This is a genomic window from Porphyromonas asaccharolytica DSM 20707 (assembly GCF_000212375.1).
Lineage (GTDB): Bacteria > Bacteroidota > Bacteroidia > Bacteroidales > Porphyromonadaceae > Porphyromonas > Porphyromonas asaccharolytica.
In genome coordinates this window covers 1,730,147-1,787,817 of record NC_015501.1, presented here as the reverse complement: position 1 = coordinate 1,787,817, position 57,671 = coordinate 1,730,147, and the positions used below count along the sequence as shown (strand labels likewise).

Sequence of the window (57,671 nt, the reverse complement as noted above, 5' to 3'; positions counted from 1 at the left end):
CTCTCATCTCATCAAAGAATGATTCGTAAAGATAGATGCCAATGCCTTCTAGGTTGCTATTGGCGGGATTACTAGAGGAATGCACTAGTTGGAAGTATGAATAATCATTCATCTCGCAGTTCTATCGTGTCATAAATAACAAGAAGGCCGATCGGAAAATCCCTATTTTTAGGTATTGTGTGTTCTGGAAAACTTTGCGAATTTTGCTCGCAGATGATAGGATAAAGTTGTTATTATGCAGACGACAAAGGAACATACACGCAGACTATTGCAAGATACAGCTCGAGAAGCGTTCCTTAGGAAGGGCTTCAAGGCGGTGTCTATGCGTGAGATTTCCAAGCTGTCTGGTGTTGGGCTAAGCAACATATACAATTATTATCCCTGCAAGGATGATTTGCTGGCAATCGTCTTGCGTCCACTTTTGGAGGTGATGACTAACATGCTGGAAAACCATAATTGTGATAATAACCTTTCACTTGAGATCTTTACCTCAGAAGAGTATCACCGTCAATCTATGCAAGAGGTAATGGGTGTGATTACTCGTTATCGTAAGGAGTTCAGGTTGCTATTTCTCGATACTCGAGATACACGATTTGAAGACTTTTGGGAGCGATGGATTGATAAAAGCTCGATAATCGGAATCGAGTATTTAGAAAGGATGAAAGAATTATATCCGGGGCTACATACTAATGTTTCCCCTTTTTTCATACACTTCATCAGCTCTTGGTGGATCAGTATGGTGAGAGAGATTGTATTGCACGAGGAGCTCTCCTCCGAGGATATCGAATGCTTTATCGGTGAATACATCCACTTCAGTATAGGTGGGTGGAAGCGACTTATGAAGGTAGATCATCAGAGCGGATTGTGAGCATTACAGATATTACTAGCAATGAAAGAATTACTCTTTGAAGAGGGCGTTGATGGGCTTTCTCACTTTAATGCTGATAAGTGTGGGCAAAGCCGTGGCAATGTCTATTGCACTAAAGTTTGGGACGAGAGGTCAATGACAATAAAGAATGAAATCAATGATACAGACTATCCAAATACAAAGTAGCGGGGGAATTTATTCTGGAGTCCTGCAGTATAAGAGATTTCATTTTAGGAAATCATCCTATCGAGCGAGTCGCCTACAGAGGCGGCTCGCTTTATTTTTGAACAAAACGTTCTCCTGTTCTCTTTTGGACTATTGCCACTTAGGAGTAAAGACACTTCAAGATCAATATGACATGAAACGATATGAAAATAGAAAGAATTAACAATTGGTTTGCCTTACGTGGCAAAAGAATGATGCGTAATCGCTGGGTAGTGCTGGGAGGGTTTATCCTGATCCTTGCCATTGGCGTATCGGGACTTAGGTACTTCAAGGTAAGTGCCTCATGGGAAGACTACTTTCTCGAAGACGACCCGATGCTTGTCAAGACCGAAGAATTCAAGGAGATATTCGGGAATGACAACTTCGCAGCCGTGCTGACTAGGTGTGACAATTCGTTTACGAAAGACAATCTGGAGCTGATCCGTGAACTAACGAACGAGATGGTGGACAGCCTTTCGTACGCCGACAAAATAACCTCTCTTACTGACATCGAGTTTATGATGGGAGGCGAAGATGGTATCGCCATTGAGCAGATAGTCCCCGATACGATCCCTACGGATCCCAAGCAATTGGAAGAGATTCGTCGCAAGGCTTATATGAAACCTCACGTAGCAGAGCGATTAATTTCCAAAGATGGAACGCTCTCGTGGATTATACTCAAGCTACGTACTTTTCCCGAAGACTCTGTTTGGAATAAGGGGAAGAATCCTGTTTCTCCCGAGGTCCTTACGGGAAATGAACTAGATCATATTATTACCAAGGACAAGTACAAGGCACTTCATCCCAAAGGAACTGGGCTACCCTATGTAACAGCGATGAAAATGAAATGGATTGGGAAGGAAATGCCACGTGTAATGGGTATCGCAACCCTTGTCTCCATTCTTATTCTCCTACTGGTGACACGTTCATTTAGAGGGGTCGTTGTCCCTCTTCTCACCGCTATCAGCTCCATCATCGTGGTGTATGGGGTGCTGGGATATGTTGGTATGACCATAGACAGCGGTATGGTAATGATCCCTATGTTGCTGGTCTTTGCCGTTTCCATTGCATACAATATTCACGTATACACCTATTTCAAGCGTAGGTTCCTCATTCATGGATTAAGGAAACAAGCCGTAGAGGAAACGGTAGGGGAAATGGGGTGGCCAGTGCTTTTCAGTGCACTCACCACTTTCGCTTCCTTGCTTTCATTCCTCGCCATTCCTATGCAGCCGATGCGTTTTATCGGAATAGCCTCCTCTTCGTGTGTGATGCTGTCATTTCTTTTCTCCATCACCTTGATGCCCATTCTCCTCAGTTTTGGCAAGGACGGAAAACCTCACCCCAAGGTGCAGGAGACTGGTGGAAGGTGGATGGATCAGAAGCTAGAAAGCTTAGGTAAGAGTGTACTCAGGCATGGCACTTTGATACTATGGCTCACTGGGATTATCTCTGTGGTTCTTATCTACCAATTCACCAAAATAGAGACGGCTTTTGATGTAGAGCGAACGATGGGACGAAAGATTGATTACGTTAACAACCTATTGGAGGTGGGAGAAAGCGAACTTGGGTCTGTTTATACCTACGATGTAATGATCGACTTCCCAGAAGATGGATTGGCAAAGTCTCCAGCAATGCTACTGCGATTGGACTCCCTTGCACAGCATGCTGGTGGGTATAAGTTGACCAAACGAACGACCTCGGTATTGAATATACTCAAAGACCTAAATCAAACGCTCCATGACGGTAATCCTTCTTATTATACCATCCCCCATAACCCTGATGAGGTCGCACAGCTGTTGCTCCTTTACGAAAATGCGGGAGGTAGTGAAGCAGAGTATTGGATAGATTACGACTACCGCCGTCTTCGTCTGATGGTGGAGATGAATTCATACGATTCTGGGGAAACGGAGCGAGAGTTGAACGATATAATTGCTTACGCACAGAGGCTCTTCCCCAATGCAGCGGTCACTACCGTTGGAAGTATTCCACAGTTTACCGTAATGATGCAGTATATCGCACGCGGGCAAATGGTTTCGTTCGCCATTTCTCTCCTTATTATAGGTATACTGATGATGATCGTTTTCGGCAGTGTACGCATAGGGCTTGTCGGTTTAATCCCCAATATCACCCCGGCACTGGTCGTTGGCGGACTAATGGGGTGGCTGGGCTATCCATTGGATATGATGACGGCCACTATTATGCCGATGATCCTCGGCTTGGCTGTGGACGATACCATACACTTCATCAATCATAGTCATCTTGAGTTTGACCGTAAGGGCAATTATAGGAATGCGATCCTTCGTTCATTCCACACCATTGGTACTCCAATCGTCTTGACAAGCGTAGTAATCTGTGCCAATTTCGCTGTATACACCACATCAGAGGGTCTCTCCTTTGTACATATGGGCATACTATCTGTGACAGGGATTTTTTCGGCACTGCTTGCCGACCTCTTTGTGACGCCTATACTCATCCGGAAGTTCCGTCTGTTTGGCAAGGAGACGAACACTATTGAAAGACCAAAAGAACAAACAAACATAATTGAATCATAATGAGTAATACAAACAAACAGAAGAAGCCGTCGGTATTGAAGCGATCACTCCACTACGCAGGTAAGAAAAGGTATATGCTTCCGCTGGCGATGGTTTTCTCGGCCCTCTCGGGTATTTTGGTGCTGATGCCTATGGTCTATATCCATAAGATTGTCAGCGGGATTATCTTGAGTGGTAGTGTCGATGGGGGAGCCATACGATACTACGCCATTCTGGCAGCGAGTTTTGCTGCAGCAGGAATGCTACTCTATTTCTGTGCATTAATGGTATCCCACCTCTTCGCTTTTGAGGTAGAGTCCAACATCATCAAACTCAGCGTGAAGAAGATGATGGCGAAACCTTTGGGCTTCTTTGCCAATCGTGAAAGTGGCAATCTCCGCAAGACGATTGTCGATGGGGCTGGAGAGACCCACACGATGCTGGCACATCAGTTGCCCGACCTCGCCATGACGATTGTTTCGCCCATCGTGCTATTGGTCTTCTTCTTCCTTTTCGACTGGCGGCTTGGTCTAGTGAGCCTTGTTCCGATGGTCATAACCGTGCTATTGATGGCGACTATGGCGACCCCAAAGAGCAAGAAGTTGCGGGAAGAGTATTACGAGGGACTTGCCAATCTTTCTGCCGAATCGGTAGAATATGTGCGTGGCATCCCAGTCGTAAAGACCTTTGCCCAGAGCGTGGAGAGCTTCGATCGTTTCTACTCACTCATCGTAAAGCTGAAAGATTTCGTGGTGCGGTGGAGCATGGGGTTCAAGAATAAGATGTCGCTGTACGAAGCCATTTCAAGCTCTACGGCATTCTTCTTGGTGCCTGTTGCCATTATGATGATCACCTCGGGAGGTGATATGCGAGAGGTGCTGGGTAATTCCGTTATCTATCTATTAATAGGGCCTGTGTTCGGTGTCTTTATGATGCGAAGTGCCGCCATGCAAAACTTCATCTACTTCGCAGAGTTGGCGTTGGATAAGATTGACACAGCTTTGGATTATGAAGACCTCACTTACGGCGAAGCAACAGCTGTTGGAGAGGGCTTGGAGTTCAGAAACGTCTCCTTTTCATACGGAAAAGACAAAGTGCTGGACAATGTATCGTTTAAGGTGAACAAAGGTGAGACTGTTGCCCTGGTGGGAGCTTCGGGAGGAGGTAAGACCACCGTGGCGCGTTTGGCAGCTCGCTTCTACGATGCCGATGAGGGCGACATCTTCATTGGAGGCACCAGTATCAAGGAATATAAGAAAGAGGCCCTGAGCCAAAAAGTAGCTTTTGTATTCCAAATGTCTAAGCTCTTTAAGATGAGCCTAAGGGAGAACTTATTGCTAGGTGACCCCAACGCCAGCGATGAGGAGATAGAGCAAGCTCTCGTCAGAGCTGGAGCCAAAGAGATTGTCGATAATCTAGAAAAAGGCTTGGATACCGTATACGGCACTAAGGGCACCTATTTTTCAGGTGGCGAGATCCAACGCCTTTCCATCGCAAGGGCTTTCCTGAAGAATGCCGACTTCGTGATACTTGACGAGGCAACCGCTTTTGCAGATCCCGAGAACGAGCATATCATTCAAGCCTCGTTCAAGGAGCTATCAAAGGACAAAACCACGCTGATGATTGCGCATAGGCTCTCCACGGTGATCAATGCCGATAGAATCCTAGTAATGGAGAATGGCAAAATCGTGGAAAGTGGTACGCATAACGAATTATTAACCCTAGGCGGTGTCTACAAAAAGCTGTGGAGCGAGTATCAAAAAGCCGCCAATTGGAGAATAGGAGGTGACTATGAAAATGAATAAGTTCTTTAAGCAAAAATACGCCATGTCGGAGCAGGGTGCGAAGAACCTGCAGAAGTCTATCTTCTCGCATACCATCCTAAATCTGACCAAGATGTTTCCGCCCACTATCGGATTTGTCTTTTTATTCCAATATTTGGGCAGTTTGGAGGGTATTCCTGCACCAGTAGAGCTGACCCTAGTAGACTATATCGTCATCATCTTAGTGATGCTGTTGGTGATGTTTTTTGTGGCAAGGTGGGATTACGTACGCCTTTACGACAATGTCTATAATGAAAGTGCCAACTCACGCATCGATATCGCCAACCGTCTGAAGAAACTGCCTCTCTCATATTTCGGCAAGCGTGATGTATCCGACCTCTCGGCGACGATGATGAGCGACCTGAATCTCTATGAGCAGATATTCTCACACTCCGTGCCGCATATTTATGCCACATCCATTTCCACGGTGATTATATCTGTAATGATACTCGCTTATAATTGGCAGCTCGGATTGGCGGCATTGTGGGTCATCCCCGTCTCGCTACTACTCTTTTCGCTTTCCAAGATGAAACAACGGAATGATGTGAATGCCTTTGTGAAGAGCAGTCGTGACGTGCTTGACGACTTACAAGAGCAGATAGACCAGATACAGGAGATTAAGTCCTATAATCTGGAAGAGCGGACACTGAACGAGTTCTACCACAAGATGGATGGTAATACTAGAAATAAGGTAAGGATGGAACTCTCCGCCGGTATTGCCACCGCACTGGCTGGTATGCTGATGAAGCTCGGCATCGTCTCGGTGGCGATTGTCGGTGCCAACATGCTGATTGCCGGACAAATCAATATTCTGGTCTATATCGCCTACCTCATCCTCACGGCAAGCATCTACGTGCCTATAGAGGGCATCCTCTCCTTTATGGCTATGATCGTGACACTCGATGGTGTGGTGGCACGTATCAAGGAGATCAAGACCATGCCTATTCAGGAGGGCAAACAGGAGATGAACCCTATGGATTATAGTCTAGATTTCAAAGATGTAGTATTTGGTTACGAGGATTATACCGTCATCAACGGCGTGAGCTTCACTGCGAAACAAGGCGAGGTGACAGCATTGATTGGGGCTTCGGGAAGTGGCAAGACCACGCTGACCAAGTTGGCGGCTCGCTTTTGGGACATACAGCAGGGCAAAATCCTGCTCGGTGGCGAGGACATTAGTCAGATAGATCCCGAAACACTGCTGAAGAACTACGCCATTGTCTTTCAGGATGTAGTGCTATTCAATGCCAGTATCAAAGACAACATTCGTATCGGCAAGAAAGGAGCGACGGACGAGGAAGTGACTCGTGTCGCCAAAATTGCCCGCTGTGATGAGTTTATTGATCGTATGCCTGATGGTATTGATACCGTCATCGGGGAAAACGGCGAGCGACTTTCTGGTGGCGAACGTCAGCGGATCTCCATCGCCAGAGCTCTCCTAAAAGATGCACCCATCATCCTGATGGACGAAGCCACGGCCTCGCTAGATGTGGAAAATGAAAGCCTAATACAAGAGGCTTTGTCGGAGCTGATCAAGGAGAAGACAGTCATTGTTATCGCTCACCGCATGCGTACCATTCGTGGAGCCGATAAGATCGTGTTGCTCCATCAAGGTAAGATTGAAGCAATGGGTACGGATGCAGAGTTGCGGGTGCAATCGGCTACTTACAGGAAGATGCTTGAAAAGTCAATGGGATAAATCAACAACAAAATATCAATCATGATGAAAAGAATTATTTTAGCAAGTTTGGTGGTATTGGCTTTTGCCGCCACTGCAATGGCTCAGACGGGCAGAGAGATTGCCCAAAAAGTAAAAGACCGTCCCGATGGCGATACTCGTCAATCGGAATTGGTCATGAAACTGGTCAATAAGCGTGGGGCGATACGCGAGCGGAAGCTTATCTCTTACTCCATAGACGTGGGAGCGGGGAAAAAAGACCGTAAGAGTATCATGTTCTTCCTATATCCCGGAGATGTAAAAGGAACGGGCTTTCTCACCTGGGACTACGACAATCCGGATAAAGACGATGACAGATGGCTCTACTTGCCCGCTATGAAGAAAACCCGCCGCATCAGTGGCTCCTCTGCTAAGCAGGATTACTTTATGGGCAGTGACTTCACCTATGATGATATGGGCAGTCGCAATGTAGACGAAGACTCCCACCAGTTGCTGGGCGAAGAGACTATTGGCGGACACAAGTGCTGGAAACTGGAATACACGCCTAAAGACAAACGTGAGATCTACTCTAGAAAGGTGGCGTGGATTCGTCAAGACTGCCTTATCGCCATTAAGGTGGAGTACTACGACAAGATGGGGAAGCTACACCGTCGCCTTGAATTGTCGGACATTGTGAAGGTTTCTGGTTTTTGGATTGCAAAAAAACTGCATATGACCAATGTTCAGACTAATCATCAGACGATTCTTGAGTTTAAGGATCCTAAGTTCAATACCCCTATGAACGAGGCTCAATTCAGTGTAAGCACCTTGGAAAAAGGCCGATTCTAATGACAGATACAACTAGTCATTCAGCAAAATTCTTGTTGCTGTTTATTCTCTTCTTGCCCCTGCATATCGCATGGGGTCAAGAAGAGGTGGCTTCATCGTGGCAAGTCAAAGGATTTGTGGATACCTATCATGCCGTCCGATCCGAAAAACCGAATAACTTTATGTCTTCGCGCACGAGAATAAGGGGAGAGATAGGTAAAAGTTTTGAAGGCTCTTCGCTTTTTGTCTCATTCAACGCAACTTACAATGCATTATTAAAAGAGCGTACAGGTTTTGAACTGCGGGAAGCGTATCTTGACCATAGAGATGACCATTGGGGCTTTCGCCTTGGGCGACAATTGGTCATTTGGGGGGCGGCAGACGGTGTGCGTATTACCGACTTGGTCTCTCCTATGGATATGACAGAGTTCTTGGCACAAGACTATGATGACATTCGGATGCCAGTCAATGCCCTACGCCTTTTCGTCTTTAACGACAAAATGAAACTGGAACTGCTTGCCGTGCCAACCTTTGAAGGGTATAAACTACCTACCGACGCAATAAATCCATGGTGCATTTTACCCAAAGATAGCCCACTGCCTATTGCCTGGGAAGAAAATGGAAGCCACCCCAGTCTTCATTTTGCCAATATCGAGTATGGCGGAAAGCTATCTTTTACCTTGCCTGGAGTGGACTTTTCGCTCTCCGCATTGCATACGTGGAACAAGATGCCCGTGTTTACGTATCGCCCTACAGATACCCACATTGTCGTTTCTCCGCAATACTACCGAATGGGATTTTTCGGAGGAGACATATCCAAACCTCTAGGGCAACTGGTATTACGAGGAGAAGCAGCCTTCAATGTGGGGAAGCATTTCAGCTATAGACCTGATGCATCTGATCAGGAACAAAAAGGATTCAACACTGTGAATTATCTCGTGGGTATCGATTGGTATGCCCCCAAAGATTGGGTGGTGATGGCACAGTTTTCCTCTGAAAGCATCCTAAAGTACGAAGACCAGATTGCACAGCCGCATCACAATTCACTCCTTACGCTCAATGTGTCGAAAAAGCTGTTGGATAACACTCTACAACTCTCCAACTTCACCTATTTCGACCTCAATCATAAAGGTTGGTTTAGTCGATTTACTGCCGCCTACTCTCTGAATGACTTCATTCAGCTCTCTCTCGGGTATGATTGGTTTGGAGGCGATGAAGGCGTGTTCAGCGCGTATAAAAACAACTCAGAAGTATGGGCGAAGGCAAAATATAGCTTTTAATCGAATGTGATGAGCAAAGCAAACGATACCAGCTGAATAGCACAACAATAGAAACGCAACCCCACTCAGGGTATGTTCGTTGGGGCTGCAGACAAATTCGATGAACGCATCGATCAGAAAATCTTCCATGCAGAAATCGTTGTGGATGTTGCCAAGGTCTCAGCTGAAACGAAAGCTTACCAGCCTATCCCCATCATAGCGGACTTCACAAACGAAAATGGCTCCGACAGTCTGCGGGAGACTATTGAAGCCAATTATCGCCAAGTCAAGCAAGAGGTGCTATCCCTCGTAGACTCTGAGACTGCTCGTATCAAAGCTGACCCAACTCTCAGGAACTTACTTAGGGAGTAGTTAAAGGTGTTATCCCCTCAAAAAAATAGGATAAGATAAATTGATCCACCGCTGATAATTGTGCAGTCTCAATAATTCGATTCATTCCTACCTTTAGGAATTCATCAAGAACGTCGTTAATAGAAATATCCACTCGCTCCAGATCAATTACTCGTGAGTTGTGAAGTTTACGACTTAGCATTCTTGGCAATCCATATTCTTCAAGCTGAAATACTAGTGTTGGAAGAAATAGATTTGACACCTTTGTTATGAATGGAGTTATATCTACATCACAAAGGAGTATACGCTTAGAAATCACATTGATGCTACGTAGTAAAGAAACGAAGTTGAAGCTAACAAGCTTCTCAAATTCAAAATAATCTTCGACGGAGATTTCATCTGAAGTGACCGTTGCAGACACTCTACGACATCGAGAACTACCTCTATTGAAATATTCTAGTTATCAACATTTACTTTTTCATAGATAGTACAGCTCATGTTTTTATAAATACTTCAAAATCAATTTCATTGTTCATATTGTTGCGGTTGTCTTGGTGCCGAAAGATATATCTTCATTCTGGCTTTTGTAAAAGGCAGAATGCTGGAAATGTCAGGAACAAACATTTCCAGCACCAAGCCTTTTTACGATAAAGTTAGATTAGGACTTTTGCCCTATTGTTATTCTGTAGTCGGAAACCAGCTTCGTGTGTTATTGGCAATCCTTACTAACATCAACATCACTGGAACTTCGACCAGCACGCCCACCACCGTAGCCAGTGCAGCCCCGGATTGTAAACCAAAAAGAGAAATAGCCACAGCAACCGACAATTCAAAGAAATTACTTGCCCCAATCATTCCGGCAGGTGCGGCAACATCATGAGGTAATTTCCACCATTTCGCCCAACCGTAAGCAACGAAGAATATCAAAACCGTTTGCAATACAAGCGGAACTGCAATCAATAAGATATGCAGGGGGTTGTTCAGTATCGTTTCTCCTTGAAATGAAAACAGGATAATAAGCGTTAATAGCAATCCAGCTACCGTGTAGTTATTAAATTTCTTGACAAACACGTTGTTGAAATACTCCACACCATTGCGGCGGATAACCACTATTCGGGTAATGACCCCAGCAGCAAGTGGTATCACGACAAACAGTCCTACGGATAGCAACAGAGTGTCCCACGGGATAGATACGCCGCCAACTCCCAGCAAGAAAGCTACGATAGGGGCATACGCTACCAATATGATTAAATCGTTCACTGCCACTTGTACCAGTGTATAGGCGGCATCCCCTTTAGTAAGGTAACTCCACACGAACACCATAGCTGTACAAGGCGCAGCCCCCAGTAATACCGCCCCAGCTAAATATTCTTCGGCTAATCCGGCAGGTATAAAGGCTTTGAAAACCACATAGAAGAACAAATAAGCTATTCCGAACATGGTAAATGGCTTTATCAGCCAATTTGTAACGCAAGTGACTATAATTCCTTTCGGACGCTTGCCGACATTCTTAACACTTTGAAAATCTACTTTCAGCATCATCGGATAAATCATTAACCAAATCAGGATTGCCACGGGTATAGACACGTTGGCATATTCAAATTTGCTTAATGTTTGCGGAATTGCCGGAAGCCATTGTCCCACGGCAATCCCAATAATGATGCACAAGGCAACCCAGATAGTCAGGTATTTTTCAAAAACTCCAATTCCTTGTTTCTTTCCCATAGCAACAATTGTTTAGCTTAACTGTGGTTTTAATTCGTTCAGGTAGAAGTCATAGAAACGGGCTTTTATTTCATCCCGTACCCGATGAAATTCACTGTTTATAAACTCTGGTGTCCCGGTTGCTTCCGAGGGGTCGTCAAATCCTATGTGCAGTCTCTTTCCGACCTCACCAGTAAACACTGGGCAACTTTCATTTGCCCCACCGCAGACCGTAATAACATAGTCCCATTCCTGCCCTATATATAGGTTTACACTTTTAGGGATATGGTGGGCTATGTCTATACCCATTTCATCCATAACCTTTACCGCCATCGGATTAATCTTTTCAGCAGGTTTTGTTCCTGCTGAAAAGACATCCAGTTTATTGTCAAATGATTGTAGAAAGCCATGTGCCATTTGGCTGCGGCAGCTATTCCCTGTACAAAGAATTAAAACCTTCATGTGATTAGTTGTTTTTCCAAGGTATCAGGGCAGCATTTCCCTTCGACAATTCTTCTACTTTCTTAATCCAAACCAATTCGTTTTGCGCCTTTGCCCTCAAGAAAGAATTTTCGGTATCAGTTAGTGACAAGCAAGCATTCACGATCCACCATTTATTATTAATCCCGGCACGTTGTAAGTCCATTTGCAAACGTTCGGCTTCAAATACGGGTGTTGCTTCGGGCAGGGTCACAATAACAATTTCTGTTTCCTGTGGGTTTCTTAAACGTGGTAACAGCTTTCTTACGGAAGCGGGAGTGTCGCCTTGTGTACGTTGTACTTCCTTATGGTAACTTTCCGTTGCATCCAGCAATAATAAAGTGTGTCCGGTAGGTGCGGTGTCAATTACTACGACTTCTTTTTCTGCCTTATCGACAATTTCAGCAAAAGCTCGGAATACTGCAATTTCCTGCGTACACGGTGAACGTAAATCTTCCTCAATATATTCCATATCTTCGGCTGTCATTGTTTCCGCAGCTTTACTGCGAACCTCGTTTTTATAGGCTTCCAACACTTCCGCTTCGTCAATCCGGCTTACCGTAATGCCAGCCTGAACAGCAAGGTTATAATTCAGATGGTTTGCTGGGTCAGTGGTGGTAAGATGCACCTTTGCTCCCAGCTTTGTTAATTTCAAGGCTATTTCAGTGGCTAAAGTGGTCTTTCCCACGCCACCTTTTCCCATAGTAAAAACAACCCTTTTTCCTGATTGATAGAGGTCGTTTACCAGTTCATCCATCCCTTTGGCATCGGTAATCCGCTGATAGTTCGCATCATTTGTTAGATCATCACTGTAAAGCATCTGGCGGATATTCGCAATATTAGATAGATTGTATGACCGCAAAGGAACATAATAAGACGGATATTCCAGCAGTTCTGCAGGGGTCTGTTTCAGAGCATTTTGCTGCCTGTCATATATCTGTTTTGATACATTATCGGTTTCATCTAATTGCAGCAAAAGCCCGTTGATTACCAATAGCTGGTTTTTAATTCCGAGTAATTGCAATTCATGTGAAGAACGTGCGGCTTCTTTCAATGGAGCGATTTCAGGACGGCTAACCAATACTAAGCGGGTTGCGTTTGCATCCGAAAGTGTTTCAACTGCCTGCTTATAGATACCTTTCCGTTCTTCCAAACCGGATAATTGACCTAAGCAAGATGCACCGTGCGTACTCTCACTAATGAATGTACTCCACGCTGATGGTAATTGTAACATTCGTAACGTGTGTCCCGTGGGAGCTGTATCAAAGATAATATGGTCGTACTCTTTTGCTTTATCAGCATCCGTGATAAAATCGGAAAACTGGTTGAAAGCCGCAATTTCTACCGTACAAGAGCCTGAAAGTTGTTCTTCCATATTCTGAATTACACTTTCGGGCAGTTGTCCCCGGAAAGGAGCAATAACGCTTTCTCTGTATTCGGCTGCAGCCTCTTCCGGATCGAGATTAACGACCATTAAGCCGGGTACTTCTTGAATATCCGTGCCGTGTCCGTTCAGTGTTTGATTAAACACATCTTGCAGGTTTGAAGCGGGGTCTGTACTGATAAGAAGTATTTTCTTTCCATTATCTGCCAAGCCTACCGCAGTAGCACAAGCAATCGAAGTTTTTCCAACACCGCACTTTCCGGTGAAGAAAAGGTATTTCGTCAAATCTATATCTGACAAGTTAAATGTCCTCATTTCCATACAATTAGCTGATGAGTACTCATTTTACTGGCATAAAATCCAAATTGATACCCGTCCATTCACTCATTTGTTTGGTGGTAGGATAGGTTTTTGAAACGGCGATTTCACCGTCCACTAAAGTAATAGGCAGTGCATCCGCTCCATGTTTTTGCAGATGCTCGTTTACCGTCTTATTACTTACATATACTTGCGGTTCGTCACGTAAATTGTGACGGGTAACGATGATACCCCGTTTCTTCAATGTTTCAATAACAACCGCAATACGCATTAATTCAGGGTCAATGTTTGTTCCACAAAGACCCGTAGGGCAACACATTGCCGGGTCGAAAATTTCTATCTTCTTCATACTGTTTTTTGTTTAAGGTGATACTCCATGTTTATAGATAAAAGACTACTGCATAATAAATTCCTACCGCAATAAAGAGGATGGCAACTATTTTACGAAACCATTTCTCGAATATTTGGGTACGGCTATAAAACTTACCCAGTCCGGCAACACTGTACGCTAAAATCCATGCAACAAGGATTACGGGTAATCCCGTAGCAATAGCGTAAATAACAGGTAAGAGATACCCGCTCGTTTCCGCTGCTGACATAGGTATAAGCATACCGAAATAAAATACTCCACTGGTAGGACAAAAAGCAAGGGCGAATAAAATACCCAATAGCATAGCCCCCCAACCGCCTTTAGACCTCTTTTTCAAGCTTTCACCGCCGATATTGATTTTCGGCAGATTGAGTTTTATTACATCGAGCATAAATATTCCGATGATGATTAACGCTGGAGCAATCAGCATTTCTCCGTACTTGCTTACGGCTTTTTGAACCATAAACATACTTGCACCCTCACGGAGGATAGGGATAAGGATAAAGCCAAGAACCGTATAGCTTACTATTCTGCCAAAAGTATAAAGCAGACCGTTTATAAATATCCGGTGATGGTTTTCTATGTCCTTACTAATAAATCCCATTGCCGTTATGTTGGTCGCTAACGGACACGGGCTGACCGCCGTTAAAATTCCCAGTATAAAAGCTGTAATAGCAGGAATAGAACTGTTGTCCAATAGCGATTGAAGAAAGTCCATCTTACAACTGCTTTAACAATTCGTCAATCTTGCTTTTAATTCCCTCTTTAAACTTGTCCGGTGCATTTTTCGCATTGGAAAAACCAAACTCGGTCATATTGTTTACATTCTCTTTTCCGTCTATCCAGCTGTTTACAAACAAAGACGACCATGTCACTTCGTACTTGTCTGCAATCGCTTCATTCTCTTTCTTTGAAATATCTATCACTTTATAGATAATTCTGCCGTCTGCTTTTTCTTTTGAATAAAGGCTATCCAAAAGGGCTTCTGTATTTGCTTCTATCGCCCGGCAAGTGATACACCGCTGCGCTCCATGAAAATAAAGAACCTCTATGCGGTTAGACTGTGTTTCTTCCGCTTGATTTTCTCCGGTCTTTTCCCTTGAACCGTTACTACAGGAAACTAAGACCAGCGTTGTAATCAGTAGATAAAATAATTCTCTCATAGCTCATTGTTATTTGGTTATCAATTCTTTTACTTCTGCAAGGGATAACTTTTTCCCGGCTGATACGACTTTCTCGTCAATCACCAAAGCCGGAAGCCCTAAAATGTTATACTCCATGATTTTCAATAAATCTTCCTCTTTGACAAGGGTCGCTTCGCAACCTAATTCTGAAATAGCTTGTTTGGCAGTTTCGTGCAAGGCTTTACAGCTTGAACACCCAGTCCCTAATACTTTAATTTCCATTGTCATTCTACTTTAAGGTTGATACAACAGTCGTAGTTCGCAGAACTACGAACTACTATTCCAAAAAAAGGTACTGCTATTCACAGCACGATGTATCTTTACATTTACAGTCTCCTAAAAAAGCTGCAAACAACTTTCGGGCAAGTTCCCAGTTCTCCTGGTTTATACAATACCGGACTTTGGGCGTTTCTATTTCCCCCTGAATTAAGCCGGCATCTTTCAATTCCTTCAAATGCTGCGAAACGGTTGCTTTGGCAATGGGCAGTTCTTCGTGAATGTCACCGAAGAAGCAACTCTCTTGTTTTGCCAAGAAAGCAAGAATAGCCACCCGTGCCGGATGTCCCATTGCTTTGGCAAATCGAGCAATCTGTTTCTGCTCTGTTGTGTATCGTTTTTCTTTCATTCCAATTCTCCTTTCTCCCTTGTTGTTTGCAAAAGTACGAACAATAATTTGAACAGCCAAATACGAGCTAGCTTTTTCCCTGTTCCACAGTTAAGTCATCACACAGAATCTCGGATGAACCAAATAAAACTTCGGAAGAATGAAATCATAAGTCCGAAGAAATTCCCCATTACTTACTGGATAGTCAAAAATAGTCTCCTTGAATTTTTGAGTTCCTCTATAGAGACTTAGACGAGATTACTTTATGTAATGCTTCAACTCTGCCTGCAAGGACCTAATTACTATCTGTTTCCTACTATTTCCTTCTTTATCCTCGGGTGAAATTCGAAGAGTTGTTCCTATATATATTTGCTGTCTGAAAGGTATTATTCAAATCAAACAGAGTGATTTATGGAAGCAAATAGCAATGACAACTACGTGCTGGTCTTAGAGGATCGCACCGAGGTAAAGAACCAGCAAGAAGCGGGGAAACTCACCATCGTTTCGGGGATCGATGACAAGGGTAAACTCAAAACAACTGAGCCACTTGAAGCTAATCAGGCGGCATTTCTGAAGTTCAACAGCAAAGATGGACTGCTGAAGAACTTTATGACCAACTTTCTCAAGCAGTTCAATAATCCCTCCCACTTTGGGCTATACAAGGTGTTGGCGAACAATGTGGAGCAAGGCGTAGATAACCTGCGTACTCTGCTCCAAAGCCGAGAGACTCCTGAAAGCAGACGGCAGTTGGCAGAGGTTGGTGTTCCCTTTGAAGACTATCTACCACAGCAGAAGAAGAGCACAGCCATTGATGCAGACAAGGTAGACTGGAAGATGCTCGACAGTCTCGGACTCTCTCGTGATCGGTTAGAGCAAAGTGGTGAGCTAGAGAAGATGCTCAATTGGCAGAAGAGCAATCTCGTGACCATAGCTATCCCCATTGGAGATACAACTATCTACACAGAGGCTCGCCTTGCTTTCCGTACAGATAATGAGGGCAATATCGGGTTAGCCGTACACGCTATGCGTAAAGAGCCACAGCTCGACTATCCCTATATGGGCTACAAGTTCTCACCCGAAGAGAAGGAGCAACTACTCGCAACCGGTAATCTCGGCAAAACCATTGAGGTAACACCCAAGAGCGGAGAGCCTTTCGCAGCCTATGTCTCCATCGACCCACAGACCAATGAGATTATCGCCTTACGTGCCGACCGTGTAAGTATTCCTCAAGAGATCAAAGGCGTCACGCTCTCTGATCAACAATACAAAGATCTAGTGGAAGGCAAAGCGGTGAAAGTAGAAGGTATGACCGCTAAGAGTGGCAAGTCTTTCGATGCTACACTTCAGGTCAATGCAGAGAAGAAAGGCATTGAGTTCATCTTCGGAGAGAACAAGAGTCTCAAAGAGCGTCAGGAACAGCGACAAGATCGTCAACAAAGCAAAGCACCCCGCAAGCTTTGTGGCCTAGAGCTGTCAGAGAAGCAACGAGAAGCCTTAGACAATGGTCGCACACTTTACCTCAAAAACATGATCGATAAAGAGGGGCAACCCTTCAATGCCTATGTCCGTATGGACAAAGAGCAAAACCGCCCACGCTTCTACAAATGGAACCCTGACAAGAAGCAAGGGACGGGAAAGGTCGAAGCCGTGGCGGAAGAACACAAGACGCAAGTAGCCGTGAATAATCACGGCAAGACCAATGAGGCTACTAAGTATATCAAGGAGCCTCTCAAGTCTGGGCAGACACAACCCACTGCACCCCAACAGCAGAAGCAGGACGAAAAGAAGCAACAGCGTCGCGGACGCAAGATGTAAAAAAGAGACTCGCTTTTGCGAGTCTCCGTATGTGGCGGCAGTGGGGTTAGCCACTATATGTTTTGGGAATAATCATCTTTATGTATAAAGGTCTTTATCTGCCACAACCCCAAGAGCCAATACAATATAATCCATAAGCTGTATCTCCTTTCTTGTAAAACTTAAAATTGTAAGACAATCTGCAGTAAAACTTACTAATAGAGGCAGCATATAACTGATTATACAAAAGCCTGAAAATACTCCCCATAAAGTGCGAGTAATGACAAGCGCAAAGTTACAAATAAATAGTTGAATAACAAATGATTTTATGTGTTATTGCTGAGAAACCCTCGGTAGCACCAATAGTGTCCTAAACGTTTTGCAGGATAAAGAGAAAAGGGTAGGTTTGTAATTGGAATAAAAGCACAGCTAGTAAGAGTTGTCACAAACAACCCTTTTCAATGGCAAATATAACACTATTCGCACAAGTAATCCGCCTCATACCTCGAGAAATCATCCAACGGTTGGTCAAGAAGCATGCCACAGACAAGCATGCAAAGGGCTTTAACTCGTGGAGCCATTTGGTGACTATGATCTTCAGCCAGTTCTCGGGTAGCGTATCGCTACGTCAAATCTCAGAGGGGCTACAATCTGCCACGGGCAATCTCAATCATCTAGGTCTCTCACGAGCCCCCTCCAAATCCAACATCGGCTATCAGAACGCTCACCGCACTTCAAGCTTCTTCGAAGATGTCTTTTATGCCCTCTTCCAACATTTGGGACAGCACGGAGGTCTCAAGCAGATGAAGAAACGGCTGAAGGCGAAAGTCTGTCTATAGGACTCCACCCTAATGTCTCTCTGCCTAGAGATGTACGACTGGGCTCTATACACGCACACCAAAGGTGCCGTCAAGATGCATACAGAGCTTGATTTTGAGACACTTCTGCCTGAATTCGTCTGTATAACCAATGGCAAGGGCGCCGACAATACGATTGCCAAAAAGCTTCACTTTGCCCGAGGCGCCATCGTTGTAGCTGATCGAATCTACAGCGATACTGAGCTTCTGAATCATTGGGACAGCACAGGGGTTGTTTTCATCGTCAGAGGAAGAGACAACATCCAATTTGAGTCAATAAGGGAGAGAGATTTGCCTGATACGACATCTCAAGAGATACTGAAAGATGAAGAGGTGAGACTGACAGGCGTAGAGACAGCGAGTAAGTACCCTAAGAAGATTCGTAGGATAGGCATCTACAATGTTCAAGGAGGTTACACGATTGATTTGTATACCAATGACTTTAAGCATGCAGCCAGTACTATTGCAGCACTATATCGTTCACGTTGGAAGATTGAGATCTTCTTTAGAAACCTCAAGCAAAACCTGCACATCAAGAGCTTTCTGGGGACCTCTCAAAACGCTGTCGAGATTCAGATTTGGACGGCTCTGATTACGATTCTCTTACTTCAATATCTCAAGCGAATAGCAAAACACCCCTGGTGTCTCTCCAATTTAACAGCATCTTTGAGACTCAACACGTTCACCAAAATCGACCTCTTTCAGTGGATAAATGAGCCGTTTTCACCGCCTCCAGACGAGCCCGAAATAGCATAGGGGGGATACCCCCGTTTTTATCGCAAATGTCAAGGGGCGATTGACTCGCTTGACAGCTATCTTACACCCATCCCCCGCCAAAAACGTTTAGGACACTATTGGTTTACACTGACTTATTCTAGTCAATCAATCACTTCTGTACGTGATGGATCCTCTGCGCTTCTGTAGTTAGATTGGGATCATGTATAGACGGATATACAGCACTAATACACAAATAGGCTGTCTGGAAGCACTGGTAGTCCTAAATCTTGTCTGAGACTGTCAGACAGTGCCTGATCTCTCTTTTGAGGATAGGGCTGTTGTAGCCACTGTCGAAACCCCGAAAAGTATAATGTGCGTTTCTCTTTCATCACATAATACTTATCAAGCAAGGTGGCTACAAATTCGGCAGGTAGTCTACCTGCTTCCACCTCTCGCTTCAAGAGGTCATAAGTATGTGGCTCTATCAGCCTTTGAGGATTATGTAGTAACACTGCGGGCAGGGCTTCTAATAGGTATCCGAAAGAGTCGTTGTACTTCCCTAAGTTCTTGATATACCCATAATGCTCGATGACCCAAATTGCTTTGGAGAAGCAGAGACTATCAGTATGAAGATTAAAAGCCCGACTGTTTGCTAAGAAAAGACTGGAGTTGTCTCTAATACCTTGATCTAGTGCTCTAATCTCAGCTAGTATTATCGCAATACTATCTACTCGTGTAATCTCCGAGTCAAACTTTTTCTGATGATCTAAATTGGTTGAAACAGGAGCACACGCTGTCAAGAGACAAGCGACAATTGTAAATGCAAATTTAATATGCCTCATTACGGTCTGTGATAACACACTTTCGCTGGTTGAATTACCTTAGTTCGCTTGCAAAGGTAAACATTTATTTCTAATCTCCGCATGCGTTTTCCTCTAGAAAATGCAAAAATCAGACTCCCGAATTTTCTTTTTCGTCACCACCTTCCCTTATCATTCACTGAGACTTAGAAGAGTCGATTTTAGCCTATAGATTTGCTGTCTGCAAGGTGTTATTCAAATCAAACAGAGTGATTTATGGAATTAAATAGCAATGACAGCTACGTGCTGGTCTTCATCTCGGGATATACAAGGTGTTGGCGAGCAATGTGGAGCAAGGCGTAGATAATCTGCGTTTGGACTAGAGTTATGAAGTTGTCTTCATATCCTGTGTCACCTTTGTTGGTTCGTGATTTTCACTATCGTACTCTCTGCTGGCAGAAATTTTCCACGGAGGAATTTCGAAATCTCCACGTGGAGAAAAAACATTTTCCACGTAGGGACGAAATGAAACTTCGGAGGAATCAAATGAAACTTCGGAGGAATTATTTCTCGCCCACGTGGAGAATGACAAATAGCTCCGTGGAGATTTTTGATTTTCTCCGTGGAGAATGAAATTTCTTCGCCAGGGGCTTGTCTTTTCCTGTGTGGAGTATGATATTTGAGTCCGATAGATCCTCAAGAGATTCAGACTTCTTAGCAGTTCAAGTAGCGTTATTTAACACGAAAGGTTTGTATAGCTCGAAGGTTATACGTATGTTTGCACTGCAATTCAAAATCGAAAAGGGCTATTCACGATTAACTTGTGGTCGTGTGTGGATTCATTGATAGCTGAGTTGCGATTAGTTAGCATTAAGAGCCGGTCTACGGACCGCCCCAACCGAGCCTTGCATAATGGTCACGGTGGGAAGAATGGATGCGAATTAGACGTTTAACCTATAAACCAACTAGTTAAAAACCAAATTATGACAGCACAACCATCTTATGAACCATCATCTCGTGAGGAGTCGCCAAAGGTAGCTTCTCACGCTATTGCTACGCCCTCATCTGAGCCACAGAGTGAGACGGGGGTGCCATCTGCTACTGACGAATCTGAGGAGGAGAGACATCCAGAGGGTGCCATCCGTCTGCTGGACGGTACGATCCTGACGTGCTATCCTAAGCCCGAGGAGGAGCAGCCGCAGGAGGTGGTGGCTGATGAGCTACAGCTAGACAGGACGGGGGAGTACTTCGGCATAGGGCGGAGGAGGGTAACTCGGAAGCCTGTAGCGAAAGAAGAGCAAGAGGAGCTTCGTCAGCTCTTTAAGAACAATGCTTTCTATCTGCTAGCACATCGAGAGCGCATACTGCAGGATAGTCGTATGTTTCTCACGCCCATTGTGGCGCATAATGGCTTGGCCTACACGGGCACGTCAGGCTTTCACAGACCTACTATCGGCATCTATCTAGAGTGGTGGAGTCATTGCTTAGGCACTATGGTGATCTCTGATAGTGGTCGTATGAGTCTCGTCTATCAGCTTGCGGGGAGTCCGCTCTCGGGGTCTAACAGCTGTGGGCAGCTCTATGAGAGTGGTGAGTCGGCTCCTATACGGCTCTCCGGCTTTTCCAAATACTGGCAGTCGCTGATGAAGATCAACACGCGCTACGACGAAGCTAAGCAGATCTACCAAGCCTATACGCTCCAAGAGCTACTGGACATCCTGCATGTGGAGGATGGCGGCGAGAAGGACTTTACGAGCAATGTGAGAGAGCGCTTCCTACAACATCGTATCGTGCAGCTGGCCGAGCAGGTGGAGCATCGGGATAAGGAGGCACGGAGATGGAGATATAAATATGAGCATGCGGTGCTACGGCTTCATGACGATGAGGTGCGCCAGATCTATGCCGACTATAAGGATCTAGAGCAGCGGGTGAAGGCTCAGATCGAGGAGCTGAAGAGGCAGAAGCAAAGCCTGAAGCGGCAACTCCGGAGCGAGCAGCTGACACCTCGTAGCTATCAGTTTGCCCTCAAGCCACTAAACAAGCAGATTGATCAACTAAAGTGTCAGTTGAGTGGCTTCGAATACAATGTCAAAGAGCGATTTCGTGATGGGGGCATAGACCTGTATGATATACGCACCTATGTCCAGAACAATGGACAGGCAAAGAGTGTCGATCGGGAGGAGTATGTAAGGGTGGATCTCTAAGAAGTATCATAGCCAGCTACGACTCGCTCGTGATAAGGGGCGAGAGTGTAATTGGCTGTACTTTGAGGATGAGTGCATACCATTTCAGGGGAGGACAACTCTCTAACTCCTATTTTCGTACCTTTGTCTCCGTATACGATACTTTAACTATAGATATGCAACAGAACTGGCGACTGTACAATCTGCTGAACAACGTGGTGGGCTGGGTGACCTTTGTCATCGCAGCGGTGGTCTACCTGATGACCATCGGCCCCTCAGCGAGTCTGTGGGACTGCCCCGAGTTTATCTTATCGGCCTTCAAGCTGGAGGTGGGGCACCCACCTGGGGCACCGATCTACATGCTTGTGTACAATGTCGCTGCACACCTGGCACCTACGCCCGAGCTGGCGGGACTATACACTAACGCGCTGAGTGGACTACTCAGTGCGGGGACGATACTGCTGCTCTTCTGGAGTATCACCCATTTGGTGCGTCGTGTGGTACTACCAGGCGCTTCGCCTTGTGCTAAGCAGTTGGTCCCTGAGGGGGTAATGCCTGTGCCTACCTTAGCGCAGACGATCCTGATCATGGGCTCTGGACTGGTGGGTGCGTTGCTCTATACCTTTACGGATACGTTCTGGTACAGTGCTGTTGAGAGCGAGGTGTATGCCTTTAGCTCCTTCTTGACGGCACTGGTTTTCTGGCTGATGCTCAAGTGGAGCGACCGTGCAGACAATGCTCGCTCTGATCGCTGGATCGTCCTGATCGCCTACGTGATGGGACTAAGCATCGGGGTGCACATGCTCAACCTGCTCTGCATCCCTGCGATGGCACTCATATACTACTTCCGCAAGCATGATACGCTGACCTTCAAGGGGATCGCCACGACACTGATCGTCTCCTTCGTTTTGATAGCGGTCATTATGTTTGGCATCATGCAGGGTGTCGTCGCCTTCGGTGGTACGATAGATCGCTGGGTGGTCAATGGGCTAAAGATGCCGTACAACAGTGGCTTCTACCTCTATCTAGCGGTCCTCATGGTGGTGCTGGTCGGTTCGCTCACGCTTTATCAGCGAGGCGAGCGTGGTCGTAGTCTGATCATTAGCTCGTTTATCCTCTCGTGGTGCTTGATCGGCATCCCATACTTCGGAGGAGCCGTCTGGCTAGGCGTGATCGTGACGATAGCTCTGGCGATATACCTATTTCAAAACAGAAAGGTCTCCCTCCAGATGCTACACACGGCACAGATGTGTATGCTGGTCATCATGATCGGCTTTAGCTCTTATGGGGTGATTCTCGTGCGCTCGCTGGCTGGTACGCCGATGAATCAGAATGAGCCGAATACGGCGCTTGCCATCAAGAGCTACATCAACCGTGAGCAGTACGGCGCTATCCCGCACCTATATAGTGCTACCTACGTGGCGCGTCCTATTGCCATGGAGGAGGGTAAGCCGGTCTATGCGCCTAAGGTGAAGGGTAATCCCAACGAACCAGACGAGTATGTCAAGATCTATAGTCAGCCTGAGTTGAAGTATGCTGAGGGGAGCAAGATGCTCTTTCCCCGTATGTATTCTTCGCAGCCAGAGCATATAAATGGTTACAACAGTTGGGTAGATCGCAATCCCGAAGATATGTCGAAGCCCTCGATGGCGGACAACTTGAAGTATCTCCTGCGCTATCAGGTTAACTATATGTACTGGCGTTACTTCGGCTGGAACTTCATCGGCCGTCAGAACGACCTGCAGGGCGATGGCGGTATGCTCAAGGGAGGAGTCCTCACGGGCTATTCATTTATTGATCAGATCGCACTGGGTAAGACTAAGGATCTGCCAGATCAATTACGCAACAACAAGGGACGCAACGCTTACTTCCTCCTGCCGTTGCTCCTTGGCTTCCTAGGCATTGCCTATCAAGTGACGAGACGCAAGAAGGGGATGCAAGCTTTTTGGATCACGCTGGCGCTCTTCTTTATGACGGGCTTGGCAATCATCCTTTACATCAACCAGACGCCAGGGCAGCCACGTGAGCGAGACTACGCCTATGCGGGTTCTTTCTACGCCTTTGCGATATGGATCGGCTTCGGGGTGGCAGGACTTTACGAACTGCTGAGTCGTGCTAAGCTCAAGCCTGTACTGACCGCCTCGATCGTCTCGGTACTAGGGCTGATCGTGCCGATACAGATGGCTTCGGAAAACTGGGACGACCACGACCGCTCGGGACGTGTCCTAGCAAGCGACTTCGGCTACAACTACTTGATTAGCTGTGATCCCAATGCGGTGCTACTTTGCTTCGGAGACAACGATACCTTCCCCCTATGGTATGCCCAGGAGGTGGAGGGTGTGCGCACTGATGTCAAGGTGAGCAATCTGAGCTACCTGCAGTCAGAGTGGTACGGCAAGCACATGCTGCGTCACAGCTACGAAGCGCAGCCGATACCTAATAAGTATATGAGTCCGGCTTTCTTCGTTACGAACTCCTATGCGCTGATACGCCCGACGAGTGCGGTGCCGATGCCTTTCGACCAAGCGATGAAGGAGGCGACCAAGGTCGTGCCTCAAGGACAGGTGCAGATGCCTGCGGACAAGGTGCTGCTACCCGTTGATTCGGCGGTTGTCGCTAAGCACTTCCCACAGCTTCAGGGCTTGCCTATGCCCGGGAGTATGGTGCTTTCGCTAGAGGGTAAGTCGGCTGTGACCAGAGATCAGCTCTTTGTCCTAGATATGCTGGGTGCAGCGAAGTGGGAGAGACCGATCATGTGGGTAAGCTCGGCTCCTCAGAATATCTTTGCCAACCAGAGACAGTATATGTCTTATGTGGGTATGGCGCAGCGCTTTAACCCGACGACCGTAGTGGGTACACCCTACGAGGTCGAAGTGGAGCGTCTGTATGACTTGGTGATGCACCAGTATCGCTACTTCAATGCCAACGACCCCAACATCTACTTTGACGAGAATATCCGGCGCAATATCTCTTACTACTACCGCTCTCGTGTTTTCGCAACGCTAGCCCAAGCGCTCCTGCGTCAAGGCGACACTGAGCGAGCTAGGGAAGTGCTGACGAAGTGTGCCGATGTGATCTCGCCTAAGGCGGTGCCCTACGATATGACTGACGTAGCTCTAGCAGATGCATACTACCGTGCCGATATGCTAGAGCAGGGCGACGAGATCGTTCGTGCGCTCTATCGTGATACGGCGCAACTCCTCTACTGGGTCAGCCAGCAGAATCCACGTCATCAGATAGCCCTGATCAGCGACTCGATGGTACGCTACTCGCTCGTCACGCTTATGGACTTAGTTCGTATAGATATGCTTTGGGGTCGCAACCTCTCGGCAGAGTATGAGACGATGCTGAGACAAGCGCTACCTATCTTTGGCGGATCTCTGGAGGCTATCAAGGAGGTGACCGCTCAGCAGCTTAGTCAGAGGCTTTCTGACTCAACAAACCACTAATCATTTAGAAACTCCTTTATCTTACCCTTATGAAAAGACTTGTATTAGTACGCCACGGACAGAGTGCGTGGAATAAGAGTAACCAATTCACCGGCTGGACAGACGTTGACCTCACTGAGCAAGGTGTCGAGGAGGCACACGAGGCTGGCCGACGGCTACACAAGGCGGGCTTTCGCTTTGGCAAGGCTTACACTTCATATCTCAAGCGCGCCATTAAGACGCTGAATATTATCCTCGATGAGATGGACCTCGACTGGATCCCCGTGGAGAAATCCTGGCGTCTCAACGAGAAGCACTACGGCATGCTACAAGGACTGGACAAGTCTGAGACAGCTGCTAAGTATGGCGAGGAGCAAGTGCACATCTGGCGACGTAGCTACGACGTGCCGCCCGCACCGCTAGACCCGACCGATGAGCGTGCCCCTCAGTACGACCCACGCTATGCTGCGGTCAATCCTAACGAGCTCCCACTCACGGAGTCGCTCAAGGAGACAGTCGAGCGCATCCTTCCTTATTGGGAGAGCAACATTCGTCCAGATCTGGAGAAGTATGGCGAGATCATCGTCACGGCTCACGGCAATAGCTTGAGAGGTATCGTCAAGCACCTCAAGGGCATCTCAGACGAAGAAATCCCTGCGCTCAATCTGCCGACGGGCATCCCGTACGTCTTCGAGTTTGACGACAAGATGCAGCTGCAGCGTGACTACTTCCTCGGTGATCCCGAGCAGATAGCTAAGCTTCAGGCAGCTGTTGCTAATCAGGGCAAGAGCAAGTAACTGCGATTTATCCACTCCCTTAATTAGACAATCTCAATCATGACATACGATCTTATCATCATCGGCGGAGGACCTGCGGGCTACACAGCTGCTGAGCGTGCTGCTCGTGGAGGACTGCAGACGCTGCTCATCGAGGAGCGTGCGCTCGGAGGCGTCTGCCTCAACGAAGGGTGCATCCCTACGAAGACGCTCCTGTACTCGGCTAAAGTTTGGCAGACGGTGCAGACCGCCGCTAAGTATGGCGTCGCTTGTACTCCAGAGCAGATAGACCCCGCCAAGGTTATCTCTAGAAAGAATAAAGTCGTGCGCAAGCTCGTTGCTGGCATTCGCGCACGTATGAAGGATGCTGGCGTGACCGTGGTCACAGAGCATGCGACCGTCACAGCGCACAATAGTGACGACACCTATACAGTCACAGCAGCTGGTGAGACCTATACGGCTAAGCATCTACTCCTCTGCACGGGCTCAGAGACAGTTATCCCGCCTATCCCAGGTGTCGAGGAGGGGCACTACATTACCCACCGAGAGGCATTAGACAGCAAGGAGCTTCCCGCCTCGATCGTCATCATCGGTGGAGGCGTCATCGGTATGGAGTTTGCAGCTTACTACAACGAGATGGGCGTTACCGTCTCTGTGGTCGAGATGCTCCCCGAGATCATCAACGGGATGGACAGCGAGCTGGCTGCACTCCTGCGTGAGGAGTACACGAAGCGTGGTATCAAGTTCTACCTCCAGCACAAGGTGACGCACCTTTATGCCGATGGCGTAGAGGTCGAGTACGAGGGCGAGACCTTTAAGGTAGAGGGCGAGCAAGTGATGCTCTCCGTGGGGCGTCGTCCTGTGACCAGCTCCTTCGAGGCACTGCTCAGCCAAGGACTCGAGCTAGAGCGTCGAGGCGTTAAGACCGACGAATACCTCCGTACCTCGCTCCCCAATCTCTATGCTGCGGGCGATGTCAATGGACACTCGCTCCTAGCCCATACGGCTGTGCGTGAGGCAGAGGTAGCGGTCGACCATATCCTCGGCCGTAAGATCATCAATCCGATGAGCTACCGTGCCATCCCAGGGGTCGTCTACACGCATCCCGAGATAGCTGGCGTAGGCTTTACGGAGGACGCCCTAAAGAGTGGAGACAAAGTCTATACCAAACTGATGCTCCCGATGAGCTACTCAGGACGCTTTGTTGCCGAAAACGAGATGGCTTCAGGATACTGCAAGGTACTCGTAAACCCCGAAGGCAAGATCCTCGGAGTGCACATGCTAGGCAATCCTTGTAGCGAACTGATCGTCACCGCCGGGCTAGCCATCGAGCGTGGCATGACGGCGCACGAGTTGAGTGAAATCATCTTCCCGCACCCCTCTGTGGCTGAGATCCTCAAGGAGACGCTGGAGACCTTTCCCCGTACGCATTAATTAGTCATGAGACCTCCTCATATTGTTATCCTAGGCTTAGGAGGCGTCGGCGGATACTTCGGCGGACTGTGGACACGCTACGCTATGGAGCATCCCGACCAGCTGCGCGTCTCCTACCTCATGCGTCCAGGAGCGCACTATGATCGTGTACACAGTGAGGGGCTGCGCATCTCTTCGCCGCGTTTGGCAGAGACCGTCGTGCGTCCTAGCTGCGTCACTTGCGATCCGCAAGAGCTAGCCCCGATAGACTATCTAGTTGTCGTGACCAAGAGCTATGATCTAGCCGACAGTATACGTCCGCTTCAGCCTTATCTGACCAAAGAGAGTGCCGTCTTGCCGCTGCTCAATGGACTAGACATCCACGAGCAGCTCCGCACGATGCTCCCCGCAGAGGTCGAGCGCTGGGCGGGTGTCGCTTATATCACCGCACGGCGCACAGAGCCAGGTGTAGTGGAGAGCCACTCCGACAACGAGCGACTCTATATAGGTTCCCTCGCACGCCCCATCGGCGGTGAGCGAACGGCTAGCGAAGAGCGACTCCTCCAGATCTCTCAAGCTGCGGGCATCGACCTCGTCATCCCCGACGATCCTATGGAGGAAGTGCGCAAAAAGTACCTTATGCTCTCCAACTCAGCAGCTGCGACAGGCTACTACGATTGCAACGTCGAGGGCTTGCTCGGTGCGCATCGTGCCTTTGTCATCGGACTCACCGAAGAGCTCTGCCAGCTCTATCGTGCTAAGGGGTGGGGTATCAGCGATGCCGATCCAGTTGCCTCAGCACTCCGTCGTATAGAGCGTATGCCACCCGCCACGACCACCTCGATGAATAGTGACCTACGTAACCATCATCAGAGCGAAGTCGAGAGCCTTGTCGGCTACGTAGTCCGTGAGAGTCGTCGCTTAGGCCTCTCAGCACCACACTACGAAGAGGCTTACGCTGGCATCTTGCAGCGCATCGCGCAGCATTAATCATTAGCGTCTCGGAGCTGTCGGATCTCGTCTGACTACTCCGAGACGCTTGCTCTAATCTCTAGCCTCTAACTTCTAATATCTAACTTCTAATCTCTAATCCCCCATGAAGCGTCTACTCGTCATCTTGGTTTGCTTCCTCACTTTGCCAGCCTTTATGGTCCAAGGTCAGGAGCTAGACTCGCTCACGCAAACCTTTCATGCGAAGCCCTCTGTAGCTACCGCTACGCAGCTCGTGGAGCAAGCTACAACGCTAGGACGCAGTGATCTAGCCGTCTCAGCCTATGAGTATCTCGCTCATCAAAATGGTAAGTACCTGCCCGCTCTCTGGGAGTGCTACCTCCGGGAGTTGCGACTAGATGCACTGTCCGCTTCGCTAGAGAAGCAGAGCAAAGCGCGCAAGGCTCAGCACGCCACCGACCTCTACGCTGAGCGACTGTATGCGTTGCGACGCCTTATGGGGCATGTCCTCTGGCTAGAAGTGGCCGACACCATCACCGTCGCACGAGAGCAATTGGCTAGCTATCTCAATGGACAGGGCGTCAAAGTCTTCTCCTGTGACAGCCTAGGTCTCGGCTTCCTCACCGAGCGAGGCGATCGCTACATCAGACCGCTCCGAGAGCGACCCGATGCCCTTGTGCGTCTCGTCTATGGCGGTCTCCTTGCCAATCAGCCGATCCCCACAACCCTTCAAGCGGATGCAACGATTATTGCCGCCATCCAAGACAGTCTAGAGGCTCCCTCTTATCCTACACTAGCCCCAGACGGTATCACGCTCTACTTCTCAGCTATTAGCAAGCATGGACTGGGTGGGCGAGACCTCTATATGACCCGCCAGACCGCTTCGGGAGGCTACTTGCAGCCGGTCCCACTGGGACTCCCGTACAACAGTACGGGCGATGACCTACTTCTCGCTTTCAACGCTGAGCGCCATCTCGGCTACCTTGTCTCCGACCGCTATGCCCCCCGTGGCATGGTCACCGTTTACCGCTTTGTCTACAATGATGGCGAGGTAACGGAGGTTCCCTCCAACGATCCCGCCATCCTGCGCCAGTACGCTATGCTGCGTCCTTACCACATCACGCAGCGTCCGGATGTAGACTATGGGGTCTTGCTGAGCCAGCAAACTATCGCACAGCCTGCTCACGGCAGTGTCTCTCAGGGAGCTTTCGTCGTGGCGCCAGATGTGATCTACAGCCGTCGAGAGCAGTTTCACTCCGCCGAGGCTGCTACCCTCTACGATCAGTATCTGACGCAGCAGAAGCAGCTTACTGAGCAGGAGCAGACACTGGCTCGCCTCCGCACAGCCTATCACCAGCATAGCGGTAGCGATGCCGATCTGACCGAGATGATCCTACAGCTCGAGCGTGAGCTCCCCGCAGCCCGCAAAGCATTGCGAGCACTCGCCCAGAAGATACGTCAGCTCGAGCAATCGCAGCTCTAAGAGAACCCTATATTTAGGAAAAGCACTACCTTAGCGGGCGTTAAACCAATAAACAATCCAATCATAATGAGAAAAGAACAATTGATCCGCATCTGCCTAGCCATGCTGCTAGCCAGTACCACCCTGCTGCTCAGCTCCTGCAAGAAGGATAAGGATCCCAAAGACAAAGACCCCAAGGAGGCACTCGTCAATACCCGCTGGAAGATGGCTACAGACCTCCCAGGGCTTGACATTGACAAAGAGATCGGTGAAGTATCTGGCGAGCTTCGCTTCACTTCTCAGACGGAAGGCGAGCTGACAGCAGCTATCAAAGGGACGAAGCTCACACTCTCGGTGACTTACAGCTACGATGCTACGCAAAAGGCTTATCCCGCCACGGTAAAGATAGGAGATGATATCAACCACTTTATCTTGAAGGTCAATTGGGACACTAACATCTTGATAGCCTACGAGCTGGAAGCTGGAGTCGTCATCCCGAAGCCTATTATGTTCTTTACGCTTGTCAAGTAGCAGGATCTAAGGCTGATATCATAACCATAAACTTCTTCAAGCTATGAGGAAAGAACAGCTAGTCCGCATCTGCCTAGCCATGCTGCTAGCCAGTGCCACTCTGATGCTCAGCTCCTGCAAGAAGGATAAAGAGCCTACGGAAAAAGACCCCAAGGAGGCCCTTGTCAATACCCGCTGGAAGACCGATCTTAACATCCCAGGGCTTGACATCGATGACGAAGATCGTGACATCTCTGGAGAGCTTTACTTCACCAGTCAGACGAAGGGCGAGTTGACGATGGCTGCTGAAGGCTTGAAGTACACCGTCCCTGTGTCTTACAACTATGATGCTACGCGAAAGGCTTACGTTGCCTCTATAACGATAGAAAATGACACCAAGAACTTCATAATGAAGGTCAACTGGGATACCAACATTCTGCTCCTTTACGAACTGAAAGATGGCGTCGCACTTCCGATGCCTATGATGGGCTTTAGGCTTGTCAAGTAGTTAGGCTATAGGGTGCGATATATTTGTAGAGGCATAGCCCTACGACAAATAAGAAAGGGGTAGAGACCTAGCGGTCTTTGCCCTTTTTTTTGTCTCTGCACACCGCAGTGCCCAGTGGTTAGAATTAGAAGGTTGTTTTGCTAATTTCCCTTTTGGAACTTCCTAGTTCCAAGGGAGGACCTCTTTATTGAATAGTAATATTTTTCTAACTTTGTCGGAGTAACAAACATCGTTTTAACCAACTCATATCACAACTACCTATGCAGTATTACTTACGTGCTTCGCTACGAGGAGGTTTGCTGGCAGGTTTGCTTCTTCTCTGTGCCACGAACAGGCTAGAGGCAACTCCCTTAGCGACCCTCGCTCCAGACACAATCATCGAGCGAGATGACTACAAAGTCATTATAGAGTCTAGTAAAGATCAGACCGATGTGACACTCGTCGACTACAACGAGCGGCACCGTGTGCGCCGTATGGAGACGAACGCTTTCTCGCTAGATCGTGAGTTACGTCAGGGCCTTTCGGGCGTAGGAGGTGCACTCGGACTCTACGATGACAACAGCTTTCGCTGGGGTACGATACGTCTCTTCCCGAAGCTCTACTTCGGCTCGACGATGATGCTGGGAGATGCCTTCGCGCATGCTGCTACCCCCTGCTTCAACCACTATATGGTGGCTCCGATAGGGTATAGGTACTATATCAAGGGGCGCTACTTCGTTGGCTTTGACTTTGCTCTGGAGGGGCGCTCCTACAGCCTACGTGATGGCTACTACTTCACATCAGATAAGGAACTCAACGCACTGAATCAAGACCACTACGATGAGGAGATAGGGCTACGTCAGAGCAAGCTGGTGACACGCTATATATCGCTCCCGATCACGCTGGGGATGCGTCCTATGATGAACAGTCGTATGCGCATCGGCATCGAGGTGATCCCACAGATCAAGTACAAGGAGTATGTAATGCACAAGCAGTATGGCAATCGCCACAAGGAGCGTACGATGACAGAGGCTACGCCGCCCTTGTCGATGACTTATGGTGCTTTTATCGACTTTAGGCCTATCGGACTATACGTGCACTATACGCCTCAGTCGCTACTCCTCGTCAAAGACGCTATGAGCGGGTACAACAACAAGGGTCTCCTCACAGCTGGACTAAGTATCACCTTTTAATCGTATCGTAACTATGTACTCAAGAGTTTATACATTACCCTTATTTGCGCTAGTCACCCTACTGCTCTCTACGCTAGGAGCTGCAGGGCAGACAGGGACATCGTGTGATACGATCCAGCTAGCTGACCGCACGGTCTATGTGATGCGAGGTGAGAAAGATACTCAGATAGAGGTGGCGAGCCGACTTCCGAAGGGACAGGAGCAAAACGTACCACTCTATATAGATAGGGTATGGACGAGAGGTGGTCGTCAATCTGCTTGGAACCGCTCCCGAGTCAGTACGGTCCATAAGCAAGACGGACGGCCCGTCATCTACAAGACACTCATGGGAGATGTCTCTTATCACTTTGTAGCCTCCTTCGGTTGGAACCTTTTTACGGCTCCTGAGTGGGTTGGCAAGCAGCGCTTCTGGTGCTCTACTCGTGGGGAGTTTGGTATCTATGGCATCCTTCAGATCGGTCGTAGTCCGTGGGCTTTCAACGTAGGGACCTCGCTTGTGGGGCGTAGCTTTGCCTTTGATAAGAAGTACGCTATGCAGCGTGACGATGAGGGGCTGACTGTCCTAAAGCAGGAGTCGACAGATGTGGGTTATTCACGGACGCAGCTAGATATCCTTACTATTGAGATGCCCGTAGGTCTGTCGCTCTCGTGGGGTGAGACGAATGCGTGGAGCTCGCTTGCGGTCGTTCCTAAGATCGTCTGCCTGCAAAACTCTCGTACCCGCTCGCTCGATGAGCGTGTCAATACGCTCGTGGATAATGATCTCAACGTGCGTCCCTTCGGAGTCGATCTGCGCGGCGAGATAGGGTACGGCTTCTTCGGACTCTTCGGACAGATTAGTCTGCTCAGTACCATGCCGTCAGCACAGGCTGAGGTGAGCACGCGAGACTACTCGATAGGAATCGTGGGCCGCTTCTAGAGGAAGGACATGATAAAGCGCGGAGGAGCGATAAAGTTTGCGATCTGTCAAACTTATCGCTCCTCCGCTTGCTCCAAGAAATCAATCCCCACGTAGGAATTTCTAAATCCCTAGGTAGGAAATCGAAAATCTCCACGTGAGGAATAAAAATTCTCCACGTGGACGAGAAATAAAACTTCGGAGGAATCAAATGAAACTTCGGAGGAAATGTTTTGCCTCCACGTGGAGAATAAAAAATCTCCACGTGAGGATTTTCGATTTCCTACGTGGAGATCGAGAGAAGCTAGCAATTTATGCTTTACTCCCCTTGAATTGCGGGTAGTGCTCAGACGAGTGCTACTCGCTTTTTTGTACCTTTGTGGTGGCTCTGCGCCTTGACACTTCACTAGATGCTCACCTCCCGATCCATACAGTGGTTCACACCGATTCAGATAGCCCCTCTACCGACAGCTATGGCGGGGCGCTATGGGGATCGTATCTTGACGCTTGGCTCCTGCTTTAGTGAGCATATAGGCGAGCGTATGAGACATCTAGGGTATGACGTACTAGTCAATCCTTATGGTACGCTCTACAATCCGATCAGCATCTGTGATACGCTAGAGGATCTGCTCCTCGATGAGCAGCACCGACCCGACTACACTCCTTATATTATAGAGCGCGACGGACTCTACTATAGTCTGCGCCACCATAGTACGATCTATGGTGAGAGTCTCGAGGAGGTGCATGAGGCGACCGATCTGCTATGGCATACAGCTCACAGCCGACTAACGGAGGCGGACTGGCTCTGGATCACCCTAGGCACGACACAGGCTTATTACTTGGCAGAGGATGGCCGTGCCGTGGCAAATTGCCAGCAACTCCCCGCACGTCTCTTCGACAGACGGGACCTGACCCTCGACCTCTTGCAAGAGCGTATGCTTGCGACACTCTCTCAGCTCCTTGCAAAGCATCCACTGCAGGTAGTACTCACGGTTAGTCCCGTACGCTACCTACAGGACGGCTTGGCGGAGAGCAATTTATCAAAGAGCAAGCTTCGTATCCTCTGCGACACGCTCTGTCGTGAGCTACCAGCCTGCCACTACTTCCCCGCTTATGAGATCCTACATGACGAACTGCGGGACTACCGCTTTTACGCTAGTGACTTGACTCATCCCTCTGATGAAGCTGTCGCCTACATCGCAGATCACTTCGTCGCATACTGGGCAAGCCAAGAGGCACGTGAGGGGGAGATGCGTCAGGCGGCTCAGCGTCTGCGCAAGCTCTCACAGCATCGCCCTAAGACGCCACACGGAGCAGAGCGACTACAGACTCAGATAGCTGAGCGCATAGCACACTATCAGGAGCAATACGGAGAGAAGCTCTGCATACCCTCCATCATCGAATCGTTATGACCCCTATTACAACACTATAATGTCTACACTGCAAAACATCCTTGAGTACCTTCGTCCTATCCAGACGCATCTAGTCGATGAGCGTCCGATACGACATATCCTAACCGATAGTCGTAAGCTCACCTCTCCGAGTGACAGCCTCTTCTTCGCTATGCGTACCGCTTCGGGCGATGGACATAAATACATTCCTCAGCTCTATGAACATGGGGTGCGTGCCTTCTTCATCTGCGAGCCGATCGAGCCCTATGTGGAGCGCTATCCAGATGCTAATATCGTACAGGTGCAGGAGACGCTCCGTGCACTCCAGCAGATCGCTAGTCACTGGCGTATGCGCTACAACTACCCAGTCATCGGCATCACGGGAAGCAATGGCAAGACGGTTGTCAAGGAATATCTCTACCACCTTCTCTCAGGTTGCTATCGCATCGTACGCTCGCCAAAGAGCTACAACTCGCAGCTAGGCGTCCCGCTTTCTATACTTAATATGGAGGAGGAGTATACGCTCGCTATCTTTGAGGCGGGGATCTCGATGCCTATGGAGATGCTACGCCTCCAGCGTATCATACGGCCGACACTCGGTATATTGACCAACATTGGGGCTGCGCATCAAGAGAACTTCGTCTCACTCAATCAGAAAATCGAGGAGAAGCTCCAGCTCTTTGTCGATGCTGACCACTTTGTCTATGATGCCGACAGTGATGAGATACAGCGAGGAATTGACAACCTAGGACTCTCGGACAAAGCTATCGGCTGGAGCCTTACCCCAGGCAAAGCTTACTATCACGTCTCCTACAGCCACTCAGGGGACTGCACTACAACCATTACAGCTCAGCATGCGGACGAGAGTAGCACGGTGACCATTCCCTTTGCGGATCAAGCCTCCATACAAAACGCTACGCACTGTCTCTGTCTCATTGGTCTTCTGCCACTTACTACGGCTCAGCGCCAGGCGGTGCTAGCGCGCTTTGCAACGCTGGAGGCGATCGAGATGAGACTAGAGGTCAAAGAGGGGCAGGCAGGTAATCGCCTGATCAACGATGCTTACAATAACGACATCAATTCGCTACGTATCGCGCTAGACTTTCAGAAGCAGCGCACTGCCACTTCGCATCAGCAGGCGGTGATCATCCTCTCCGATATCTTACAGAGTGCTCAGCTACCACGAGACCTTTACAAGCAGGTAGGGGAGATGATCGCACAGTATCCCCACACGCTCTTCATCGGTGTAGGACGGGAGCTGTGCAACTATCAGGACTACTTCCAGAGGAGTGGGGAAGGGAAAACCGCCTTCTATGAGACGACCGACCAACTCCTTGCCGATGACCTGCTCGGCACCATCAGCCAGGCGGAGATCCTGGTCAAGGGGGCTAGACAGTTCCAGTTCGAGCGTATCGTACAGCACCTAGCTAAGCAGGTGCACGAGACCACGCTAGAGATAGATCTCGAGGCTTTGGTGAGCAATCTGAAGAGTTACAAGGCGCTGCTACCATCTGAGACACGGATCATCGTTATGGCTAAGGCGCAGGGCTACGGTATAGGAGCTTATGAGCTGGCTAAGGCACTGGAGCAGCAAGATCTAGCAGCTCTAGCGGTGGCACTAGCTGACGAAGGCAAGGAGCTACGCAGCAAAGGGATCCTCCTACCGATTATCGTGATGAACCCCGAGGTCGAGGCCTTTGAGGTGATGACACAGAGTCGCCTAGAGCCTGAGATCTACAACGAGCGCATACTTCGTGAGTTTGCTCGCCATGTGGAGCGTCAGGGATTGAGCCACTATCCTGTTCATATCGAGCTAGACACAGGCATGCACCGTACTGGTTTCACGCCAGATAGAGAGACCCTAGAGCATCTGGCTCAGACGCTACACGAGGTGGAGCCACTGATACGGGTGCAGAGCATCTTTACACACCTAGCAGCTGCCGATGAGCCGACGATGAGCGACTTCACGGAGCAGCAGTTTGCCCTCTATGATGAGGGTGCCGACTACCTTACGAGTCAGCTCTCTTATCGTCCTCTGCGTCACGTCCAAAACACAGCGGGCATCGAGCGATACAACCATCATCACTACGATATGGCGCGTCTAGGAGTAGGGCTATATGGTATTAGTGCTACGGGTAGTCTCACCCTCGAGCCTGTCGCTAAGCTACGCACCACGCTCCTACAGATCAAGACGATCCCTGACGGGGAGACTATCGGCTACGGACGACGTGGGCAGGTTGCCCCTGGCGGGCAAATCGGCATCATACCTATTGGTTATGCTGATGGCTATGACAGACGCTTTAGCTGTGGCGTAGGGAGCGTTATGATTCACGACACGCTCTGTCCGATCGTGGGCAACGTCTGTATGGATACCTGCATGGTCGACCTCTCGCCACTGCAGGGTAAGGTAGCAGAGGGTGACGAAGTGATCATCTTCGGCGTGCCAGGCTTACAGGTGAGTGACCTTGCAGAGCGTATAGGCACTATACCATACGAAGTCATCTCTAAGCTCTCACCGCGTATCAAGCGCACTTACTACAAGAGTTAACGCACACTTTAGTACTATTTTCCTCTTGAAAAGCTTGACAGTACTTCAAATAATCAGTAACTTAGCGGAATGTTTGAGGAGACCTATCGAAAAGGCTTACCAAGATATCAAAACACAACACTATAAATAGATAATACAATGGCTATCCAGACAAAGATCGTAGAGTGTGTCCCCAACTTTAGCGAGGGACGTGACAAAGCAAAGATTGAGCAGATTGTACAACCCTTTAGAGCAACTGAGGGGGTTAAGCTCCTAGACTACAGTAATGACGAGGATCACAACCGTTGCGTGGTGACCGTCATGGGCGAGCCTGAGGCTGTCCGCAAGTCTGTCCTCGAGGCTGTCGAGATCGCTGTTAAGGTGATCGATATGACCAAGCACGAGGGTCAGCACCCACGTATGGGCGCTGTCGACGTTATCCCCTTTATCCCCATTCGCAATATGGAGATGGAGGAGGCTATCGAGCTCTCTAAGGAGGTCGGTAAGGAGATCGGCGAGCGCATCGGTGTACCCGTCTTCCTCTATGAGAAGAGCGCCTCAGCTCCTCATCGTGAGAACCTCGCTAAGATCCGCAAGGGACAGTTCGAGGGTATGGCTGAGAAGATCCACGAGGATGAGTGGCACCCAGACTTTGGTCCAGCTGACATTCACCCCACAGCAGGTGTCGTAGCTGTCGGTGCTCGTATGCCACTTGTTGCTTACAATGTCAACCTCAACACCTCTGACCTCTCTATCGCTGATGCGATTGCTAAGAAGGTACGTCACATCGGTGGCGGTCTACGCTTCTGCAAGGCTATGGGTGTAGAGCTAACCGATAGACACATCGTACAGGTCTCTATGAACCTCACTGACTACACCAAGACAGCCGTCTATCGTGCTCACGAGATGGTACGTATGGAGGCTCGTCGCTATGGTGTCGAGATCGTTGGCGCTGAGGTCATCGGCCTCGTACCTATGAAGGCACTCATCGACTGCGCTGAGTACTACCTCGGCATTGAGAACTTCTGCGAGACCCAGATCCTGGAGCTCCGCATGATGGAGTAGTACAAAGAGAAATTAGAGGTTAGAGATTAGAGATTAGAAGTTAGAGTGGCAGGCAAGGATTATAGAGACTTGATCGTTTGGCAGAAAGCCATGCAACTGACCATAGATGTCTATAATCTTATACGCCAACTACCGCTGGAAGAGAAGTATGCGCTCTCAGACCAAATGAGACGGTCGGCTATCTCCATCCCCTCTAATATTGCAGAGGGGAATGCAAGAGAAAGTAAGAGGGATACGAATCACTTCCTACACATAGCGCAAGGTTCTCGAGCAGAGCTAGAGACACAGCTAGAGCTTTGTCTACGCATAGGCTACCTCTCAGAGACTCAGCTAAAAGAGACTCTGAGCCTCTCTGACGAAGTAGGGCGTATGCTTGCAGGTCTCATTAAATCTCTAAAGTCTAACCTTTAATTTCTAACCTCTAACTTCTAACCTCTAACCTCTAACTTCTAAAATCTAATGTCCAATCTCTATCTATACAACATCGGTCAGATCGTGACCCGTCCAGGCTCTACCGCACAGCACGGTGCTGAAGCGATGCGCCAGATCGGAGTCATCGAGGGACCAGCCGCCATCATCGTACGACAAGGCAAGATAGCCTTCGTCGGAACCATGCTAGAAGCTGAGCAAGTAGACCATACCGACTGCGTCGCTTATGACGCTCAGGGCGGGTGCGTCCTGCCAGGCTTCGTCGATAGTCACACCCACCTCATCTTCGGGGGCTACCGTGAGGACGAGTTCCAGTGGCGACTAGCTGGCGACAGCTATATGAGCATCATGGAGCGTGGTGGGGGTATAGCTAACACGATGAAGGCTACCCGCAGCGCAACGGCTGAGGAACTCACCCAGCGTGCCTCTGCACATCTAGACGCCATGCTATCTATGGGTGTCACGACCGTTGAGGCTAAGAGTGGCTATGGTATGGAGCTTGACACAGAGATCAAGCAGCTAGAGGTCATTCGGACGCTACAGGAGCAGCACCCGATAGACCTTTATCCCACTTTCATGGGAGCTCACGACACCCCGCCCGAGTACAAGGGTTGCTCCACAGACTTCATTCACTACCTCTGTGACACGGTCATGCCAGTAGTCGTAGAGCGAGGCTTGGCAGAGTGCTGCGACATCTTTACAGAGAAAGGAGTCTTCGACCATGAGCAGACACGCATCCTCTTGACTCGTGCTAAGGAGCTGGGACTCAAGGTCAAGATGCATGCCGATGAGATCGTCTCTTTCGGCGGTGCTGAGCTAGCAGCCGAGCTAGGATGTCTCTCTGCGGATCACCTACTACAGATCTCTGATAAAGGTATCCAAGCATTGGCTCAGAGCGACACGGTGGCTACCTGCCTCCCCTGTACCGCCTTCAGCCTAGGCGAAAAGTATGCGCCAGCACGTCGTATGATCGATGCAGGCTGCGCTGTAGCCGTGGCTTCTGACCTCAATCCAGGAAGCTGCTTCAGTTCCTCCATCCCATTGATGTTTGCTCTAGCAACTATCTATATGGGTATGACCGTCGAGGAGGCCGTCACCGCACTCACGCTCAATGGCGCTGCTGCCATCGGTCGTGCGGATCAGATAGGTAGCATCGAGGTAGGCAAGGCGGGTGACTTAGCACTCCTACGCTTCCCCTCGTACAAGTTCCTCTCCTACCACTTTGGTGTCAACCTCGTACGAGCCACCATTAAGGCGGGTACCGTTTACGAAAACAAACTTGTGACCCCCACACCCAGCGTCTAGCGTTCTAGCAAGGTTAGTCGCACCCCAGCTAATTAACTAACAAACAATCTCAATCATTCTATGAATAATAGTCTAACAGACTTGACCGTCAAGGGTTTTCTTGACACTACTGCAGGCAAAGATCCTGTACCTGGAGGTGGTAGCATCTCAGCACTTTGTGGTTCCATCGCAGCCGCTCTCACGGAGATGGTCGCAGGACTCACCATTGGCAAGAAGAAGTATGCCGAGGTCGAGGAGCAGATGAAGCAACTCGTCGAGCGTGTGCAGGAGATCCGTCACCAGTTGATCCTAGATGTAGATCGTGATAGCGAGGCTTACAACGTTGTCTTTGCAGCTTTCCAAATGCCCAAAGAGACTGACGAGCAGAAGGCAGCACGCTCTGCCCAGATTCAAGAGGCTACCAAGATTGCTGCCAACGTACCTATGGAGGTAGCTCGCCGTGTCTACAGCCTGCTAAGTGATATCGAGGAGGTCGTCTCCAATGGTAACCAAAACGCCGTCACCGATGGCTGTGTCGCTATGATGTCTGCACGCAATGCGATCATCGGGGCACTCTTTAACGTACGCATCAACCTAACCTCCATCAAGGATGAGCAGTACGTCGCAGACATGACCGCTGAGGCTGATCGTCTCGAGCGTGAGGTGATCGAGCGTGAGGCTAAGGTCATAGAGTATACTAAGGAAGCTTGCAAATAAAGAAACATGTCAGCACGTAAATCATTCGCCATCGGTAGCGAGCAGCTCACCATCGAGCTATGCCGAGAGTATCTAGAGAACCACTTCGAGCTAACCCTCTCACCAGAGGCTATCAAGCGTATCGAGCACTGTCGCAACTACCTAGACCGCAAGGTCGAGGAGGTCGACAAGCCTATCTACGGTGTCACCACGGGCTTCGGTTCACTCTGTAACCGCACGATCTCACCTGATCAGCTCACCAAGCTTCAGGAAAACATCGTCAAGAGCCACGCTTGTAGCTGTGGTGACGAGGTCGCAGCCCCCATTATTCGCCTTATGCTCCTCCTGAAGGCTCATGCTCTGCAGATCGGCAATAGTGGTGTACAGGTAGAAACCGTACAGCGCATCGTTGACATGCTCAATGCGGATGTCCTACCCGTCGTCTATGATCGCGGTTCGCTAGGTGCTTCAGGCGACTTAGCTCCTCTAGCCAACCTCTTCCTACCGCTCATCGGTTACGGCGAGGTACGCTACAAGGGAGAGAAGCTTCCCTCCTGCGAGGTCCTCGGCAAGTTCGGCTGGGAGCCCATCAAGCTCAAGAGCAAAGAGGGTCTGGCCCTGCTCAATGGTACTCAGTTTATGAGTTCACACGGTGTCTATGCCCTCATACAGGCAGAGCGCCTCAAGCTAGCCGCCGACTGGTGCGCAGCACTCTCACTAGAGGCATTCGCTGGACTAGACGCTCCCTACGATGATCGTCTGCACCAGATACGTCCACACCAGGGACAGATACAGGTCGCAGCCCATATGCGTGAGCTACTCAAGGGCAGCGAGATGATTGCTAAGCCCAAGCCCCAGGTACAGGATCCATATAGCTTCCGTTGTGTGCCACAGGTTCACGGAGCTTCGCGTGACGCTATCGCTTACGTGCGCAGTGTCGTCGAGACTGAGATCAACTCTGTTACGGACAATCCCACCGTCTTCCCCGATGACGATATGGTTGTATCAGGTGGTAACTTCCATGGCCAGCCTCTAGCGATCGTCTACGACTTCCTCGCTATAGCACTCGCTGAGCTAGGCAATATCTCAGAGCGTCGTGTCGCTCAGCTCATTCTCGGTCTACGCGACCTGCCTGAGTTCCTCGTTGCCAACCCTGGACTCAACAGTGGCTTCATGATCCCGCAGTATGCAGCAGCCGCTATGGTTAGCCAGAACAAGATGTACTGCCACTCAGCAGCTAGCGACAGCATCGTCTCCAGCAATGGTCAGGAGGATCACGTCTCTATGGGAGCCAACGCAGCGACGAAGCTGATGCCTCTCATCGCCAACCTCTATCGTCTCTTCGGTATCGAGCTACTCAATGCAGCTCAGGCGATCGAGTTCCGTCGTCCTATGAAGACCTCGGAGCGTCTCGAGGGCTTCCTCGCTAGCTTCCGCAAGGTATGTCCTCGTGTCGAGGATGACGTCGTCATGTACGAGCAGATGAACAAGGCTGAGGAGCTCATCAAGACCTTCCCCTTTGAGTAAGCACTTGTTATAAGGAATAGTGTAGGGGGGCATCGCCCCTCACACTACACCCCAACCGTGAGCGTGTTGACCTCCATAGTCAGCACGCTCATTTTGTTTGCCATAGCCTGATAGCGCTTGTGGCGTGTCCGAGAAGCGACTATCAATGATTTCGTGGAAAGCTAGAATTACCTACAGTGTGTCCTACAGATTGAGACTTGTTGTTGTGTCGCGCTTCTTTATGGTCTGTTGAGACGCGTGGAAACTACAGAGAGACGCTCAGTGCATCTTTAATTAATGGGTGCTGGGAATTAGCTGATTTGTCCCCAGTGGTGTGCGTTGGGGTGGATGCGTTCGAGGTTGATGCGGTAGAGCTCTGTGTCGGGCTTGTCGAGGAGAGGGCTGTAGTCGAGGAGGTAGTTGACGTCTAGTCGCGTGAGGGCTAGGAGGTTGTAGTCTGCCACGGGGTCGGCTATGCGGATGCCCGCTAGAGTACCGCTCTGCCGTGTCCCCTCCATCTGTCCGAAGCCTCGTAGGCGCATATCCTCCTCGGCAATTTTGAATCCGTCTTGCGTGGCGACCATCGTGTCGATGCGTTGCTTGGCATCGCCCTGCAGGTCGTCGGGCGTGACGAGGATACAGTAGCTCTTGTCGCCACCACGCCCCACACGCCCCCGCAGCTGATGTAGCTGTGCCAGTCCGAAGCGCTGTGCATCGTTGATCACCATAACCGTAGCGTTTGGCACGTTGACGCCCACCTCTATGACCGTCGTGGCAAGGAGTATCGGCACCTCACCCGAGGCAAAGCGCTCCATCTGCTCCGCCTTGTCCTCAGCGCTGAGTCGTCCGTGAACGTAGACGACTCGCTCTTCGCCAAAGCGCTCTACGTACTCCTTGTAGCCCACCTCTAGATTGGCAAAGTCAGACTCCTCGGTTCCTTCGATCATAGGGAAGACGACGTAGATCTGCTGTCCACGATTGATCGTTTCGTTGATGAGGCTGTAGAGCGTTTTTTTCTTCTTTTCTGCTATCTGGACGGTGGTGATCGGTTTACGTCCAGGGGGCATCTCGTCTATGACCGAGACCTCGAGGTCGCCATACATCGTCATGGCTAGGGTGCGGGGTATCGGGGTGGCACTCATGACGAGTATGTGGGGGAGGGTCAGCACATTCTTGCCCCAAAGCTTGGAACGCTGGGCTACGCCAAAGCGGTGCTGCTCGTCGATGACGGCCATGCCAAGCTTGTGAAAGGCGACCCGCTCCTCTAATATAGCGTGTGTGCCGATCAAGATGGAGAGGCTGCCATTGGCTAGGGCGGACAGGGTCTCACGTCGCTCTCGCGTCTTGCTGCTCCCTGTGAGGAGCGCTATGGAAACGTCTAGCCCCTCGACGAACTCGGAGATAGTCTCGTAGTGTTGCTGCGCTAGGATCTCCGTGGGGGCGAGCATGCAGGCTTGGTAGCCATTGTCTACGGCTAGGAGCATAGCAAAGAGTGCGACGAGGGTCTTGCCGCTGCCCACGTCCCCCTGCAGGAGGCGATTCATCTGAGCTCCCGAGTTGGTGTCCCGACGTATCTCACGGAGGACCCGCTTTTGCGCTCCCGTGAGGTCGTAGGGTAGTGCGTAGTATAGGCCGTTGAAGAGCTTGCCCACCTGATCTAAGCGGTAGCCCTCGTAGCGCATACGCTGCATGACGGCTAGGCGACGCAGGTAGAGGTTGAGGTAAAAGAGTTCGTCGTACTTCAGTCTGAACTTAGCCACCTGCGCCTGCTCGACACTCTGTGGGTGATGAATCCACCTGATAGCAGTCTGGAGAGGTGCTAGATGACGGTGCGCTACAAGTGGCTCGGAGAGCGTCTCGGGAATGGAGAAGTAAGGGCTCTGGAGAAGCTGGTCTATGTAGCGACCTAAGAAAGCGGAGTCGATGCGGGCACGCTTGAGCCGCTCAGTAGTTCGGTAGACTGGTTGGTACCCTCCGACGGATGGGCTTGGCTTGTCTGCAGGTTTGATCTCTGGATGTGTGATCTGCAGCTGATTGTTGAAGAGCTGTAGCTTGCCGTAGACGATATATTTGCAGCCCGGGGTGAGCGCACGCTGTATGTAGTTGTGCCCTTTGAACCAAACCAATAGTAACTCGCCCGTGTCGTCCATAAGGCGTGCCGAGAGGTTGCTCTTGCGTCCCAGCGAGGGTGCGCTAAAGGGCTGTAAGATCCCCTCGACCTGTACCTCAGTCATAGAGGGTGTGAGTGTCCCTATGGGATAGATGACCCGCCGGTCAGCATAGCGGTAGGGGATGTAGTAGAGCAGGTCCCGATAGGTGTGTAGATCAAGCTCTTCGGCTATTAGCTGAGCCCGCTTGGTTCCCAGTCCAGGAAGATCTGCTAAGGGGGTGGTCAAGAAGCTCATAGCAGTATGGGCGGGGGACAGTCTATCTACTCGAAAGGAGTTTCTTGGTGAGGCGTAAGCGCTCCTGACGGGATATAGACAGGAGATGCTCACCCCAGTAGAGCTGATCAGGCGTTGTGATCTTGATATTCTCCGTAGTGTCAGGTACTAAGGCAAGATCGCTGTAGAGCTGATCATAGACAGAGCAGTCGTCGGTGAAACTCTCCTGAAAGGGCTGCTGGTAAGCCTCCTTGATGCGCTCGGACCAGAAGACCTGAGGCGTACGCACCAAGCGGTAGTGACTACGGTTTATTGCTTGTGAAGGCTGCGGCTGTTTGCCATCTTCGGGTAGATAGCGCAAGCTCTCCGTGAGCTGTAGCACAGGCACAGCGGCACCCACTCGTTGAGCCTCTTCGTAGCATTTGTTCACGACCGCTCCAGAGACAAAAGGTCGTACCGCATCGTGTATACCAACGAGTACTCCGTCAGGAACGACACGCAGAGCTCTCTGGACGGTATCAAATCGTCTTCTGCCAGCGACAGTCAGATGGACACGGTCGGCAAGACCCATCGTTTGGAGCATGTCCTCAACGATGATACGGTAGTCGTAAGATATGCCGAGGACGATGTAGTCCACATGCTTCGCTAGAGCCTCTATGGTGTGCTGAAGGATTGTTTTGCCTCCTAGTCGGATGTATTGCTTGGGTAGTTCAGCACCCATACGGACGCCTGACCCTCCAGAAGGGATGATGAGATATCTTTTAATATGATCTGACGCAGTTATTACTTGCTCCATATTTGTAGTAGGTGGTCAAGAGGAGGGTTACTTCTCTCTGAGGAAGATGTTGATCGGAGTACCGCAGAAGTCCCAGTTCTTGCGGATTTGATTTTCGAGAAAACGCTTGTACGGCTCGCGTACCCATTGGGGCAGGTTCGCATAAAAAGCAAAAGACGGGACCGCCGTGGGGAGCTGCTGTACGAATTTGATCTTGATGTACTTACCCTTGATAGAGGGTGGAGGAGTCTTCTCGATCAGAGGTAGTAGTACTTGGTTGAGCTGGTGTGTCGGGATGCGGGTCGAGCGCATATCGTAGACATGCTGTGCCGTCTCGATCACCTTCAGGATGCGCTGCTTATTGAGTGCTGAGATGAAGATAATAGGGAAGTCGGTAAAGGGGGCAAACCGCGCACGGATCGCCTCCTCCATAGTGCGCTGCACGGGCATGCTCTTGTCCTCGACGAGGTCCCACTTATTGACGCAAACGACAAGCCCCTTGTTGTTGCGCTGGATCACACGAAAGATGTTGGCATCTTGAGCCTCAATACCTCTCGTGGCATCGATCAGCATGATGCATACATCAGCATTTTCGATAGCACGGATAGCACGGATCACCGAGTAATACTCGAGGTCTTCGTTGACCTTGCCCTTCTTGCGGATGCCCGCTGTATCAACGAGGTAGAAGTGCTGGTTGAACTTGTCGTACTCAGCAAAGATGCTGTCACGCGTCGTGCCAGAGCGGTCAGTGACGATGTTTCGCTCCTCACCGATGAGAGCGTTAAGGAGTGAAGACTTACCCGCATTTGGTCTGCCCACGATCGCAAAGCGAGGCAGCTCAAGGAGAGGCTCATGATTGCCCTCCTTAGGGAGTAGCTCTAAGATATGGTCTAGGAGATCGCCCGTCGAGGAGCCGTTGATCGCCGAGATAGGGTAGGGGTCGCCAATGCCTAGGGTGTAAAACTCCGCTGCATCGTTGTGCTGGGTGAAGTTGTCCGCCTTATTGGCAACCAGTATGACAGGCTTGTTGGTCTGTCGGAGCATCAGAGCTATCTCGTCGTCTAGATCGGTTACGCCGTTGAGTATATCTACGACAAAGAGTATCAGGTCAGCCTCTTCAACCGCTATGCGCACCTGCTTATTGATCTCCTCCTCGAAGACATCGTCGCTGCGCAAGACCCATCCGCCTGTGTCTACAATCGAAAAGGTACGCTCGCACCAAGTGACGTGACCATACTGTCGGTCACGTGTCGTACCCGCCTCCTCTGTGACGATCGCTTGGCGGGAGCGGGTCAGACGATTGAAGAGGGTACTCTTGCCCACATTGGGGCGTCCTACGATGGCTACTAGATTACTCATAGCTTGATGTCTCTTATAGACTATGTCAGTCTGCTTAGTATGTAAATAGGTGCGTCAAAAGCAGCTCATCGGCTAGATGTCATAGCCGAACTGTGTCAATGCTTGATCGCTCTGACGCCAATCCTTATCCACACGAACCAATAGTGTCAGGTGGATATGCTTGTCAAAGAATCGCTCTAGATCTTTTCGTGCCGAGGTGCCTAGGCGCTTGATGGCTGAGCCTTTGTGCCCGATGATGATTCCCTTTTGCGACTCACGCTCTACGAGGATCACGCAGCGCATGTCGATCCGGTCGGGACTCTCGACAAACTCCTCTACGACTACCTCCACAGCGTACGGCACCTCCTGGTGATAGTACTGGAGCGCCTTCTCGCGGATGATCTCCGAGACGAAGAAGCGTGCTGGCCGATCGGTCAGAGCATCCTGCTCGAAGTAAGGCGGCGACACAGGGAGTAGCTCCTCGATGCGCTTCTTGAGCGGAGCTAGGTTAAACTGCCTCAATGCCGACACAGGGATAATCTCCGCCTGTGGAATGATGCTGTGCCAGTAGTCGACTAGCTCCTCCAGATGCTTCTGGTCAGTCAGATCTACCTTATTAATGACAACAATGATCGGGCAGGAGAGTCGCTGTACACGCTCCACGAAGTCGTGATGCTTGTCTCGCTCCTCCATCGTGTCGGTGACGTAGAGCAGCAGGTCGGCATCCTCTAGAGCCTGTTCCGAGTAAGCACGCATGCGTTCCTGCAGCTTGTAGCTAGGCTGTAGCACACCGGGCGTATCGCTGTAGACCACCTGCATGTGGTCGCTATTGACGATGCCTAGGATGCGGTGCCGCGTCGTCTGCGCCTTGCTCGTGATGATCGAGATGCGCTCTCCGACCAGGTAGTTCATCAGCGTCGACTTACCCACATTGGGGTTGCCGACGATACTCACGAAGCCGCTCTTGTAGCCCTCTGGCAAGGACTTACCGGCGAGGTGCTGTAGCTCCGTCATAGCCCCAAACTAAATAGACTGCTCCCCACGTGTACCCTGCACCGAAGGAGCTTAGGATGAGCTTGTCGCCCTTCTTGAGCTTAGGCTCATACTCCCAGAGGCAAATAGGTATCGTTGCAGAGGAAATGTTGCCATACTTCTGAATGGTCACCATCACCTTATCCATCGGCACTCCGGTGTACTCCGAGACCGCCTGGATGATACGCATATTAGCTTGGTGAGGTACGACCCAAGCGACATCATCGTTGGTCAGGTGGTTGCGCTTCATCACCTCACGGCTCACACGAGCCATGTCGAGGACTGCATTCTTAAAAACATGCTGCCCCTCCTGATAGACAAAGTGCTCACGCCGTGCGACCGTCTCCGCTGTGGCAGGACTAGCCGATCCACCCGACTTCATGATCAGGTGCGAGCGTCCATTGCCATCCGTTTTGAAGAGGGCATCCTGTACGCCTAGCGAAGTATCTTCCGTACGCTCCAGCAGGACGCATCCTGAGCCGTCGCCAAAGAGCGGACTCGTCTGGCGGTCGGTGTAGTCAATCGCTGCGGACATCTTCTCAGTAGCCACGACGATCAGTCGCTTGTACTGTCCTGAGCGAATGAAGTTAGCACCTGTCTCTAGGGCGTAGAGCCAGCTAGGACAGGCCGAGTTGATGTCAAAGGTAAAAGCGTGCCGACACCCAGTCTCAAAGGCTACAATTGAAGAGGTCGAGGGGAAGTGATAGTCGGCCGTATTCGTCGCTAGTATGACACCTTCTACGGTAAGTGGGTCTATATTCCAGCGCTCCAACATCTGGCGAACAGCTTGGATAGCGAGGTAGGAGGCGCCGAGGCTCTTGTCCTTGAGTATGCGGCGCTCCTTGATGCCTACACGTGTCATAATCCACTCGTCGGTGGTGTCGACCATCTGCTCTAGGTCGGCATTAGTCAGTCGATCCTCCGGTAGGTAAGCACCTACGGCAGTGATCATCGCATTGTATTGGGTCGAAATCATGTACTATTTGGAACTACTCGGAAATGGTATTCGGTTGCTAAGGTAGTAAAAATCGACCAACGAACGTACATCTAGCTCGAAATATCTCAGCCGTTTATCTCGAAAAGTGACTCGACAAATAGGTATAGCTGATTGTCTATCAGTGAGATATCGCCGTGTTGTATCCTCTAATTAGACAAGCATCTCGGTGGACGGCGGCTAAACCCTCCGTGGACGCTTTCGCTTTCCTCCCTTGGAAATTCAACTTTCCTCCCTTGGAAACTCAACTTTCCCCCCTTGGAAATTTAGTTTTCCAAGGCTGAAAAGTTTTTGGAAAGTTGCATTAGTGGGTGGAATGTGCGTTATTCTTTTTTGGATGGGGTAATGAGCCGCTATCCACGAATTGTTGTATTTTTGTCCAAACACTTAAATGTAACCTCTCAACATATGAAGATAGCAGTCGCAGGCATGGGCTATGTGGGTCTCTCGGTGGCGGTGCTCCTAGCACAGCACCACGAGGTCGTGGGCGTGGACATACTGCCCGAGCGGGTAGACCTGATCAATCAGCGTAAGTCACCAATACAGGACGACTACCTCGAGGAGTACCTGGCGACACGACAGCTCCAGCTACGCACTACACTAGATGCCGAGGAGGCTTACCGAGGGGCAGACTTCGTCGTGGTGGCTACGCCGACCAACTATGACTCGGTACAAAACTTCTTCAACACCTCTGCCGTCGAGGCTGTGGTCACTGCCGTACGAGCCTGTAATCCCGTTGCGACGATTGTGATTAAGTCGACGGTGCCCGTGGGCTATACGGCTCATCTGCGTGAGCTGACGGGCTACGATGATATCCTCTTTGCGCCAGAGTTTCTTCGTGAGAGCAAGGCGCTCTACGACAATCTTTACCCTTCTCGCATTATCGTGGGTTATGACAAGCAGAGCGCGCATCAGCGGGAGCGTGCAGGGCGCTTTGCCGAGCTGATACGTGAGGGGGCCATTCGCCAAGATATGCCTGTGCTGCTGATGGGTACGACGGAGGCTGAGGCGGTCAAGCTCTTTGCCAACACCTATCTGGCACTGCGGGTATCTTACTTCAACGAGCTGGACACCTATGCGGAGCTTAAGGATCTAGACAGCAAGAGCATCATCGAGGGCGTTTGCCTTGATCCTCGCATTGGCGATCACTACAACAATCCCTCCTTTGGCTATGGAGGCTACTGCCTGCCTAAGGACACGAAGCAGCTTCTCGCTAACTACGATGCTGTGCCGCAAAACATCATCGGTGCCATCGTGGCGAGCAATCGTACGCGCAAGGACTTTATCGCTGATCAGGTCCTCAAGATGGCGGGCTACTATAGTTATATGGAGGAGAATCAGTACGACCCGACGCAAGAGCGTGAGTGTGTCATCGGCATTTACCGCCTGACGATGAAGAGCCACAGTGATAACTTCCGTCACTCTTCGATCCAGGGGGTGATGAAGCGCATCAAGGCAAAGGGGGCTAAGGTGATCATCTACGAGCCTACGCTGGCGCAGCATACGACCTTCTTCGGGAGCCTTGTGGAGAACGACTTAGCGACCTTTAAGGCTCGCTCTCAGGCGATCATTACGAACCGCTACCACGCCGACCTCGACGATGTCGCTGAGCGGGTCTACACACGAGACATCTTTCGCCGTGATTAGAGCGGTGGGTGTACACTATTCCTTAACAGATCCTCAACATACAAGTGGTACATTTGCCTAAATACCATTGTATCGCAACTTATGGGCAAAACAACAAAACGCAAAGTGAACAAATTCCCTTATATAGATCGAGATATAAGCTGGATGTACTTCAATCGGCGCATCCTGCTAGAGAGTGCCCGAGAGGATGTCCCGCTGATGGAGCGACTGAACTTCCTGGGTATCTACTCAAACAATCTGGACGAGTTCTTTCGTGTGCGTGTGGCTTCGCTACGTCGCATCGCAGAGGACGAGGATCTGTCAGCACCACAGCGCAAGGAGGCGGAGCGGACGCTGCGCAAGATCTACAAAATCAATAAAGAGTATGCTGAGACCTTTGAGGAGAACTTTCAGCAGGCTCTGGACGATCTCGCTAAGGAGGGCATACGAGTGGTCAACGAGCTGGAGCTGACGCCCCGACAGAAGGAGCAGGTCTTTGACTTTTATATTAGGCAGCTGGGCGCGAGTACTAATCCGCTCTCGCTGCGCAAGATGGACTTTTCGGCAGATCAGATAGAGGAGTCGATCTACTTAGCAGTGCAGATGAAAGAGCTGGAGCCGGGGAGTGACAAACCACTGCGTCAGAGCGTCGGCATCATCAAGGCTCCGGTAGAGAAGTTCGGCCGATTCATCCGCATCGCAGACGATGAGGAGGGGAGGGTCTGCATCATGTTCCTCGATGATGTGATCCGCTTCAACCTTAAGTATATTTTTGCGGGCTTGCGGTGCAATGACTTTGAGGCTTACACCTTCAAGTTTACCAAGGATGCGGAGATGGACATTCGCGAGGAGGATGTCGATGTAGGTGTGGTGCAGCGTGTCTCTAAGGGTCTGCGTCGCCGTCGCAAGGGAGAGATGCTCCGTGTGGTCTACGATGCCGATATGCCTGGCTCGCTGCGCAATAAGATCTTTCGCAAGGCCGGACTAGACAGCAACGATGCCAAGGTGGCAGGCGGACGTTACCACAACCTGCGTGACTTGATGGACTTTCCTAAGTGCGGTCGCCAAGACTTGCGTAATCCGCCACAGACACCGATCCTAGGTGATGGTATTGACTTTACAGAGAGTATGATCGATCAGGTGCTGCATCAAGATCGCCACTTGCACTTCCCCTATCACAGCTTCAACCGCTTCCTGCGTCTCCTGCGTGAGGCAGCTATTAGTGATGAGGTGAAAGAGATCAAGTGTACGCTCTATCGTGTCGCCAAGGACTCGAACGTGATCAATGCCCTGATCGCTGCGGCTAAGAATGGCAAGAAGGTGACGGTCGTTGTGGAGCTGCTGGCGCGCTTTGACGAGGAGAGCAACATAGCCTGGGCTAAGGAGATGATCGAGGCGGGCATCAATGTGCTCTTTGGTCCTGAGACGCTCAAGATACATAGCAAGTTGGTCCATATCACGACCCGACATGGAGATATAGCTTGCATCGGTACGGGCAATATGCACGAGGGTACAGCCCGTGTCTACACCGATGTGATGCTTATGACAGCCAATAAGAGTGTGGCGAGGGAGGTGGCTGATGTCTTTAAGTATATCGAGAAGCCTTACCTAGATACCCACTTTAAGGAGCTGCTGGTCTCGCCAAATGATATGCGCCGTCGCTTTACCGCTCTGATCAATCGGGAGATCAAAAACAAGCTTGCGGGCAAGCCTGCTTACATTATGATAAAGGTGAATCACATCGTCGATCCTGCCCTCATCAAGCGTCTCTACGCAGCCTCTCAGGCGGGTGTGGACATTGACCTCTTGGTGCGTGGGAACTGTTCGCTGGTACCTGGTGTCAAGGGGGTGAGCGAAAACATTCGCGTCTACGGCATCATAGATCGCTATCTAGAGCACTCGCGCATCTTTATCTTTTGCAATAATGACAATCCGCTCTACTTCATCGGGTCGGCGGACTGGATGCAGCGCAACCTAGATCGTCGTATCGAGGTGGTGGCTCCTGTCTACGATAAGGAGATACAGCGAGACCTGCATCACATCGTGGCGTGCGGACTGCAAGACGTCTCTCAGGGACACTACGTCAATAGTCACGATGGTCGTCCTCGGCGCGAGGAGGCTCCGACGCCATGGTACCGCTCGCAGACCGACCTCTACGCTTACTACCTACAGCAAGATATAGACACTGATACGAAGATATGAGAAAGCTCAACCTCGCCGCCATTGACATTGGCTCGAATGCAGTGCGGCTCCTTATCAAGTGCGTCAATAGTGACCTCTCCGAGCAACCGCTCAGCAAGATACAGCTCCTGCGTGTACCACTTCGACTGGGCGAAGATGCCTTTATCTCTGGGCAGATATCTAAGCGGAAGCAGCGTGATATACTCTCTCTCATGAAGGTCTACAAGCATCTGATGAAGATCTACGACGTAGCTCACTACCGAGCCTGCGCAACCTCAGCGATGCGAGAGGCGAGCAATGCTAATGAGATTGTGGACAAAGTGCTGCGCAAGACCGGTATAGAGATAGAGGTGATCTCTGGTGAGGAGGAGGCTGCTCTCGTGGCGCAAAGTAAGATACATCGCATCATCACGACAGATCGTAACTACCTCTTTATGGATGTGGGCGGAGGTAGCACCGAGTTAAACCTCTATGTGGGAGGAGAGCCTGTCGCCACACGCTCCTTTGACATCGGCACGGTGCGTATGCTGAGTGGGGTAGTGCGAGAAGCGACCTTTCAGGCTTTCGACCAGTATCTCTCGGATCTATACAGTCAGTATGGATCTGCGACCATCGTCGGCACGGGGGGCAACATCAATCGTCTTGCTCGGATCAACGGCACGAAAGACCCCTCCATGCCTGATACACGCTTCATCTCTGCCGAGGCACTGCAAGAGATCTACGAGACGCTTGCGGCGCTGACAGATGAGCAGCGTATGACCCGCTTTAATCTAAAGCCTGATCGCTCCGATGTGATCGTCCCAGCGGGAGAGCTTTTCACCAGAGTAGTCACTGCACTACATGCGGACCAGGTGATCGTGCCAACGATTGGCGTGGCGGACGGCATTATCGATCAGCTTTACCTGAAGATAATGGACTAAACTCGTATCTTTGCTCTTGGCAAGGCTACGAAGCCTATCTTTTAATTGACACTTTAATCTACCAAGAAGCATGATACAACCCTTTACATACTACAATCCCACGAAGCTTGTCTTCGGCGAGGGACGCATTGCCGAGCTTCCTCGGCTCATTGATCCACACTACCGCATCCTCCTTGTGATGGGCGGTGGTAGCATACGGCGCAATGGCGTCTACGATGCCGTGTGCCAAGCACTAGAGGGGCGCTCGGTGACCGAGTTTTGGGGCATCGAGTCCAATCCTACGGTCGAGACGATCCGTAAAGCTGTCCAGCTGGGGCGTCAGGAGCAGTGCGACTTTGTCCTAGCTGTGGGTGGCGGCTCTGTCATAGATGCGAGCAAACTAATCATCGCTGCGATGTGCAGTGACCAAGACCCCTGGGATATAGTCCGTGCTGGCAAGCATAGAGGCGAGTATCTACCTCTTGGTGTCGTGCTCACGATCCCCGCTACGGGATCGGAGATGAATAGCGGTGGTGTCATCTCTTGTCGTGAGACTCAGGAGAAGTACTCGTTCTCAAGCAAGCATCCACAATTTTCTATCCTCGACCCTCGTGTACCGACATCACTACCTCCTTACCAAGTAGCATGTGGTATAGCAGATACCTTCGTTCATGTTATGGAGCAGTACATGACGACGATGCGCAGTCCGCTCCTGATGGATCGTATGGCCGAGGGTGTGCTACACACGCTTATTGAGATCGCTCCAGGGCTGACGCTCAACCATAAGGATGTCGACCTGATGGGCGAGTTCATGCTCTGCGCTACTGTCGGCCTCAACGGCTATCTCTCGTGGGGTGTGGACCAAGACTGGAGTACGCACTATATAGGTCACGAGGTGACTGCTCTGACGGGACTGACGCACGGACATACGCTCGCTATCATCCTGCCCGCCACACTGCAGGTGATGCGCCATCTAGGTAAGCAGGACAAGCTCCTGCAGTACGCTACTCGTATATGGGGCTTGACCCCTCAGGCATGCCAGGGCGAAGAACACGCTATCACGGCAGCTATCGAGGCGACGAAGCAATTCTTTGCCAAGCTTGGGCTCTCGGTCACACTACGCGATGCGGAGGTGCCTCATGAGGTGATCGACGAAGTGGTTCGCCGCTTTACAGAGCGTGGCACCGTGCTCGGAGAGCATCAGAATATGACGCCTGAGATCGTACGACAGATACTGGAGCTGGCTTACGAATAAGTCGCTCCCGTAATAATGTGTATCTTTGTATCCGATAAAGCTTGATGCGCTCCTCGCTCGGGCTGATGCTAAAGTCAGCACGGGCGGGGAAGTGCCTCTGAGGGCTAAGTATAGACATCATTTCAAACAATAGATAAGCTAGACACACTATGCAAAAGAATCAGGACTGGAGGTCCTATTATCAATCTCATCTGACCACCCCCCTAGTGGCACTCAAGAAGGAGCTCACAGAGGGGTGTAACATTGTCGTAGGTCATGCAGCTGCTGCTCCAGACACAATCCTAAAGTGTATGATGGAGCATGTCGCTGAGCTACCCACAGGTAATATCTTTCACGTCCTGTATTATGGTGCTGGGTACCAGTTCACGCCGGAGATAGCACAGCACTTCAATCTTAAGGTCAACTTCCTCGAGGCCAATGCTCGCAAGGCATGCCGTGCTGGGTTGGTGGACTTCTTCCCTTGTCACTTCCATGAGGTGCCAGGGCTTTTTACGGATGGCTTCTATCCTGTGGATGTAGCTATCGTGCAGGTGACTCCACCTAACGAAGAGGGCTACTGCTCCTTCAGTCTCTCGTGTGACTACACCAAGCCTGCTGTGGAGGCTGCTCGGATCGTGATCGCTGAGGTCAATGATCAGCTCCCCTTCATCGGTGGCGACAACCTGATCCATGTGACGAAGCTGGATCATATCATTGAGGTGAGCACGGCTGTACCCGAGGTACCTCCCGCTGTGCCTGGTGAGATCGAGCGCAAGATCGGTGAGATCTGCGCTTCGATGATCAAGGATGGCGACACGCTACAGCTAGGCATTGGTGCTATCCCAGATGCAGTCCTGAGCAATCTTAAGGATCGCAAGGATCTAGGTATCCACTCTGAGATGATCACCGATGGTGTCATGAAGCTGATGCGTGAGGGTGTCATCACGGGCAAGCGTAAGACGCGCAACCCCAACAAGGTGGTTACGGCCTTTGCGATGGGTACGAAGGAACTGTACGACTTCTTCGACCACAATGAGGAGGTTGAGATGTATCCTGTGAGCTATACCAATGATCCCTTTGTCGTGGCTAGCATCGACAACATGGTCTCGATCAATTCTTGCCTAGAGATTGACCTGCTCGGTCAGGTCAATGCTGAGAGCATCGGCTACAATATGCTGAGTGGCTCTGGTGGTCAGGTGGACTTCATGCGTGGTGCAAGACGCTCCAAGGGCGGGCGTAGTATCCTCGCCTTCGCTTCTACTGCCAAGGGCGGCGAGATCAGCCGTATCGTGCCTATCCTAGCAGAGGGCGCAGCAGTGACTACTGGTCGCAACGATGTGGACTATGTCATCACGGAGTACGGTGTAGCACGTCTGCGTGGCAAGACGGCTCGTGAGCGCGCTGAGGCTCTCATTGGCATCGCACATCCTAAGTTTAGGGAGATGCTACAAGAGGCTGTCATCAAGCGCTGGGGCAAGTAGTCATAACTTACTGACCATTATATGCGAGTCTTCTCTAGTAGCGACACCAGTATCGTTGCTCAGAGGAGGCTCGCTTAGCTTTTTGATAAAACTATTGAGCCATTCGTATGAATGTACGCATAGAGCCTAGCTGGCATCGAGTGCTAGAGGAAGAGTTCGAGAAGTTTTACTTTGAGACGCTGACCTCTTTTGTGCGCTCGGAGTATCAGACGAAGAGGATCTACCCCCCTGGGGGACAGATCTTTCGAGCCTTTGATCTTTGTCCCTTCGAAGATGTGCGGGTCGTCATCCTCGGGCAGGATCCTTACCACGGCGTGGGGCAAGCCGAGGGGCTAGCCTTCTCCGTGCCAGAGGGTGTCGAGGTGCCACCCAGTCTGCGCAACATATTGACTGAGATCGCCTCTGACCTAGGGCATCCCTCGCAGATCGTCGGGGGGCATCTGACGCCATGGTGCAGTCAGGGTGTCCTCTTGCTGAACGCTACGCTCACGGTCGTAGCACACGAAGCAGGCTCGCATCAGGGACGCGGGTGGGAGACCTTCACCGATCAGGTCATCTCGCTCCTGAGTAGTCAGAGGGAGCATCTCGTCTTCATGCTGTGGGGCAACTATGCACGCTGTAAGCGGGCGCTGATAGACCGCCAGAAGCACCTCATCCTCGAGGCGCCTCATCCTAGTCCGCTGTCGGCTCATCGGGGCTTCTTCGGCTGTCGGCACTTTTCCAAGGCCAATGCTTACCTACAGCGATACGGCTACGAGCCGATCCGCTGGTGATAAGGGTGTAGACATAAGAGATAGATAGAGAGAGGGTCGCTACTCACACTGAGTGAATAGCGACCCTCTCTAATGAAAAGGCAAACAAATAAGGTATAAGCTATAGCCTAGCTGACACGCATACGTGTGTAGCTAGGCTATTGTGCTGTATATCTGTTTTAGCAGACGCCCTGACCAACCATTGCCTTAGCGACCTTCATGAAGCCGGCAATGTTAGCACCCTTGACGTAGTTGATGTAGCCGTCTGGCTCCTTACCGTACTCTACGCACTGAGTGTGGATGTCCTTCATGATCTGGTGTAGACGCTCGTCTACCTCAGCCTCAGACCAGTAGATGTGAGCAGCGTTCTGCGACATCTCTAGGCAAGAGCAGGAGACACCACCGCAGTTGACAGCCTTACCAGGAGCGAAGATGATGCGCTTCTCAACGAAGTACTCAGCAGCCTCTGCTGTACAACCCATGTTAGAAACCTCAGCAACGATCGTTACACCGTTCTCGACGAGCTTCTTAGCATCGTCACCGTTGAGCTCATTCTGGATAGCGCAGGGGAGAGCGATGTCTACCTTGTGCTCCCAGGGCTTCTTGCCTGCGAAGAACTGTGCGCCAAACTTCTTAGCGTATGGCTCTACGACGTCGTTGCCACTATTACGGAGCTCGCACATATAGTCAAACTTCTCCTGTGTGCTGACACCGTTCTCATCGTAGATGTAACCATCAGGACCAGAGATGCAGACAACCTTAGCACCTAGCTCAGTAGCCTTCATAGTAGCACCCCAAGCGACGTTACCGAAGCCTGAGATAGCAACTGTCTTGCCCTTGAAGTCGATGTTGTGCTGCTTGCAGATATCATTGACCATGTAGATAGCACCGTAGCCAGTAGACTCTGGACGGAGGCGTGATCCACCAAACTCATGACCCTTGCCTGTGAAAGTACCAGTGCACTCACGGGTGAGCTTCTTGTACATACCATACATAAAGCCTACCTCACGACCACCGACACCTACATCGCCTGCAGGGAT

General features: G+C 50.2%; 45 protein-coding genes, 2 pseudogenes and 1 riboswitch (2 of these 48 running past the window's edge). Of the genes and pseudogenes, 33 read left to right on the top strand and 14 right to left on the bottom strand.

Going from position 1 to position 57,671, the window contains the following annotated elements; genetic code table 11:
• The 8 genes and pseudogenes from mobC to PORAS_RS06880 form a co-directional block, all read left to right on the top strand.
• A protein-coding gene (mobC, locus tag PORAS_RS06915; protein ID WP_013760702.1) for a conjugal transfer protein MobC crosses the window boundary here: on the top strand, positions 1 to 22 show its 3' portion. Its footprint begins 1,982 nt before the window's first position; only the last 22 of its 2,004 coding nucleotides appear in the window; its start codon lies off the left edge, out of view; the stop codon is at positions 20 to 22.
• 213 nt (positions 23 to 235) lie between these two features.
• The gene (locus PORAS_RS06910) at positions 236 to 868 is read left to right on the top strand and encodes a TetR/AcrR family transcriptional regulator (protein ID WP_013760700.1); all 633 of its coding nucleotides are present in this window, start codon (positions 236 to 238) and stop codon (positions 866 to 868) included.
• A 368-nt stretch (positions 869 to 1,236) separates the two neighbouring features.
• Positions 1,237 to 3,627, top strand: a complete 2,391-nt coding sequence (locus tag PORAS_RS06905) for an efflux RND transporter permease subunit (RefSeq protein ID WP_013760698.1) — start codon at positions 1,237 to 1,239, stop codon at positions 3,625 to 3,627.
• Positions 3,627 to 5,411, top strand: coding sequence for an ABC transporter ATP-binding protein (locus tag PORAS_RS06900; protein ID WP_013760697.1), 1,785 nt, complete (start codon positions 3,627 to 3,629; stop codon positions 5,409 to 5,411). Before PORAS_RS06905 ends, PORAS_RS06900 begins: the two co-directional genes overlap by 1 nt.
• The gene (locus tag PORAS_RS06895; protein WP_044211416.1) at positions 5,404 to 7,128 is read left to right on the top strand and encodes an ABC transporter ATP-binding protein; all 1,725 of its coding nucleotides are present in this window, start codon (positions 5,404 to 5,406) and stop codon (positions 7,126 to 7,128) included. Before PORAS_RS06900 ends, PORAS_RS06895 begins: the two co-directional genes overlap by 8 nt.
• Before the next feature lie 21 nt (positions 7,129 to 7,149).
• Positions 7,150 to 7,935 (top strand): outer membrane lipoprotein-sorting protein, encoded by a 786-nt coding sequence (locus PORAS_RS06890; protein WP_013760695.1) that lies wholly within the window; start codon positions 7,150 to 7,152, stop codon positions 7,933 to 7,935.
• The gene (locus PORAS_RS06885) at positions 7,935 to 9,194 is read left to right on the top strand and encodes a DUF1302 family protein (protein ID WP_007366229.1); all 1,260 of its coding nucleotides are present in this window, start codon (positions 7,935 to 7,937) and stop codon (positions 9,192 to 9,194) included. The genes PORAS_RS06890 and PORAS_RS06885 overlap by 1 nt, the downstream gene beginning before the upstream one ends.
• A 57-nt stretch (positions 9,195 to 9,251) precedes the next feature.
• A pseudogene (locus PORAS_RS06880) lies at positions 9,252 to 9,545 on the top strand (conjugal transfer protein TraG); the annotation flags it as partial.
• 657 nt (positions 9,546 to 10,202) lie between these two features.
• Here PORAS_RS06880 and arsB read toward each other — a convergent pair.
• The 8 genes from arsB to PORAS_RS06835 all read right to left on the bottom strand — a co-directional run bounded on the left by arsB (position 10,203) and on the right by PORAS_RS06835 (position 15,589).
• Complete coding sequence (arsB, locus tag PORAS_RS06870) at positions 10,203 to 11,249, bottom strand: ACR3 family arsenite efflux transporter (protein ID WP_013760693.1); 1,047 nt, start codon at positions 11,247 to 11,249, stop codon at positions 10,203 to 10,205.
• Between the two features lie 12 nt (positions 11,250 to 11,261).
• Positions 11,262 to 11,690, bottom strand: coding sequence for an arsenate reductase ArsC (locus PORAS_RS06865; RefSeq protein WP_044211411.1), 429 nt, complete (start codon positions 11,688 to 11,690; stop codon positions 11,262 to 11,264).
• Between the two features lie 4 nt (positions 11,691 to 11,694).
• Entirely contained in the window at positions 11,695 to 13,407 is a 1,713-nt protein-coding gene (arsA, locus tag PORAS_RS06860; RefSeq protein ID WP_044211551.1) for an arsenical pump-driving ATPase, read from the bottom strand.
• A gap of 25 nt (positions 13,408 to 13,432) precedes the next feature.
• A complete protein-coding gene (gene arsD, locus PORAS_RS06855) occupies positions 13,433 to 13,759 on the bottom strand; it encodes an arsenite efflux transporter metallochaperone ArsD (protein WP_013760690.1) in 327 nt (108 codons plus the stop codon).
• A gap of 31 nt (positions 13,760 to 13,790) precedes the next feature.
• Positions 13,791 to 14,498, bottom strand: coding sequence for an aromatic aminobenezylarsenical efflux permease ArsG family transporter (locus PORAS_RS06850; RefSeq protein ID WP_013760689.1), 708 nt, complete (start codon positions 14,496 to 14,498; stop codon positions 13,791 to 13,793).
• Position 14,499: 1 nt separating this feature from the next.
• Entirely contained in the window at positions 14,500 to 14,943 is a 444-nt protein-coding gene (locus PORAS_RS06845; RefSeq protein WP_013760688.1) for a nitrophenyl compound nitroreductase subunit ArsF family protein, read from the bottom strand.
• Positions 14,944 to 14,952: 9 nt separating this feature from the next.
• Entirely contained in the window at positions 14,953 to 15,186 is a 234-nt protein-coding gene (locus PORAS_RS06840) for a thioredoxin family protein (RefSeq protein ID WP_013760687.1), read from the bottom strand.
• 76 nt (positions 15,187 to 15,262) lie between these two features.
• A complete protein-coding gene (locus tag PORAS_RS06835) occupies positions 15,263 to 15,589 on the bottom strand; it encodes an ArsR/SmtB family transcription factor (RefSeq protein ID WP_013760686.1) in 327 nt (108 codons plus the stop codon).
• A gap of 390 nt (positions 15,590 to 15,979) precedes the next feature.
• Here PORAS_RS06835 and PORAS_RS06830 point away from each other — a divergent pair, with 390 nt between their 5' ends.
• The 19 genes and pseudogenes from PORAS_RS06830 to hutH all read left to right on the top strand — a co-directional run bounded on the left by PORAS_RS06830 (position 15,980) and on the right by hutH (position 41,956).
• Positions 15,980 to 17,383, top strand: coding sequence for a DUF3945 domain-containing protein (locus tag PORAS_RS06830; protein ID WP_013760685.1), 1,404 nt, complete (start codon positions 15,980 to 15,982; stop codon positions 17,381 to 17,383).
• 440 nt (positions 17,384 to 17,823) lie between these two features.
• Positions 17,824 to 18,975, top strand: a pseudogene (locus PORAS_RS06825) (IS4 family transposase).
• A 1,623-nt stretch (positions 18,976 to 20,598) separates the two neighbouring features.
• A riboswitch (SAM-I-IV-variant riboswitch) is annotated at positions 20,599 to 20,703 on the top strand.
• Positions 20,704 to 20,719: 16 nt separating this feature from the next.
• On the top strand, positions 20,720 to 21,940 hold the full coding sequence (locus PORAS_RS06815; RefSeq protein ID WP_013760683.1) for a hypothetical protein: 1,221 nt from the start codon (positions 20,720 to 20,722) through the stop codon (positions 21,938 to 21,940).
• 155 nt (positions 21,941 to 22,095) lie between these two features.
• A complete protein-coding gene (locus tag PORAS_RS06810) occupies positions 22,096 to 25,368 on the top strand; it encodes a protein O-mannosyl-transferase family (RefSeq protein ID WP_013760682.1) in 3,273 nt (1,090 codons plus the stop codon).
• 29 nt (positions 25,369 to 25,397) lie between these two features.
• The gene (gene gpmA / locus PORAS_RS06805; protein ID WP_013760681.1) at positions 25,398 to 26,144 is read left to right on the top strand and encodes a 2,3-diphosphoglycerate-dependent phosphoglycerate mutase; all 747 of its coding nucleotides are present in this window, start codon (positions 25,398 to 25,400) and stop codon (positions 26,142 to 26,144) included.
• A 39-nt stretch (positions 26,145 to 26,183) separates the two neighbouring features.
• Positions 26,184 to 27,557, top strand: coding sequence for a dihydrolipoyl dehydrogenase (gene lpdA, locus PORAS_RS06800; RefSeq protein WP_013760680.1), 1,374 nt, complete (start codon positions 26,184 to 26,186; stop codon positions 27,555 to 27,557).
• Between the two features lie 6 nt (positions 27,558 to 27,563).
• Positions 27,564 to 28,526, top strand: coding sequence for a ketopantoate reductase family protein (locus tag PORAS_RS06795; RefSeq protein WP_013760679.1), 963 nt, complete (start codon positions 27,564 to 27,566; stop codon positions 28,524 to 28,526).
• Positions 28,527 to 28,632: 106 nt separating this feature from the next.
• Positions 28,633 to 29,970, top strand: coding sequence for a hypothetical protein (locus tag PORAS_RS06790; protein ID WP_013760678.1), 1,338 nt, complete (start codon positions 28,633 to 28,635; stop codon positions 29,968 to 29,970).
• A 66-nt stretch (positions 29,971 to 30,036) separates the two neighbouring features.
• On the top strand, positions 30,037 to 30,480 hold the full coding sequence (locus PORAS_RS06785; RefSeq protein WP_004331129.1) for a hypothetical protein: 444 nt from the start codon (positions 30,037 to 30,039) through the stop codon (positions 30,478 to 30,480).
• Positions 30,481 to 30,523: 43 nt separating this feature from the next.
• Entirely contained in the window at positions 30,524 to 30,967 is a 444-nt protein-coding gene (locus tag PORAS_RS06780) for a hypothetical protein (protein WP_004331124.1), read from the top strand.
• 260 nt (positions 30,968 to 31,227) lie between these two features.
• Entirely contained in the window at positions 31,228 to 32,139 is a 912-nt protein-coding gene (locus PORAS_RS06775) for a hypothetical protein (RefSeq protein ID WP_004331146.1), read from the top strand.
• A gap of 13 nt (positions 32,140 to 32,152) precedes the next feature.
• A complete protein-coding gene (locus tag PORAS_RS06770) occupies positions 32,153 to 33,058 on the top strand; it encodes a hypothetical protein (protein WP_013760677.1) in 906 nt (301 codons plus the stop codon).
• A 389-nt stretch (positions 33,059 to 33,447) separates the two neighbouring features.
• A complete protein-coding gene (locus PORAS_RS06765; RefSeq protein ID WP_013760676.1) occupies positions 33,448 to 34,449 on the top strand; it encodes a GSCFA domain-containing protein in 1,002 nt (333 codons plus the stop codon).
• Between the two features lie 19 nt (positions 34,450 to 34,468).
• The gene (locus tag PORAS_RS06760; RefSeq protein ID WP_013760675.1) at positions 34,469 to 36,976 is read left to right on the top strand and encodes a bifunctional UDP-N-acetylmuramoyl-tripeptide:D-alanyl-D-alanine ligase/alanine racemase; all 2,508 of its coding nucleotides are present in this window, start codon (positions 34,469 to 34,471) and stop codon (positions 36,974 to 36,976) included.
• Between the two features lie 138 nt (positions 36,977 to 37,114).
• Positions 37,115 to 38,020 carry a glutamate formimidoyltransferase gene (ftcD, locus tag PORAS_RS06755; RefSeq protein WP_004331145.1) on the top strand — a complete coding sequence of 302 codons (906 nt, stop codon included), beginning with the start codon at positions 37,115 to 37,117 and terminating at the stop codon, positions 38,018 to 38,020.
• A gap of 45 nt (positions 38,021 to 38,065) precedes the next feature.
• Positions 38,066 to 38,431, top strand: coding sequence for a four helix bundle protein (locus PORAS_RS06750; RefSeq protein WP_004331135.1), 366 nt, complete (start codon positions 38,066 to 38,068; stop codon positions 38,429 to 38,431).
• Positions 38,432 to 38,479: 48 nt separating this feature from the next.
• Entirely contained in the window at positions 38,480 to 39,754 is a 1,275-nt protein-coding gene (hutI, locus tag PORAS_RS06745; RefSeq protein ID WP_013760674.1) for an imidazolonepropionase, read from the top strand.
• A 60-nt stretch (positions 39,755 to 39,814) separates the two neighbouring features.
• The gene (locus PORAS_RS06740) at positions 39,815 to 40,450 is read left to right on the top strand and encodes a cyclodeaminase/cyclohydrolase family protein (RefSeq protein WP_004331140.1); all 636 of its coding nucleotides are present in this window, start codon (positions 39,815 to 39,817) and stop codon (positions 40,448 to 40,450) included.
• A gap of 6 nt (positions 40,451 to 40,456) precedes the next feature.
• Positions 40,457 to 41,956, top strand: a complete 1,500-nt coding sequence (gene hutH / locus PORAS_RS06735) for a histidine ammonia-lyase (RefSeq protein WP_004331143.1) — start codon at positions 40,457 to 40,459, stop codon at positions 41,954 to 41,956.
• Between the two features lie 290 nt (positions 41,957 to 42,246).
• Here the strand turns inward: hutH and recG are convergent, their stop codons facing one another.
• The 5 genes from recG to PORAS_RS06710 all read right to left on the bottom strand — a co-directional run bounded on the left by recG (position 42,247) and on the right by PORAS_RS06710 (position 48,440).
• Positions 42,247 to 44,361, bottom strand: coding sequence for an ATP-dependent DNA helicase RecG (gene recG / locus PORAS_RS06730; RefSeq protein WP_342626111.1), 2,115 nt, complete (start codon positions 44,359 to 44,361; stop codon positions 42,247 to 42,249).
• Position 44,362: 1 nt separating this feature from the next.
• Entirely contained in the window at positions 44,363 to 45,115 is a 753-nt protein-coding gene (locus PORAS_RS06725) for an IspD/TarI family cytidylyltransferase (RefSeq protein WP_013760672.1), read from the bottom strand.
• Between the two features lie 27 nt (positions 45,116 to 45,142).
• Positions 45,143 to 46,453, bottom strand: coding sequence for a ribosome biogenesis GTPase Der (der, locus tag PORAS_RS06720; RefSeq protein ID WP_013760671.1), 1,311 nt, complete (start codon positions 46,451 to 46,453; stop codon positions 45,143 to 45,145).
• 72 nt (positions 46,454 to 46,525) lie between these two features.
• Complete coding sequence (gene era, locus PORAS_RS06715; protein ID WP_004330604.1) at positions 46,526 to 47,446, bottom strand: GTPase Era; 921 nt, start codon at positions 47,444 to 47,446, stop codon at positions 46,526 to 46,528.
• Positions 47,418 to 48,440, bottom strand: a complete 1,023-nt coding sequence (locus PORAS_RS06710) for a beta-ketoacyl-ACP synthase III (RefSeq protein WP_013760670.1) — start codon at positions 48,438 to 48,440, stop codon at positions 47,418 to 47,420. Before PORAS_RS06710 ends, era begins: the two co-directional genes overlap by 29 nt.
• A 426-nt stretch (positions 48,441 to 48,866) precedes the next feature.
• Between PORAS_RS06710 and PORAS_RS06705 the strand changes: the two genes are divergently transcribed.
• The 6 genes from PORAS_RS06705 (at position 48,867) to ung (ending at position 56,652) form a co-directional block, all read left to right on the top strand.
• A complete protein-coding gene (locus PORAS_RS06705; protein WP_004330592.1) occupies positions 48,867 to 50,105 on the top strand; it encodes a nucleotide sugar dehydrogenase in 1,239 nt (412 codons plus the stop codon).
• Positions 50,106 to 50,186: 81 nt separating this feature from the next.
• Positions 50,187 to 52,286, top strand: a complete 2,100-nt coding sequence (locus PORAS_RS06700) for an RNA degradosome polyphosphate kinase (RefSeq protein WP_013760669.1) — start codon at positions 50,187 to 50,189, stop codon at positions 52,284 to 52,286.
• On the top strand, positions 52,283 to 53,185 hold the full coding sequence (locus PORAS_RS06695) for a Ppx/GppA phosphatase family protein (protein WP_013760668.1): 903 nt from the start codon (positions 52,283 to 52,285) through the stop codon (positions 53,183 to 53,185). Before PORAS_RS06700 ends, PORAS_RS06695 begins: the two co-directional genes overlap by 4 nt.
• A 73-nt stretch (positions 53,186 to 53,258) precedes the next feature.
• Positions 53,259 to 54,419: an iron-containing alcohol dehydrogenase gene (locus tag PORAS_RS06690; RefSeq protein WP_174258536.1), complete on the top strand. Its 1,161-nt coding sequence runs from the start codon at positions 53,259 to 53,261 to the stop codon at positions 54,417 to 54,419.
• A 149-nt stretch (positions 54,420 to 54,568) separates the two neighbouring features.
• On the top strand, positions 54,569 to 55,879 hold the full coding sequence (locus tag PORAS_RS06685; RefSeq protein WP_013760666.1) for an acetyl-CoA hydrolase/transferase family protein: 1,311 nt from the start codon (positions 54,569 to 54,571) through the stop codon (positions 55,877 to 55,879).
• Between the two features lie 107 nt (positions 55,880 to 55,986).
• Positions 55,987 to 56,652 (top strand): uracil-DNA glycosylase, encoded by a 666-nt coding sequence (gene ung / locus PORAS_RS06680; RefSeq protein ID WP_013760665.1) that lies wholly within the window; start codon positions 55,987 to 55,989, stop codon positions 56,650 to 56,652.
• A gap of 158 nt (positions 56,653 to 56,810) precedes the next feature.
• On the opposite strand, the gene gdhA is transcribed toward ung, so the two are convergent.
• A protein-coding gene (gdhA, locus tag PORAS_RS06675) for an NADP-specific glutamate dehydrogenase (protein ID WP_004330596.1) crosses the window boundary here: on the bottom strand, positions 56,811 to 57,671 show its 3' portion. Its footprint extends 477 nt past the window's final position; the window shows 861 of its 1,338 coding nt (coding positions 478-1,338); the start codon falls outside the window, past its right edge — the gene reads right to left on this strand; it ends in the stop codon at positions 56,811 to 56,813.

What these genes read in the sequence shown, in the direction of transcription:
- PORAS_RS06910 (WP_013760700.1), top strand. Translation starts at nt 236, where the DNA reads ATGCAGACGACAAAGGAACATACACGCAGACTATTGCAAGATACAGCT.
- PORAS_RS06905 (WP_013760698.1), top strand. Translation starts at nt 1,237, where the DNA reads ATGAAAATAGAAAGAATTAACAATTGGTTTGCCTTACGTGGCAAAAGA.
- PORAS_RS06900 (WP_013760697.1), top strand. Translation starts at nt 3,627, where the DNA reads ATGAGTAATACAAACAAACAGAAGAAGCCGTCGGTATTGAAGCGATCA.
- PORAS_RS06895 (WP_044211416.1), top strand. Translation starts at nt 5,404, where the DNA reads ATGAATAAGTTCTTTAAGCAAAAATACGCCATGTCGGAGCAGGGTGCG.
- PORAS_RS06890 (WP_013760695.1), top strand. Translation starts at nt 7,150, where the DNA reads ATGATGAAAAGAATTATTTTAGCAAGTTTGGTGGTATTGGCTTTTGCC.
- PORAS_RS06885 (WP_007366229.1), top strand. Translation starts at nt 7,935, where the DNA reads ATGACAGATACAACTAGTCATTCAGCAAAATTCTTGTTGCTGTTTATT.
- arsB (WP_013760693.1), bottom strand. Translation starts at nt 11,249, where the DNA reads ATGGGAAAGAAACAAGGAATTGGAGTTTTTGAAAAATACCTGACTATC.
- PORAS_RS06865 (WP_044211411.1), bottom strand. Translation starts at nt 11,690, where the DNA reads ATGAAGGTTTTAATTCTTTGTACAGGGAATAGCTGCCGCAGCCAAATG.
- arsA (WP_044211551.1), bottom strand. Translation starts at nt 13,407, where the DNA reads ATGAGGACATTTAACTTGTCAGATATAGATTTGACGAAATACCTTTTC.
- arsD (WP_013760690.1), bottom strand. Translation starts at nt 13,759, where the DNA reads ATGAAGAAGATAGAAATTTTCGACCCGGCAATGTGTTGCCCTACGGGT.
- PORAS_RS06850 (WP_013760689.1), bottom strand. Translation starts at nt 14,498, where the DNA reads ATGGACTTTCTTCAATCGCTATTGGACAACAGTTCTATTCCTGCTATT.
- PORAS_RS06845 (WP_013760688.1), bottom strand. Translation starts at nt 14,943, where the DNA reads ATGAGAGAATTATTTTATCTACTGATTACAACGCTGGTCTTAGTTTCC.
- PORAS_RS06840 (WP_013760687.1), bottom strand. Translation starts at nt 15,186, where the DNA reads ATGGAAATTAAAGTATTAGGGACTGGGTGTTCAAGCTGTAAAGCCTTG.
- PORAS_RS06835 (WP_013760686.1), bottom strand. Translation starts at nt 15,589, where the DNA reads ATGAAAGAAAAACGATACACAACAGAGCAGAAACAGATTGCTCGATTT.
- PORAS_RS06830 (WP_013760685.1), top strand. Translation starts at nt 15,980, where the DNA reads ATGGAAGCAAATAGCAATGACAACTACGTGCTGGTCTTAGAGGATCGC.
- PORAS_RS06815 (WP_013760683.1), top strand. Translation starts at nt 20,720, where the DNA reads ATGACAGCACAACCATCTTATGAACCATCATCTCGTGAGGAGTCGCCA.
- PORAS_RS06810 (WP_013760682.1), top strand. Translation starts at nt 22,096, where the DNA reads ATGCAACAGAACTGGCGACTGTACAATCTGCTGAACAACGTGGTGGGC.
- gpmA (WP_013760681.1), top strand. Translation starts at nt 25,398, where the DNA reads ATGAAAAGACTTGTATTAGTACGCCACGGACAGAGTGCGTGGAATAAG.
- lpdA (WP_013760680.1), top strand. Translation starts at nt 26,184, where the DNA reads ATGACATACGATCTTATCATCATCGGCGGAGGACCTGCGGGCTACACA.
- PORAS_RS06795 (WP_013760679.1), top strand. Translation starts at nt 27,564, where the DNA reads ATGAGACCTCCTCATATTGTTATCCTAGGCTTAGGAGGCGTCGGCGGA.
- PORAS_RS06790 (WP_013760678.1), top strand. Translation starts at nt 28,633, where the DNA reads ATGAAGCGTCTACTCGTCATCTTGGTTTGCTTCCTCACTTTGCCAGCC.
- PORAS_RS06785 (WP_004331129.1), top strand. Translation starts at nt 30,037, where the DNA reads ATGAGAAAAGAACAATTGATCCGCATCTGCCTAGCCATGCTGCTAGCC.
- PORAS_RS06780 (WP_004331124.1), top strand. Translation starts at nt 30,524, where the DNA reads ATGAGGAAAGAACAGCTAGTCCGCATCTGCCTAGCCATGCTGCTAGCC.
- PORAS_RS06775 (WP_004331146.1), top strand. Translation starts at nt 31,228, where the DNA reads ATGCAGTATTACTTACGTGCTTCGCTACGAGGAGGTTTGCTGGCAGGT.
- PORAS_RS06770 (WP_013760677.1), top strand. Translation starts at nt 32,153, where the DNA reads ATGTACTCAAGAGTTTATACATTACCCTTATTTGCGCTAGTCACCCTA.
- PORAS_RS06765 (WP_013760676.1), top strand. Translation starts at nt 33,448, where the DNA reads ATGCTCACCTCCCGATCCATACAGTGGTTCACACCGATTCAGATAGCC.
- PORAS_RS06760 (WP_013760675.1), top strand. Translation starts at nt 34,469, where the DNA reads ATGTCTACACTGCAAAACATCCTTGAGTACCTTCGTCCTATCCAGACG.
- ftcD (WP_004331145.1), top strand. Translation starts at nt 37,115, where the DNA reads ATGGCTATCCAGACAAAGATCGTAGAGTGTGTCCCCAACTTTAGCGAG.
- hutI (WP_013760674.1), top strand. Translation starts at nt 38,480, where the DNA reads ATGTCCAATCTCTATCTATACAACATCGGTCAGATCGTGACCCGTCCA.
- PORAS_RS06740 (WP_004331140.1), top strand. Translation starts at nt 39,815, where the DNA reads ATGAATAATAGTCTAACAGACTTGACCGTCAAGGGTTTTCTTGACACT.
- hutH (WP_004331143.1), top strand. Translation starts at nt 40,457, where the DNA reads ATGTCAGCACGTAAATCATTCGCCATCGGTAGCGAGCAGCTCACCATC.
- PORAS_RS06725 (WP_013760672.1), bottom strand. Translation starts at nt 45,115, where the DNA reads ATGGAGCAAGTAATAACTGCGTCAGATCATATTAAAAGATATCTCATC.
- der (WP_013760671.1), bottom strand. Translation starts at nt 46,453, where the DNA reads ATGAGTAATCTAGTAGCCATCGTAGGACGCCCCAATGTGGGCAAGAGT.
- era (WP_004330604.1), bottom strand. Translation starts at nt 47,446, where the DNA reads ATGACGGAGCTACAGCACCTCGCCGGTAAGTCCTTGCCAGAGGGCTAC.
- PORAS_RS06710 (WP_013760670.1), bottom strand. Translation starts at nt 48,440, where the DNA reads ATGATTTCGACCCAATACAATGCGATGATCACTGCCGTAGGTGCTTAC.
- PORAS_RS06705 (WP_004330592.1), top strand. Translation starts at nt 48,867, where the DNA reads ATGAAGATAGCAGTCGCAGGCATGGGCTATGTGGGTCTCTCGGTGGCG.
- PORAS_RS06700 (WP_013760669.1), top strand. Translation starts at nt 50,187, where the DNA reads ATGGGCAAAACAACAAAACGCAAAGTGAACAAATTCCCTTATATAGAT.
- PORAS_RS06695 (WP_013760668.1), top strand. Translation starts at nt 52,283, where the DNA reads ATGAGAAAGCTCAACCTCGCCGCCATTGACATTGGCTCGAATGCAGTG.
- PORAS_RS06685 (WP_013760666.1), top strand. Translation starts at nt 54,569, where the DNA reads ATGCAAAAGAATCAGGACTGGAGGTCCTATTATCAATCTCATCTGACC.
- ung (WP_013760665.1), top strand. Translation starts at nt 55,987, where the DNA reads ATGAATGTACGCATAGAGCCTAGCTGGCATCGAGTGCTAGAGGAAGAG.